This window comes from Nocardia donostiensis, from assembly GCF_002081715.1.
Taxonomy (GTDB): Bacteria; Actinomycetota; Actinomycetes; order Mycobacteriales; family Mycobacteriaceae; genus Nocardia; species Nocardia donostiensis.
This window is the reverse complement of sequence record NZ_MUKP01000033.1, coordinates 1-57,671: the sequence shown is the minus strand read 5'-3', so window position 1 is coordinate 57,671 and position 57,671 is coordinate 1. Positions and strand designations below refer to the sequence as shown.

Sequence of the window (57,671 nt, the reverse complement as noted above, 5' to 3'; positions counted from 1 at the left end):
GCACCACGGTTTCGGTGCCCATCACCAACCCCACCGGGTAGCCGATACCGTCGCAGATCAGGTCACTCTGCGCCATGATCGGCTCGAACAGCTCCTTGAGCGGCTCCAGCAGCGGCTCGCCTTCCGGCAGCGCCCACAGCTGTTTCTCTCGTTCCAGCACCGGGGCCATCCGCTGCGCCATCCGCTCGATATAGCCAGCTTTGTCGTCGTAGATCTGGGCGGGATCGAATGGGTGGGTCAGCTTCAGCTCGGCGCCGCGCACATCGGCGACCGAGCCCGGGATCATCAGGACGCCGCCGGAGTTGCCGTGGATGCGCATCTGCTCCAGGAACACCATCTGGTCGGGAAAGATGTTGCCTTCGTCACCGCGGTCGTCGTTGAGGTAGCGCAGCTCGTCGTCGAGGAACACCGGCGGACCGGCCGAGGGCACCACCCAGGTCGCGCCCACCTGCTCGATATAGCTGCGCGCCCGGTCCATCCCGCGCTGGCGTTTCTGCTTACCGAAGTTCGACTTGGTGCGGGCCGGGATGTCGTAGACCATCGGATACCAGATGGCGCCGGAATACTGCAGCAGATGGATATCGACATGACCGAACGCCTCGTGCAGAACGTCCATATCCACCGGCCGGGCGTCGTTCATATTGAAGCAGGTGGTTTCGCCGTCGGAAACCACCAGCCCGGAATCGCCGATCGGGCCGTCGGCGGGCGCGCGCAACGCGATGATCATCACGTCCAGCTCACCGCCGGGGCCGGTGACGGTCTGTTTCACCGAGTCTTCGGTTTCGATGAACTTGGTGAAGCCCAGCTTCTCCAGTTCACGGCGCAGGTCCGGCACCGGGTAGTCCGGCAGCAGCACGGTGGCGTTCTTGTTGACGTGGTCGGTCAGGGTGCCTGCGTCGAAGTGGTCACGGTGCAGGTGCGAGACGTACAGGAAGTCGCAGTTGCCCAGTTCGTCCCAGTCCAGCTCGGAGTTGTCCGGGAACGGGAACCACGAACCGAAGTAGGCGGGGTTGACCCAGGGATCGCAGAGGATCGAACCGGCTTTGGTACGGATATGGAACCCGGCGTGTCCGACGCTGGTGATCTGCACGAGCTTGCTCCTCCTGGCCGGTGACGGCCATCAAGAGTAGTTGGTCAGGGCGCGACGTCGCCGGTGCTGTGCTCCAGTCCCCACAGAACCCGCGGCTCCCTCGATCGACTCCGCACGTCCGGTTCTGTGTCGCACCGGAAGAGTGACCGGGGCCAGCACCGCACTATGAACCGGGCCGGATCCACTGCGAGGTGATCTGCTGGTCGGCGAAATCGGTGGCGCCGGTCGGGTGCGCCGGGTGTGTTCGCCGGCGGCGCGGGGACCGGGCTTCCGGTGCCGATGGGACCCCAGGTGGCAGGCGACGCCTTACAGATCAGAGGATACCGGGCCGGTCGCAGGACCGTGACACGGTATCGATGCGGGCCGGGCAGCGACTACGCTAGCGAAACTGTGGAACCCGTCTACCGGACGATCATCGGCCTGGCCCGAACCGTCTTCTTTCTCGAAGGTCTGAAGTTCACCGTCACCGGCGATGAACACATTCCGGCCGCCGGTGGTGCTGTGATCGCGATCAACCACACCGGCTATATGGACTTCACCTATGCGGGTCTGCCTGCGCGCACCCCGAAGCGCTATATCCGGTTCATGGCCAAGAAGGATGTCTTCGACAACAAGATTTCCGGGCCGATCATGCGCGCGCTCAAACATATTCCGGTGGATCGCACCGCGGGCGCGGAATCGTATAAGGCCGCCGTCGAGTATCTGCGTCGCGGTGAGCTGGTCGGGGTGTATCCCGAGGCGACGATCAGCCGCAGTTTCGAGATCAAGGAACTCAAGTCCGGCGCGGCGCGGATGGCGATCGAGGCGCAGGTGCCGATCATCCCGATGGTGATCTGGGGTGCGCAGCGGGTGTGGACGAAAGGTTTCCCGAAACGTCTCGGCCGCACCAACACCCCCATCTCGATCGCCGTCGGCGAACCGATCCACCCGTACGAGCCGGCCACCGAACTCACCGCCGAACTGCGCGCCACCATGCAGCGCCTGCTGCATGAACTGCAGCAGAACTACGTACACACCCCCGACGCGTACTGGGTTCCGGCCCGGCTCGGCGGCAGCGCGCCTACTCTGGAGGAGGCCGATGCGCTCGACGCCGCTGAAGCTGCGGCCAGGGCTGCCAAGAAGAACCCGGCTGCTGGAAAGGATACGGCCGCCAGCGAGTAGTAACAGGAGTTGCCGATGGCGCGGGAACCGGTTTACGACATTCTGACCGGATTGGTTCGCACCGTCATCTTCGCGCAGGGCTTGCGCATCGATATCGCCGGGCAGGAGCATATTCCGCGCTCCGGCGGGGCGGTGCTCGCGGTGAACCACACCGCCTACCTGGATTTCATGGAAGTGGGTCTCCTCGGCCGCAAATCGGGCCGCAATGTCCGGTTCATGATGAAAGCCGAACTGGAGCACGGCATCGTCGGCTTCCTGATGAAGCACTGCAAGGCCATCGGCGTCGACCGTTCCGCGGGCGCCGAATCCTACGGCCGCGCGGTGACCGCGCTGCGCGACGGCGAGCTGGTTGTGGTGTATCCGGAGGCAACGATCAGTCGCAGCTTCGAGTTGAAGGAATTCAAGACGGGTGCGGCGCGGATGGCATTGGAAGCCGACGCCCCGATCGTCCCGCTCGCCATCTGGGGCGCCCACCGTGTCTGGACCAAGGGCTTCCGCCGTCAGCTGGGCAGGCACAACTTCCCGGTCAATATCCGCGTCGGTGAACCCATCTCCCCCGCGGGCACTCCTGACGAGCTCACCAGCACGCTGCGCTCCCGGATGAGCGAACTGCTCACCGCTGCCCAGGACGGCTACCCGATGCCGGAGGGCGAACCGTGGGTGCCTGCCCGTTTCGGCGGCAACGCCCCGACTCTGGCGGAAGCAGCCGTGCTGGAGAAAGAGGAATACGCACAGCGTCAGGCCAAAGCGGCGCGCGGCGTGTGACGGCCAGGAACGGATCCCAGTGGTAGCTCCCACGACGAAGGGGACGGCACCTGCTCGGTGCCGTCCCCTGCTGTGCTGTCGAGCTACTGCGCGGTCGAGCGGAAACTACGCAACCGCAGGCTGTTGCTGACCACGAACACCGAGGAGAACGCCATAGCGGCTCCGGCGATCATCGGGTTCAACAGCCCCGCCGTGGCCAGCGGGATCGCGGCCACGTTGTAGGCGAACGCCCAGAACAGGTTGCCCTTGATGGTGCCAAGGGTACGCCGGGAGAGGCGGATGGCGTCGGCGGCCGCGCGCAGGTCGCCGCGCACCAGGGTGAGGTCGCTGGCTTCGATCGCGACATCGGTGCCGGTGCCCATTGCCAGCCCCAGATCCGCCTGGGCCAGTGCGGCCGCGTCGTTGACGCCGTCGCCGATCATGGCGACCACTTTGCCCTCGTCCTGCAGCCGTTTGACGGTGTCGACCTTGTCCTGCGGCAGCACCTCCGCGATCACCTCGTCGATGCCCACCTGATCGCCGATCGCGCGGGCGGCGGCGGCGTTGTCGCCGGTCAGCATGATCGGGGTCAGGCCGAGCGTACGCAACTGGGTGATCGCCTCGGCGGAGGTCGGCTTCACCGCATCGGCGACGACCAGCACACCGCGTGCCTTACCGTCCCAGCTGATCGCAACCGCGGTCTTGCCCTCGGCTTCGGCGGACGCCATAGCGCGTTCGAGGTCGGCGTCCAGGTGCTGCGACCAGTCCGCGAGCAGCCGAGCCCGGCCCACGATCACCGCGTGCCCGTCGACCACACCTTGGACTCCGAGGCCTTCGATATTCGCGAAGTCCTCGACCGGTTTCAGCTCGCCGATCTGCTCGCGGGCGCCTTTGGCGATGGCCTGGGCGATCGGGTGTTCGGAGGAATCCTCCAGCGACCCGGCCAACGCCAGCACCTCGTCTTCGTCCTCGCCGTCGGCGGCGATGACGTCGAGCAGGGTCATCTTGCCGGTGGTGACGGTGCCGGTTTTGTCCAGCACCACGGTGTCGATCCGGCGGGTGGATTCCAGCACTTCGGGGCCCTTGATGAGGATGCCGAGCTGGGCGCCGCGCCCGGTGCCGACCATCAGCGCGGTCGGGGTGGCCAGGCCAAGGGCGCAGGGGCAGGCGATGATCAGCACCGCTACCGCCGCGGTGAACGCCGCCGCCACCGAGCCCCCGGTGCCCAGCCAGAAGCCGAGGGTGGCCAGTGACAGGGCGATCACAACCGGCACGAAAATCCCGGAGATGCGATCGGCCAGCCGCTGGGCTTGGGCTTTCCCGGTCTGCGCGTCCTCGACCAGCTGCGCCATCTGCGCCAGCTGGGTATCGGAGCCGATGCGGGTGGCCCGGACCACGATCCGGCCGCCCACATTGACGGTCGCGCCGACTACTGTGTCATCGGGACCGACCTCCACCGGCACCGATTCCCCGGTCAGCATGGAGGCGTCCACTGCGGAGGACCCCTCGACGATCACACCGTCGGTGGCGATCTTCTCGCCCGGCCGCACCACGAACCGGTCGCCGACGGCGAGCTGGTCCACTGGAATGCGTTGTTCGACGCCGCCGCGCAGCACCGAGACCTCCTTGGCGCCCAGCTCGAGCAGCGCCCGCAACGCGGCCCCGGCCCGGCGCTTGGACCTGGCCTCGAAGTATCGCCCGGCCAGGATGAAGGTGGTGACACCGGCGGCGGCCTCGAGGTAGATGTTGCCGGTGCCGTCCATCCGCGCGATGGTGAATTCGAACGGGTGTGTCATCCCCGGCGTGCCTGCGGTGCCCCAGAACAGGGCATAGACCGACCAGCCGAGCGCGGCGAGTGTGCCCATCGACACCAGCGTGTCCATGGTGGCGGAACCGTGGCGCAGGTTGGTCCACGCTGCCCGATGGAACGGCAGCGCACCCCACACCACCACCGGCGCGGCCAGCGTCAGCGACAGCCACTGCCAGTTGGTGAACTGCAAGGCCGGGATCATCGCCATCGCGATCACCGGGACGGTGAGCACCAGCGAGACCAGCAACCGGGTGCGCAGCGAGGCGGTGGGATCCTCCTCGGCCGGTTCTGCGGCGGCCGCCTCGACCTTCGGTGCGGGCAGGGCAGCGGTGTAGCCGGCCTGCTCGACGGTGGCAATCAGATCGTCGGGCGCGATATCACCGGTGAAGTCGACGCGCGCCTTTTCGGTCGCGTAGTTGACCGTGGCCGTCACGCCGTCGAGTTTGTTCAGCTTCTTTTCGATCCGAGCGGCGCAGGAAGCGCAGGTCATCCCGCCGATCACCAGTTCGACCTGCCCGGTGGGCGGCGTGGTGGCGGTGGTCATCGTGGTGCTCCGTTCTGTGCGGCTCGAATCGGTCTGTGTCGGTGATGCCATTGTCTTCCTCCCTGCGTCAGGCCTGCTCAGTGGCCGTGGCCTGCGGGCGAACGTGCCCCGGCTTCCGTCGCTTCCCCGGGTGCGACGGGCAGCGTGAATTCGGCGGTGTGGACCTCGCCCCGGTGCTGGAAATCGAGGAACAGCCGGTAGTCGCCCGCGGTCGGGGCGGTCAGTGCGAACGTGATCGTCGGTCCGGGCGTGGTCACCCCGTCACCCGGGTGGCCTTCGGGATGAACGTGCAGGTAGCCGAGGTCGGCGGCGCGCAGGGCGACCAGGTGACCGTACGCTCCCAGATAGGGCTCCAGGTCGGTGACCGGCCGCCCGTCACGGGACACGGTGAGCCTCACCTGCACTGCCTGCCCCGGCACAGCGGTTCCTTCCAGCGCGACCTGGTATCCGTCGACGGAGGTGACGGTGGTGAGCGCCGGGAGCGGCCGCGGTGCGTAGTTCCCTGCGACTCGCAGATCCGCGCCGAGTATGTGGCTGTGCCCGTCTTCGGTGACGAAATCGGCGTAGACCCGGTAGTCGCCTGCCTGGGTCAGGTCCAGCGGCACCGTCCAGGTTCCGGTGTTGTCGAGCACCGGGTGCACGTGCTGGAACGCTGCCATATCGCGGCGGACCACGATCAGGTGCAGGTCTTTGTCGTGCGTGGTGGTGTAGCGGGTGACGGGGGTGCCCGTGTGGTCCTGGATACGAAACCGCAGCGGGGCGTCCGGCGCGGATGTGGTTTGTGTGTCCTCCAGAACCAGGGTGTAGCCGCTTTCGGTATTCGTCAGCCCGCTGAGTGTCGCGTGGTCCGCTGCTCCCGGGGTCTCGGCCTCATGCGAGTGCGGGCGGTCCGGTTCGGGACCGATAGCGGCTCCGGCTCCCAACGCGATCGCGAAGATCGCGGCCAGGCCGAGCGCGAAACCGGCGAACTTCGTTGCTGCGTTCATCGGGTGCTCCATTGTCGATGCCGTGTGGGCGGTAACTCTGTACTGACGTTTACCGTACCCCCCTAGGGTATATTGTCAAGTGTGTTCCGCCACAACTGGTGAAGAGGGCAACGTCCTCCCCAGAGCGCCTGCCCGGCGCGGTCACGCATCGGTTCCACCTGATCGTCGCCAGGTCAGGCGACCGTCCTGGCCGTCGTCTGTCGGTCTTCTGTCGCCGCCGGTCGTCCGTCTCGCCAACCTCGTCTGGTCGCTGCCGGTCGTCTCTCGCCGGTCGCCGGTTGTTGTCGGTGGCGAGGCGGTGGCGTCTGATGCGCTGAGCTCAGTCGGGATCGTCGTTCAGCTGGGGTCGGAACCGCGAATGGCCGAAAGCCAGATGGCGGTGACGGCGGCAACGCAGGTCGCGCCCGCGAAAGCGGGAACTCCACCGTTCGCCACATACACCCACAGCAGAGCGGCGAACGGCGCCGCGACGGCGGATTGGGCATCCAGGAGCAGGCGGCGGGCGGGTTTGGCCGCGGTGGCGGCGCGCTCCGCGGCATCGGGAGCCGGGCGTGACGGGTTGTCCACCAGACGGCCCGGTGGTTCGGTATCACGGAAGCGACCGGAGGGGTACAAACGCAACTCGCCGATGGTGATGCGTTTCGCCGTGATATGAGCATCGCCACCGGTCAAGGCGACCAGACGAGGGTCGAAGTACACGGGCACCCAGCGCGTGCGACCCCCGTCGCCGACCTCCAGCCAGGAGCGGCTGACCAGCCGATGCTGTTGCCGCACCCGCCGCACCGGCACCGTCCGCTGTCGGCCCGGCCCGCTCGGCACCCACCCGAGCGCCGTACTCACCCGGTACCCCGTGTAGCCCAGGATCCCCAGCGCAACGGTGACCAGCGCGCTCACCTGGTCCAGATCCGCGAACGGCGCCCAAGCGGCGATAACCGCCAGGGCGCCGAACGTCACGGTGAGCGGATAGGCCAGGGGATGGCCCGATCCGCGATTCACTTCAGGAAGCCAACGGTGGTGTAGTCGGGGGAAGCGAGGCCGAACGCGCCCCAGTTGGCGACTTCGTTGCGCTGAGCGACCGCGCCGGGCGACTGAGTGATCGGGATCGAATGCACTTCTTCGAAGATCATCCGGTCGGCTTGGTTCGCGAGTTCGATCGCCTTCTTCGGATCGAGTTCGGAGATGGTCTGCTCGATCAGCGCGTTCAGTTCAGGGGAACCGATACGGCCCTTGTTGGACAGCGGTGCTTCCGGATCGTAGGCGTAGATCTGCGGAAGCGCCGCGAGCGGCAGCACGCTACCCACCCAGCTGAACTGGGCGATATCGAAGTTGCCCGGGTCGATGATATCGGTGAAAAGGCCCTGCCCCGGGTAGGTTTCGATTTCCAGTTTCACCCCGATAGCGGCCAGGTTCTGCTGTGCGATCTTCGCGATCTGCACCCACAGGTCCTGCTGGTACATAACATCGCGCAGGATCAGCTTGCGTCCGTCCTTCTCCCGGACGTCGCCGTTGAGTTTCCACCCGAGCTCATCGAGTTCGCGGGCCGCCTGCTCCGGGTTGTAAGCGATGACGCCGGAGTTGTCCTGGTAGCCCTTCTGGCCCTCCATATAGATGTGGTTGTTCAGCGGCTTGGGATCGTCCACCACGCCGAGCAGGGTGGCCGAGGCGATGGCCTGGCGGTCGATGCCCTTCGCGATCGCGCGCCGCAGCGCCGGGTCCTCCAGGATTGATCCCGGCGCGCCGTTGAACGTGAAGTGGGAGAAACGCGGCAGCGGTGTGCGCAATACCTGCACGCCAGGAGTGTTGCGGGCCGTGGTGACCTCCGCGATACCGGAGATGTCCACCGAGTCGATCTCGTTGTTCTGCACGGCCGCGATGCGCGCCGGAATGTCGAGCACGCTGTAGGTGACCGTATCGAGTTTCGGGGTGTTGCCCCACCACTGGGGATTGCGGCCCAGGGTGATGCGGTTCTGCGCGCGATCGATATTGGTGACCATGAACGGCCCCGCACTCAGCGGCATACCGTTGCGGTAGAAATCGTCGAACGCCTGCGGTGTCGCGGTGGCGACTTTCGGCAGCAGCAGCCCGAACAGCCCCTGCCATTCGGCGTAGTGCTTGTTGAAGGTGACAACCGCCTGCCGGTCGTCCACACCCCGCTCGACCTTGGCGACCCGATCGAAACCGGAGGTGGCGGCGATCTGGTAGTTGGGGTCTCTTCCGCTCTGCGCGTGCGCTTGCGATGCCAGGTCTTCCCAGGTGATCGGGGTTCCGTCGGACCAGACGGCCTTCGGGTTGATCGTGTAGGTGACCACCTGCGGGTTGGTGCCGGTCAGCTCGATATCGGTGTAGAAGTTGTTATCGACGGTCAGTTTGCCCGCGGCATCGGAGCGGAACGTGCTCGGCAGGGTCCAGGAGACCACTTCGCCTGCGTCCGCGTCGGAATCGACGTGCAGTGGGTTGAAGATTTCCGGCATGGCCGAGATCTGCAGCCGCAGATTACCGCCGTCGCGCAACTCGCTCGGGTCGTGGGCGTTGATCTGGTTGTTGGAGCCGATGGCGATATCGCCGCCGTGGCCGTTGTTCGCGCTGCACCCGCTCAGGATCAAGCCGATCGCGGCGATCGGCACCGCGAGGCGGAAGCCGACGGATCGAATCCTCATGAAATGTCCTTCCTAACGGTTCACGACCGGCACCGGTACCGCGTCGATCAGCGACCGGGTGTACTCGTGACGAGGATCGCCGAAGATCTGCTCCGCCGGACCGTATTCGACGATCTTGCCGCGATACATGACGGCGATATCGTGGGCCAGATTGCGGACCACGGACAGATCGTGGGAGACGAACAGATACGACAGGCCACGTTCGGTTTGCAGATCGCGCAGCAGGTTCAGCACCCCCGCCTGGATGGAGACGTCCAGCGACGACACCGGCTCGTCCAATACCAGCAGTTCCGGGTCCAGCGCGAGAGCGCGGGCAATGCTGATGCGTTGTTTCTGGCCGCCGGAGAAATCGGCGGGATAGCGGTCGGCGTGCTCCGGGCGCAGACCGACCTGCGCCAGCAGCTCCGGCACCCGGCGCGAAATTTCGGCTTTCGGGCGTCCGTCGATCCGCAACGGTTCAGCAATGGCGTCGAAAACCGGCAGCCGCGGATCCAGCGAGGCGGTCGGGTCCTGGAAGACGATCTGCATCTTGCGGCGCAGTTCCCGCTTCTGCGCCTTGGTCAGCGTGCTGATCTCGCGGCCGAGGATTTCGATACTGCCCGCCTGCGGTCGCGCCAGGTCCAGGATCTGGGTGAGCGTGGTCGATTTCCCGGAACCGGATTCCCCCACCAGCGCCAGCGTGCGCCCGGCCCGGATCTGGAAACTGATGCCGTCGACGGCACGCACCTCACCCCTGCGCCGCCGGAACACCACACCCGAGGTGATCGGGAACGTCTTCACCAGATCCGATACCCGCAGCACCACCTCGGGCTCGGTGTCTGCCGTGGCCTCCGGTTCGGTGATCTCGCGGCGGTAGGCGTCGAACAGTTCCGTTGTTCCCACCTCATGGGTGCGGATACATGCGGCGCGATGACCTGGCGTGGTCTCGGCGAGCGGCGGTTCGGCATCGCGGCACTGCTGCACCGCGACCGGGCAGCGCGGCGCGAACGAGCAGCCAGGCGGTATGGCGTGCATGGCGGGTGGGGCGCCGACGATCGGGATCAGCGGGGTGCGGGCCGGGCTGTCCATCCGCGGAATGGAACCCAGCAGACCCACCGTGTACGGCATTCGTGGCTCGGAGAAAAGCGCGGTGGTCGTCGCGGTTTCCACGATCCGGCCCGCGTACATAACCGCGACCCGATCGGCGAGGGTGGCGGCGATCCCCATGTCGTGGGTGATCATGATGACGCCCGCGCCCGTGATATCGCGCGCCTTGCGCAACAGGTTCAGGATCTGCTTCTGCACCGTCACATCGAGTGCGGTGGTCGGCTCGTCGCAGATGATCAACGCCGGGTCGTTGGCGATCGCCATCGCGATCACCACCCGCTGGCGCATACCGCCGGAGAACTCGTGCGGGAACGCCTTCGCGCGCAGTTCTGGATCGGGAATACCGACCAGGTCGAGTAGTTCCACTGCGCGTGTCGCGGCGTCGGCTTTGCTCATATCGCCGTGCGCCAGCAGTGCTTCGGCGACCTGATCGCCCACCCGGTACACCGGGGTCAGCGCCGACAGCGGGTCCTGGAACACCATGCTGACCGAGCTGCCGCGCAATGCGGACAGCTGCCGGTCGTCGAGCCCGAGCAGTTCCCGCCCGCGTAACCGGATCGATCCGGCGACCCGCGCCTGATCCGGCAGCAACCCCATCACCGCCAGCGACGACACCGACTTACCCGAACCGGATTCGCCGACGATCGCCAGCACCTCACCGTCGGACACGGTGTAATCGACTCCGCGGACCGCCTCGACCCGGCCCTCCTCGCTGGGGAAGGTCACCCGCAGATCGGAAACCTCGAGCAGCGGGGCGCCGCCGGGCTCGCCGAGCCCTTTTTTCTTGTCACTCGAGCTGCGCTTTCCTGGCATGTGCGGGCGGCCTCCGTGGTTATGCTCCGCTGTCTCCTCCGGCCGCTGACCGCTCATGCTGTGTTCTTGGGGCATGTGCGGGCGGCCTCCGTGGTTATGCTCCGCTGTCTCCTCCGGCCGCTGACCGCTCATGCCCGGGCCTTCCGTGACCGTGCCCGTTTCGCGCCCGGGTCGAAGGCGTCACGCAGCCCGTCGCCGACCAGGTTCGCCGACAGCACCGTGACGATCAGCAGCCCACCGGAGAACAAGAACAGCCACGGATAGGTGAGCGCGGTATCGGTGCCTGCGGCGATCAGCGAACCGAGCGAGACGTCCGGCGGCTGCACACCGAACCCGAGGAAGCTCAGGCCTGTCTCGGCCATGATCGACGCGCCGACGGTGAGCGTGGTGTCGATGATCAGGATCGAGGCGATATTCGGCACGATATGGCTGATGATCACCGTCCGAGTGGGTGCGCCCATGTAGCGCGCCGCTCGCACGAATTCGCGGTCCCGCAGGCTCAACGTCAACCCGCGCACGATGCGCGCGCTGATCATCCACCCGAACGCCGCCAGCAGGATGATCAGCAGCACGATCGAGCTGCTGCCCTTGGTACGTGGCGCGAACAACGCGATGATGATGAAGCTCGGCACCACCAGCAGCAGGTCGACAACCCACATGATGACGCGGTCGGTCCAGCCACCGAGCAGACCGGCGATCGCGCCGCTCAGCGCCGCGATGGTGGTGGAGATGACGGCGACACAGAAACCGATGATCAGCGATTTCTGCAGGCCGCGCAGGGTTTGCGCGAGCACGTCCTGGCCGATCTGAGTGGTGCCGAACGGATGTTCGGGGCTCGGCGGCTGCAGTAGTGCCGTGTAGTCGAGGTCCTGATAGTCGTAGGGCAGGAACGGCGGTAAGGCGAAGCTGGCGAGGAACAACAGGATCAGCACAGCCGCACCGGCCACGGCCGGTTTGTTGCGCAGGAACCGCTTCCAGACGAGTTTGCGCCGTCCCGATGCGGCGACCTCCGGCGCGCCCTGGACGATGATCTCGGCTTCGGTCATGCTCACCCCACACGCACTCGCGGATCGAGAATCGCGTACACGATGTCGGAGAGCAGCCCCGACACCAGCACCACCAGACCGGCGAAGGCGGTCACGGTGACCACCACGTACACGTCCTGCGCGTTGATCGAGTCGACCAGCCATTCGCCGACGCCATGCCAGCCGAAGATCTTCTCGGTGAATGTCGCGCCGGTGATCAGGCCGCCGAGGCTGTAGGCGAACAGTGTTGCCATCGGGATCAGCGCGGTGCGCAAACCGTGCTTGTACAGCGCTTTGGTGCGGGTCAGGCCTTTGGCGCGGGCGGTGCGGATGAAATCGCTCTGCAATACGTCGAGCATGGCATTGCGCTGATAGCGGCTGTAGCCGGCCATACCGCCGAGCGCCAACGTCAAGGAGGGCAGCACCAGATGTTGCAGCCGGTCGACGAACTGCGCGCCGAAACCTTCGATATGGCCTGCCGAGGTCTCCCCGGTGTAGAGGAAGATCTGCTGCCCGGTCATCGAGTTGACCTCCAGCGCCCCGTATTTCAGCAGCGTCGCGAGCAGGAACACCGGAGTGGACAAGACCAGCAGCGAGACCACGGTCGTGAAATAGTCGCTGAACCGGTATTGCCGGATCGCTCCCGCCGCGCCGATCAGCACCCCGAGCACCGTGCCGACGATCGACCCGATGATCAGCAGCCGCAGACTCACCGCGACCCGCCGCGGCAGCTCCTCACTCACCGGCTGACCCGCCAGGGTGGTGCCGAAATCCCCGCGCACCGCCCCGGAAATCCAGATCAGGTAGCGCTGCGGAATCGGTTCGTTCAGATGCAGCTGCTCGGCCTTCGCGTCGATCACCGCCTGCGGTGGCCGCGGATTACGCTGCTCCAGGCTGTCCAGCGGACGAAATGTCAGTGACGCGACGCTGAACGTGAGGAACGATGCCAGCAACAACAACACGACGTAGTTGAGCGCGCGTCGTAGCAGAAAGCCGGTCATCGGTCCCCTCGAGTCCAGTGTCGGCCCCGATCATAGGGAGCACCGGCCAGCCGCGCGCGCCCGGAGGCCACGCAACGCGTGTCAACCATTCACCGGCCCGCGCCCACCCGCCCCAGCAACCGGAACCCGTTCCGGCAGCCAGAACCGTTTCTGCGTCCAGAACCGAACAGGCCAGGGGGCCGTAAACCCCGCCGTGCCGGAGGCGCGGCCATTGAACACAGGCCGCAAACCCACGCGCGCCAGCGCGCCATCACAATTGCATGGGTGACGCGCCTTCATCTGCCCAAGCCGAGTCTGGTCGCCTCCGATGTGGATGGCACTTTGATCGATCCGTCTGAGCGGGTCTCCGCGCGGACCAAGGCCGCGGTTGCCGCGGTTGTCGACGACGGGGTGCCGTTTGTGTTGGCTACTGGTCGTCCGCCGCGCTGGGTAGCGCCGGTGGTCGATGGTCTCGGGTATGCGCCGTTGTGTGTGTGCGGTAACGGTGCGGTTGTTTACGACAGTGCCACCGATCGGGTGCTTGCCAGCAGCACCTTGGATGTCGACACTCTCGCCTGGCTTGCCGATATCGCTGAGAGAACGTTGCCTGGCTGCGGGTTGGCTGCCGAACGTATCGGTGCCAGCGCACATGATGCTGCCACTCCGCAGTTCGTGAGCTCCCCCGAGTACGAGCATGCTTGGCTCAACCCGGACGACACTGCCGTCGCCCGGCATGAGGTGATCGATGCTCCTGCCATCAAGATGCTCATCCGGTTGCCCGGTGCGCTCAGTGGGGAAATGCGCGATGCCCTCGCCCCACTTGTCGGCGACCGGGCCGATATCACCTATTCCACCGACCATGGCTTGATCGAATTGTCCGCTCCCGGCATCACCAAGGCTTCGGGGCTTGCTGTGGTCGCTGAACGTCTCCGCGTGGACCCCAGCACCATGGTCGCCTTCGGTGATATGCCCAATGACGTGCCCATGCTCACCATGGCGGGTAATGGTGTCGCGATGGCCAATGCCCATCAGGAAGCTTTGGCCGTCGCCGATGAGGTCACCACGACCAACGCGGACAACGGTGTGGCGCGGGTGCTCGAACGCTGGTGGGGTTAGCGTCCGCGGCGAGCATGCCGTCATGGATCGCGTGCCGCCTCAGCGGGGGCAGCGGCAACGACCCGGGACGATGGCTCCCTGCCGTCTACTCGGCCGGGACGGGCTGCATGGGCGGCACGGGCTCGGTGGTCGGGGTCGGCGGTTCTGCTGGTTCCGAGGCTGTGCCGGGCTCGCCGTTCGGTGCCTGGTTCCGGCTGGGCTCATCGGCCGGCTCGGAGGCAGGTGAACCGGTTTCCTCGGATTGCGTGGGTTGTGTGGTGGTGCTGGGTGCCTCGGGGGCGGGTTGTGTCCCAGGTGAGGTATCGGTGGGAGCGGGCGGCGCGGGTTGGGCCTGCGGGTGCGGGGCGGGCGCGGCGACCGGTTTTCCGGCCATTTCCTGCTGGTAGGTGTCGTTGTAGGTCTTCCAGATCGTGGTGACGATGCCGGTGAGTTCGTTGAGGATCAGCGAACCGTTCTGAAAGTCGGTGCGCAGGCCGTCTGGGACGGGGTAGGGGTTGCTGGAGGGCAGGCCAAGCACACCGGAGTCGCCGCCGAGTTCCAGGAAGCGGTCGAGGATCTTGCCGACCACCTCGTAGGTATGGCCCTCGGGGGTGGTGTAGACGTGGCCGTTGACGAACTTGGCGTACTGCTGGCCCTGCGCGGCGGGCAGCGGTTCGGAGACGGCGTCGCCGAGCGGTCCCTGCGGACCGCCGGTCGACACCCAGTATTTGGCGATGATGTTGTCGTTCACCATGGTCAGCAGCTTTTCGGTGAGCGAGACGAGCGCCGCCAGATCGGATCGGTCCACCTCGCGTCGCGGTTGCGGACCGGAACCCGTTGCCCCGGCCGCGATATCGCGAATGCGGTCCATCTGAGCGTAGGCCGCGTCGCCGGGGCAGCTGGTGTTGCCGACATCGCGGTGCGCGAACACGATCGGCAGCCGCACCGCCTCACCTTGCGCGTACGGGGTGAACTCGGTGCCCTCGGAGTACATGGTCGTATAGCCTTTGGGGTCGAGCCCGGCGATCTTGGTCCGCCAGCCGACGAACCGCCCGGTGGCCTCGATGGCCCGGTCCGAGGGGGTTTCGGTCTCGTAGGTGCCCATGATGGCGACGCCGGAGGTGTTTTCGTTGAACCCGCCTGCGTGCGCGCCCTGTACCGGTTTGTCGAGACCGCCGTAACGTCCTTCGAAGATCTGCCCGTACTTGTCGACCAGTGCGTTGTATCCGATATCGCACCAGCCGAGCGTTTTCGCGTGATAGGTGTAGATCGCCCGGACGATGCCCGCCGATTCGGCCTTGCTGTAGTCGTTGCGGCCCGCGGTGTGGTGCACGGTGACGCCGCCGAGCGCGTCGTCGTAGGTGGGCTCCTGGCAGCGCAAAGATTCGTCCGCGCCCCACTGGCTCCGGGTGATCACATGTGGTCCGCCGCCTGGCAGTGCGGCGGCGACGTCTTCCAGTGAGCTATCGATGGCGCCTCGGCCCGGATCGATGAGCACGGCGGTGATATCGGCTGGTGGCTGGTCGGCGGGAGCGGCGGCCGGGGTGCGCAGTACCGGTTGCTCGGATGGCCCGGAAGGCTGGGACGCGGGTTCGGCGGGTCTGCGGGTGACCAGGATCTGCACGGCGTTGGTGGTGCCCACGTACACGGGTTCGGTGCCCTCGGTGCCGCTCGCGGGCGCTGCGCTGTGGCCGTCGATCGGCTCGGCCTGGAACCAGGGACCCCAGCTGCCGTCGGGTTGGCGGGCGCGAACCATGGTGGTGGTGCCTGCCAGGTTGTCGGCGGTGACTGCGACAACGCTGAACGGAGTTTCGCGAGTAAGTTCTTTGACCTGCGCGCCGACCTCGGTCATGAGCTCTGCGGGGACGACACCGGGCTGGAGCGCGGGTGGGTCCGTTTCGCTGCCCGCGGAGCTCGGGTCGGCGATGAGCTGAGTGGCCGGTGTCCGGCCCGGTGCGGTCTCGGTCGGCGGCGCTGAATTCTGGGACTGCCCGGAATTCAGCTGGGGTAACGGAATTTCGTCCGGTAACCGCACACCTGGCGGGACGGGCAGACCTTCCGGGACCGGAACAGACGCCGGTAGCGGAAGTTTACGAAGATCGGATAGCCGCAGGTCGGGAAGTGGTAGACCGGTGAGTTCCGCCAGCGGCAACACGATATCGGGCGCGTTGGCGAGTACGACTTCGGCGAGTTCTGCCGGGACGGCTGCCAGTTCGGTGTCGGTGGCCGTTCGGTAGTCGGGTGAATCGCCGGGTATCAGGGTCGCGAGCGGGGCCGCTACCGCAAGCGTTGTGACAACCGGGAGCATGTAGGAGCGTTTCGGCTTGCGGTAGGGCACGAGCATCTCCAATCGGGTCGAACCGGTGATCGCGAGTCATGCCTGCTTGCTTCTTGTTGTCTCACGCATCACACTAGTCACAAATGCCACATAGCTAAACCTCAGGTTGAGGATTAAGTGGTTGCTCGAATGTAGCTCGCTGATCGGATTCGGTCGAAACGACATGCCGGTCCGGACTGGGACCCGTCCAAGCGACGTAAAGTCATGGGAGCTCACGAATGTCGAAACCGCTCGGAACAGCTCGCGCGAAGCAGGCACACCGTCTCCGAAACTTGCTGGCAAGAACCCATAGGCCGCGTACAGTGCGGCGCCGTCGTTGCCTGGCGGATTCGGTGCTGACCATCGGTATCACCGTCGCCCTGACCGGAGGAACGCTGCTGTTCTTCGACGTGCCTGCGGTGTACCGGACGGTTGCCGGAGACGGACACGGACGTGGGATGAGCCAGCACGGCGCGCTGCGGAATGCGCAGAACGGCTGGACGGCCGAGCGCATCCTCGAGTACTACTATCCGGGCGCGACCATGGGGACCATCGGACCCACCACGGTTTCGGTGCGACTGATGGGCCGGGACGGCTCGAGCCTGGACGTCTCTGCCGCAGCGGGCGCACGGGTTGCGGGCCGGGTGCTCGAACCCGGGCAGGTCGCGCACCTGACGCCGCTGCCCGGCGGCGGAGCGAATGTCGTTGTCACCGCTGGCTGCTCGGGCGAAACGCTCTGGCAAACTTCCGTTGCCGACCCGTGGGTCTATCCGCTCGACCCCCGGCCGAACCGGCCCGCTGCCGAGCACCTGACGCTGTGCGGCGGCGGAAGCTACCGCGGCTCGCTCGGCGTCGCCGGCGAGAACGGCGAAGCGCGCACAGTCAACCGTGTCGGCATCCAGGACTATCTACTTGGCGTCCTCCCCGCGGAAGTGCAGCCGAACTGGGCAAACAAAGGCGCAGCCGCGGCGTTGCGCGCCCAAGCTATCGCCGCCCGCTCTTACGCTCTGGCCGAGCAGCGCTACCCCTACGCCCAGACCTGCGACACCACCGACTGCCAGGTCTACCCCGGTACCGCGCTCGAAGACCCACGCACCGCGGCTGCCGTCGCCGCCACCGACGGAACCGTTCTCCTGCGTGACGGCCGGATCCTGCGCGCCGAATACTCCACCGCCCCCGACGGCGGCACCCCGGCCGATATCCGCACCTTCGAAGTCGGCCCCACACCAGCCGAGCTGACTACCGCCACACCCGGCCTCGCCGCACTCCGCCCCCGTGCCGCCGACCCTGAGCCGAGCGCTCAGCCCGACACCACGCAGAACACAGCACCTGGCACCCCCACAGAAACAGCGCTAGACGACCTGCAACGCACTGCTCCTGGCTACCCACCTGCCGCCGTACCAGGGCCTGCGCGCGATACCGCACCAGTCACAACGCCCGGTGCTCAACCGGAAACGGTCCCGGGTGCGCCCCCGGAATATGCGCTGGGCGCCCCACCCGAGCCCGCCCCGGAAGCTCCCTCCGTCGCTATACCGAACAGTCCGCCGAGTACCGGGCCCGGCGAGCAGCCCGGCCCCACACCGGCAGGGCCGTACAGCAACATGCCGGGAGCACCTTCGAGCACTGTGCCGGAAGCCCCCTCGAGCACCATGCCGGGTGAGCCATCGGGCGAGGCACCGAACGCAGCGTCGTCCACTGTGCCGGGCCCATCGACGGGCATCAGGCCGGGCCCCTCGTCGGTTGAACGGTCGAGCAGCACGCCGGGCGCTCCAGCTGGACTTGCACCAAGCGATCCATCCGGTGCCGATCCGAACACTCCGGTTATTACTGCGCCGCCTGCCCGGGCAGGGCATCAATCTCCGATCGATGCCGAGTATGCGCGGATCGGTGGAGCTGACAGCGAGGTCGGCGAACCGATCAGCCCGCAGATGTCGCTGCCGGAGAACGCGGGCATCTATCGTATGTACACCAACGGCGTCATCATTTACACGCCGACGCTGGGGGCGCAGGTTGTCGATTTCACGACCCTGCTGCAGCTCGTTCCCGACATCGAGCAGGCGCCGGGCAGTGCGGACTCGCCCGAGGCGCAACCATCGAAGCCGGTCCCGGGCGCCCCTGCGATCCCGTCGGAAGCGGACGTCACCGGTAGGCCCGGCAGAAACCCGGCTTAGCACCGCTCGATCGCCTCGCCGGGGCACGCAGCCTGCCTTCTGGTCGCGATCTGTCCCGGGGCGGAGTGACGGGTTTCTGCCTGTCTGGGCCGTGCTGGCCGATCAGCGGAAACGCGCCGGTCTCGGTGCGGAGAAACCAACGGTTATCACCCTTGACCTTGACGTAGCGTCAACTTGCATGCTGGTTGCACCGACACGAAACAGGAGGAGGTCCGAGTCGTGGGTAGAGGTACCCGCGAGGGCGAGTGGTCCATCCAGGATCTGGCGAAGGCGGCCGGTACCACCAGTCGCACGCTGCGCCATTACGGCGAGCTGGGGCTGTTGCCGCCGAGCCGGATCGGGGCCAATGGTTACCGCTATTACGACCAGGACGGCCTCGTGCGGTTGCAACGCATCCTGTTGCTGCGGGATCTCGGCCTCGGCCTGCCGGTCATCGCCGAAGTCCTCGCCGGGGAACAGGAACCGGCGGCCGCGCTGCGTACACACCTGGAACTGCTGAGACAGGAACAGGATCGGATCCGGCGCCGGATCGAGTCGGTACACACCACGCTGCACAAGATGGAAAGAGGTGAACGACTCGTGGCAGCAGAAGCTTTCGACGGGTTCGACCACACCCAGTACAAGGACGAGGTCATCGAGCGCTGGGGCGAACAGGCCTACGAGAACAGCGACCGCTGGTGGCGTTCGCTGAGCGACGCCGACAAGAAAGCCTTCCAGCAGACGCAGTTGGCGATCGCCGCCGACTACGGCAAGGCGCATCAGGCCGGGCTGGCCCCCGGCAGCGACGAGGTGCAGGCGATCACCCAGCGGCACTACGACTGGTTATCGACAGGCTCCCAGCAGCAGCCAGGCGCCGGTTACTTCTCGGGCCTCGGCGAAATGTATGTCTCCGACGACCGTTTCCGGGCCAACTACGACGTGCACGGTGCGGGCACCAGTGAATTCATTCGCGACGCGATGAAGGTGTACGCCGAGCGGAACCTGGAGTGACACCCGGGAACCGGTGAACCGCAACGGAATGCCGTCAGCGCCCGCCTATGCCCAGTGTAGGCGGGCGCTGCTGGTTCTCATGGTCTGCGGCGCGATAGAGTTCGCGCCACGAAAACGAGAGGGGGGAATTCCCTTGAGCTATCCGTACGGCACCCCGGGGCAACCACAGAACTATGGCGCGCCCGGCTATCCGCCGCATCAGGGTCCGGCGCCCGGCTACCCGCCGCACCCCGCTCCGCCGGGCTATCCGCAGCAACCTGGTTACCCCGCTTACGGCGGTTACCCGGGCCCCGGCTACCCCCCGCCACAGCAGGGTGCCGGTGGTGGCACCGGTATCACCGCGGGCATATTCGCCCTACTGGGTGGCGGACTCAACGCGCTGGCCGCGGCCGTAGCGTTCGGCACATCCAATTCGTTGGCGCAGGTTCCGGTCAGCGGCGCCCGCGGCCGCGGTAGCCGCAGTTCCCGCGGTTCCGATGTCGATATCGACGTCGATCTGCCCAGCCCGGAGCTCATCGACATCCTGAGTATCGGGCTCGCCATCATCGCCTTCCTGCTGCTGGTCGGCGGCGTTCTGCTGCTGTGCCGGACCGCCATCGGGCGGGTCATGGTGATCCTCGGCAGCGCACTTTCCCTGGCCAACGTGGTGTGGGGAATGATCATCGGCGGCACGGGTACGGGTGTTCTCGGCGTCATCCTGATGCTGGCGACCCTGATCCTGGCCAGCGTGAGCAGCACCGGACGCTGGATCAGAGCCCGGCGCACCCACGCCTGATCAGCGCGTCCGGGCCCCCGAGCCGGGACGGGTGCAAGCGCTACCCAGGCGTGGCGATAACGAACGCCAGGCAGGACGCATCCTCGATCGACTGAACGCCGACCGACTCCAACCCGACCACGGCCGGACCGGCCCTCGTGCCCGCGATGCTTCCGGCCTGCCGCACCCGAGACGGCCGCGCGCGGCAGACCCCCATCCGAAGACGTGCGGCCGCACGAAACGTGGAGGTACGCGGTCCGCACGTTCGGCGCGAAGGCGGTGGATAGGCAGACCGCGCTCAGCCGTGCGTATGCGTGGGTAGGCATAAATGCGCATGCCCGGAGCGAAGGCGGAGGTACGCGGGCTGCGCGTTCGGCGCGAAGGCGGTAGCTAGGCAGACCGCGCTCAGCAGTGCGTATATGGGAGGTACACAGAAATGCGCATGGCCGGAGCGAAGGCGGAGGTACGCCTATATGTATCGGCTCGGACGGGCGATTGCGGTGGCTTCCGTTACGCTGGGCAGCCGTGACCGCCGCATCGTCTCCGGGTAACTCAGAAAAGACCAATACACAGTTCGATCTGATCGTCGTCGGCTCGGGTTTTTTCGGGCTGACCATTGCTGAACGCACCGCGAACCTACTGGGTAAGCGTGTGCTGGTGCTCGATCGCCGCCCGCATATCGGTGGTAACGCCTATTCGGAGCCGGAACCGGAAACCGGGATCGAAGTGCACAAATACGGTGCGCATCTGTTCCACACCTCGAACAAGAGGGTGTGGGACTACGTAACCCAGTTCACCGAGTTCACCGGCTACCAGCATCGGGTGTTCGCGATGCACAAGGGGCAGGCCTACCAGTTCCCGATGGGGCTCGGCCTGGTTTCCCAGTTCTTCGGCCGCTACTTCACACCCGATGAGGCGCGTGCCCTGATCGCCGAGCAGGCTTCGGAGATCGAGACCAAGGACGCGCAGAACCTCGAGGAGAAGGCCATCTCGCTGATCGGCCGCCCGCTCTACGAGGCGTTCGTCCGCGACTACACCGCCAAACAGTGGCAGACCGACCCGAAGGAACTGCCCGCGGGCAATATCACCCGCCTGCCGGTCCGCTACACCTTCGACAACCGCTACTTCAACGACACCTATGAGGGCCTGCCGGTCCACGGCTACACCAAGTGGCTGGAGAATATGGCGGCGAGCGAGCTGATCGAGGTGCGGCTCGACACCGACTGGTTCGAGGTGCGCGACGAACTGCGCGCGCAGAACCCTGATGTGCCCGTGGTCTACACCGGCCCGCTGGACCGCTACTTCGATTACCGCGAGGGCGAACTGGGCTGGCGCACCATCGATTTCGAAACCGAAGTGCTGCCGACCGGTGACTACCAGGGCACTTCGGTGATGAACTACAACGACGCGGACGTGCCTTACACCCGCATCATCGAGCCGCGTCACTTCCATCCCGAGCGCGAATACCCGACCGATAAAACGGTCATCATGCGCGAATACTCTCGTTTCGCCAAGACCGGGGACGAGCCGTACTACCCGATCAACACTCCCGAGGACCGGGCCAAACTGGCCGCCTACCGCGGTTTGGCCAAAAAGGAGACGGCGACAGCGAAGGTGCTGTTCGGCGGACGCCTCGGCACCTACCAGTACCTGGACATGCATATGGCCATCGCGAGCGCGCTGAACATGTTCGACAATGTGCTGCGCCCGCACCTGGAAACCGGTGCGCCGCTGGCCGAGGAGAACGGGGACGAATGACCTCCGCATCGTTGGAAGAGATGAGCACCGAAACCCGCGCGACATCACTGCTACAACGCATTATCCTGCCCAGGCCGGGCGAACCCCTGGACGTGCGCACCCTCTATCTGGAGGAGTCGGCGACCAACGCCCGCCGGGCGCATGCCACCACCCGCACCTCGCTGTCGATCGGCGCGGAGTCGGAGGTGTCGTTCTGCACCTACTTCAACGCGCTGCCCGCCAGCTACTGGCGGCGCTGGAGCGTTCTCGATTCGGTGGTGCTGCGGTTGGAGCTGGCCGGGCACGGCCGGGTTGATCTCTACCGTTCCAAGGCCGACGGCTCCCGGATCCATGTGCAGGGACGCGAGTTCGCGGTGGCGCCGGGCACCGACTCGGTGTTCGTGGAGTTCGAAACCGATCTGGGCCCGTTCGAGGACGGCGGCTGGCTCTGGTTCGATATCACCACCGACACCGCGGTGACCTTGGTGGCAGCAGGCTGGTATGCACCGGTCGAGGCGCCGGGTGAGGGCACCATCGCGGTCGGTATGCCGACGTTCAACCGGCCGGCCGATGCGGTGAAAACGCTGGGTGCGCTCGGCTCGGATCCGCTGGTGTTGCAGCAGATCAAGGCCGTGATCATTCCCGACCAGGGCACCCGCAAGGTGGTCGACGAGCCGGGTTTCGCGGGTGCGGCCGCAGTGCTCGGGGATCGGTTGTCCATTCACGATCAGCCGAATCTCGGTGGTTCCGGCGGTTACAGCCGGGTGATGTACGAGGCGCTGAAAACCACCGACGCCCAATACATCGTCTACATGGACGACGATATCGAGGTCGAACCCGATTCGATCCTGCGCGCGCTCGCCTTCTCCCGGTTCGCGAAATCGCCGGTGCTGGTCGGCGGTCAGATGCTCAACCTGCAGGAACGCTCGCATCTACATGTGATGGGCGAGGTGGTGGACCGCAATATCTTCATGTGGACCGCCGCGCCGAATGTCGAATACGACCACGATTTCGCCAAGAACCCGCTGCGCGACCGGGACAATTCCAAGCTGCTGCACCGGCGTATCGACGTCGATTTCAACGGTTGGTGGACGTGTGTGATCCCGCGGCAGATCGCCGAGGAACTCGGTCAGCCGCTGCCGCTGTTCCTCAAATGGGACGACGCCGAATACGGCCTGCGTGCCCGCGCAGCCGGTTATCCGACCGTCACGCTGCCCGGTGCGGCCGTCTGGCATATGGCCTGGAGCGATAAAGACGACGCCATCGATTGGCAGGCCTACTTTCATCTGCGCAACCGGCTGGTCGTCGCCTCACTGCACCTGCCGGGCAACGGCCGAGCGATGATCGCCAATACGGTCAAGGCGACGCTCAAGCATTTGCTGTGCCTGGAGTATTCGACGGTCGCCATCCAGAACCTGGCCATCCGCGATTTCCTCGCCGGACCGGAACGGCTGTTCGAACTGCTTCCCAGCGCGCTGGGCGCCGTACACGAACTGCGCAAACAGTACCCAGACGCGGTGATTCTGCCCTCGTCCACCACCCTGCCGCTGGCCAGTCACGCCGAGGTCGGTGCGGTGGGTGAACCGGCCAACCCGATCGCCAAGATCGTGCGGCTCGGCAAGGGGGTGCTGCACAATCTGCGGCCGGCCCGTGCCGAGCATCATGAGCGTCCGCAGTTGAATGTGCCCACGCTGGACGCGCGCTGGTTCCTGCTGTCGCAGGTCGACGGGGTCACCGTCACCACCGCCGACGGGCGCGGCGTGGTCTACCGCAAACGCGATCCGCGCCAGGCCTACGGGCTGTTCAAGGAGGCGATGCGGTTGCGTAAGGAGCTCGCCGCCCGTTTCCCGGAGATGCAGCAGCGCTACCGGGCCGCGCATCCGCAGCTGACCAGCACCGCCGCCTGGGAAAAGGTGTTCGGTATCACTGACCTCGAGGAGTCCGACCGGTGAACGCGGTGAATCCGAGCCTGCGCGGGCCAGGTAGTAACCGGCCGCCGGAAGTCGCGGCCATCACCAAGGTGCAAGAGGCGATCGCCACGCCCGCCGTTGTGTCCGCTGCGCGCGGCATGTCGCATTTCGGCGAGCACGCGCTCGGCTGGGTCGGGATCGCCGCTGTCGGCGCGCTGGCCGACAAACCGCGGCGCAGGCAGTGGGCCGGTGTCGCGGTCGGTGCCCTCGGGGCACACGCGGCCTCGATCGTGATCAAGCGGATCGTCCGGCGTCCCCGCCCACACGATCCATCGGTCCAGGTCAACGTATCGACACCGAGCAAACTCAGCTTCCCGTCGTCGCATGCGACGTCCACGACGGCGGCGGCCGTGTTGCTCGGCAGATTGACCGGGCTACCCTTGCCTGCGGTGCTCGTACCACCGATGTTGCTCTCCAGAGTCGTGCTCGGGGTGCACTATCCATCCGATGTGCTCGCCGGTTCCGCGCTCGGTGCCGCATCTGCCGCTGCCCTGCTCGCCGCCGAAAAGAGACTCGACAGTGACCGCACAAGAAGAAAAGGCGCTGCCCGTTATGAGTGAAGAGCCGACCGGCGCTGATCTGGCCGACGCCGTCGTCAAGGGTCCGCCCAAGACGCTGGCCGGTGGTCTGGTCAAGGCCGTCCGGCCGCGCCAATGGGTGAAGAACGTCCTGGTGCTGGCCGCACCGCTGGCCGCGGGCACGGTCACCGACCTCGACGTACTTGCCCATGTCGGTATCGCCTTCGTCGTCTTCTGTATGGCCGCGTCCGGCATCTACCTGGTCAACGACGCGATGGACGTCGAGGCCGACCGGGCGCACCCGACCAAACGGCACCGCCCGATCGCGGCGGGTGTCGTGCCGGTCAACCTGGCCTATGTGCTGGCCGTGCTACTGCTGGTCGGGTCGCTGCTGGCGTCGCTGCTGGCCGCATGGCAGCTGGCGGTGGTGATGGCGGTGTACATCGGTATCCAGCTGGCCTACTGCTTCGGCCTCAAACACCAGGCTGTACTGGATATCTGTATTGTGTCGTCGGGCTTCCTGCTGCGCGCGGTGGCGGGCGGCGCGGCCGCGGATATCCCGCTGTCGCAGTGGTTCCTGCTGATCATGGCGTTCGGTTCGCTGTTCATGGCGGCGGGGAAGCGGTACGCGGAACTGCAGATCGCGCTGGGTACCGGCGCCAAGATCCGCAAATCGCTCGAGTACTACACCCCGACCTATCTGCGTTTCATCTGGACGTTGGCGGCGACCGCGGTGGTGGTGTTCTACGGCCTGTGGGCTTTCGAACAGGGTCGGGCGACCGACACCGAGTGGTTCGCGATCTCGATGATTCCGTTTACTATCGCAATCCTGCGCTACGCGGTCGACGTCGATGGAGGCGAGGCCGGTGAGCCGGAAGAGATCGCGTTGGGGGACCGTGTCCTGCAGTTCCTCGCCATAGCCTGGATCGGAGCGGTAGGTGTCGCTGTCTATCTCACCTGACGAGACGCTGGTAGCGGGAGCGGAGCGAACCGAATACGCGGACGGGCGCCGTGGCGACGAGCAAGCGCGCCCGCTCACGCGTTTCGCGCGACTATCCCGCACCGCATTCGTCGGTGGGATCGTGCTCGCGGTCGGCCTGTTCGCCTGGGGCGGCTGGCAACGCCGCTGGATCGCCGACGACGGCCTGATCGTATTGCGCACCGTCCGCAATCTGCTGGCGGGCAACGGTCCGGTGTTCAATGCGGGCGAGCGCGTGGAGACCAACACCAGCACGGCCTGGACCTATACCGTCTGGTTTTTCAGCTGGGTTTCCCAGGCCCGGCTCGAATACGTGGTGCTCACCGTCGCGCTGTCCCTGTCGGTGGCGGCGGTGATGTTCGCCATGCTCGGCACGGGCAAACTGTGGGGCGGCACCTCGTCGGCGTTGCTGCTGCCCGCGGGGGTGATCGCCTATATTGCGGTGCCTCCCGCTCGTGACTACGTCACTTCCGGTTTGGAGAACTGCCTGGTCATCTGCTGGATCGGGCTGCTGTGGTGGCTGCTGATCCGCTGGAGTCGGGCCGAGCGAGTGCGTCTCGGTGCGCTGTTCGGGCTGGTTTTCCTCGCCGGGCTTGCGCCGCTGATCCGGCCGGAGATGACGGTGGTCGGCGGGCTGGCGCTGCTGCTGATCTTCTGCTCGCCGATGCCTGCGTTCCGGTTCGGTCCGGTGGCGCTGCGCGTGCTGATCGTGGCCGTCGCCGGCCTGGTTCCGTTGATGTACCAGGTGTGGCGGATGGGTTACTACGGGCTGCCCTACCCGAATACCGCTGTCGCCAAGGATGCGGGCGGTGCGAAGTGGGGGCAGGGCTTCATCTACCTGTGGGATCTGGTCGGTCCCTACTTCCTGTGGGTTCCGCTGCTGGTGCTGCTGGTCGCCGGAATCGCCGCGGCACGGGTAGGCAGGCAGGCCCCTACTGCGACCGAGCCGAAGCAGGGCTGGTCGGTGCACCGTGTGCGCGACCGGCTGCGCACGCCGGGTGCGGTGGTCGCGCTCATGCTCGGTTCCGGTCTGCTGCTCACCGTGTACGCGCTGCGTGTCGGCGGCGACTTCATGCATGGACGCATGCTGCTGCCGCAGTTGTTCCTGCTGCTGCTACCGGTCGCGGTTGTGCCGATCCGGTTGCCGCAGCTGCGGAAGCTGCGTGAGGGCGGGTGGAGTTTCGCCGCGGTACGCCGTGCGGGGCTGTCGTTCGTGGTGCTGGTGCTGGCGTTGGGCGGCACGGCGGTGTGGGCGCTGTGCGCCGCGGGCACCACCGCGATCAAAACCGGCACCAAGATCAACGCGTCCGGCATTGTCGACGAACGCATCTACTATGTGCTCAATACCGGTCACGATCACCCCATTCTGGCCGAGCACTACCTGGACTACGCGCGGATACGCCCCATGGTCGAGGCCATCCGGGACAACCCGAACGGCGGTTTGCTGCTGAACTCGCCCTCGTTCATGTTCTGGTATGTGGCTCCGCCGCCGCTTCCGATTCCCGAAGGCGGTGTGGGACATACCGTCTACTTCCTGAACCTTGGCATGACCAGCATGAATGTTCCGCTGGATGTGCGCGTCCTCGATCCGATGGGCCTGGCGTATCCGCTTGCCGCCCACACCGATCGGCTCACCGACGGCCGGATCGGCCATGACAAGAGTCTGTACCCGGACTGGGTGATCGTGGATACCGGCATGGTGGACCGCAAACCGTGGATGCCCTGGTATATGGACGAGAAGTGGGTCACCCAGGCCCGTACCGCCATGTCCTGCCCGGACACTCAGGCCCTGCTGCTGTCCTACCGTGACCCACTGGACTGGGATCGGTTCAAGCACAACCTGCGCAATGCGCTGCGGTTCGCTTCCTACCGCATCGATCGGGTTCCCAAATACGAAATCCAGCGTTGTGGTTTGGTCGATCCGTTCCCGGAGCCGCCGCGCTGATCAGGCGGTACCGATCCCGGCGTATGCGTCCCGGGAAATTGTGTGCGACTTCGTCTCGATGAGATAACGCAGCCTCTCGTTCGCGGGTTAGGCTGCGGTGGTATCCCATCCAGCCCGGCTGACCGGTCAGTGCGCACCCGGGCGGGTCGACGCAGTGCGGCCAGGGGCCGCTGGACGAAAGGCCGAAAACATATGCGAGGCGTAATCGGGCGGGGGCGCCCGGGACGGCGCGGAATCGGGACCTGGATACGACGTTGTGCACTGCTATCGCTGGCCGTTGCGTTGCCGCTCGCGGCATCGGTGGCGGGACCGGCTGCGCCGGCATCAGCAGCCTTCGACCCCAGCGGTTTCGACTTCTGGGTCGATTCGGAGATGGGGCCGATCAAATCCCGGATCTTCCGTGCCGCCGACGGCAACACCCGCCGGGTGGTCTACGCCCTGGACGGAATGCGGGCGCGAAACGACCTGAACGGCTGGGAAATCGAAACCGATGTCGCGCGTGAGCTGACCAAATGGAATATCAATGTCGTCATGCCGGTCGGTGGCGCATCCAGCTTCTATGCCGACTGGAACGGGCCGAGCAACTTCTTCGGCCTTGGCAGCTCCGGCAGTGCGAGCGGCGCATCAGGTTCCGCATCTTCGGGTTCAGCGTCCGGGTCCGGGCTCGCTTCCGGCTCGGCGGCCGGGCTCGGCAAGTCGAACACCTACAAGTGGGAGACGTTCCTGACCCAGAATCTGCGCTGGGCGCTGCGTGATCGGCTCGGCTTCAACCCGAACGGCAACGGTGTGTTCGGCCTGTCCATGGGTGGCAGTGCCGCGCTGACCCTGGCCGCCTACCATCCCGATCAGTTCCGGTATGCGGCTTCGTATTCGGGTTATCTGAACGTCTCCGCACCGGGTATGCGGGAAGCTTTGCGCTTGGCGATGCTGGACGCCGGTGGCTACAACATCGACGCCATGGCGCCGCCGTGGGGCCCGCAGTGGCTGCGGATGGACCCGTTCGTCTTCGCACCCCAGTTGCGCGACAACGGCACCCGGCTGTGGATCGCTGCGGGCAGCGGCTTGCCGGGTAACGGCGACGGTCTGAACATGCACACCGTCAACGCGATGGGACTGGAAGCGCTGGCGCTGGCCAACTCGCGAGCTTTCCAGGTGCGGATGATGACGCTCGGGGCGCACAACGCTACATATTCCTTCCCCGCGGTCGGCGTGCACAACTGGCGGTACTGGACCGAAGAGGTCTACCGGATGATCCCGGACCTGTCGGCCCATATCGGCTGAAACCCGCCTTGCCCGGTTCGGGCACTCCCGGGTGGCTCCGGCAACGAATGCGCATACCGATCGGCCTCGGTAGTTGTGGGTTGGGTCACTTTCCCGCAACATAGAGGTGCTCGTAGTTGATCGATACACCAAGCATCTGCGCCAGGTAACGGCGATCTCGACACGTGATCCGCGCCGCTTCCCGAGAGTCCCATGCGGGGGACGGTAGCGTTGCTGTTGGTTTGCTGACCTGCTGTCCAGGCGAAAGGTCTAGTCGAATGCTAAGTGCGTGGAGACCGTTCAGGCACGGCACAACGAGGCGATCAGGTAACTGGGCGAAGCGGTGGGTGCTGGGGATCGCCGTAGCCATGCTCATCCCGCTCGGGGTATCGATCTCGGGCGCCGGGTTCGACTTCTGGGTCGACTCCGATATGGGGCCGATCAGATCGCGTATCTTCCGCGCCAGGGACGGCAACACCAACCGCGTCGTCTACGCCCTCGACGGGATGCGCGCCCCTGAGACGCATAACGGCTGGGAGATGGAAACCAATATCGCCCAGGTGTTGACCGACTGGAACATCAACGTCGTCATGCCGGTCGGCGGTATGTCCAGCTTCTATGTGGACTGGGCTGCGCCGAGTTCGTTCTTCGGCATCCCGCCGACCGGCTCCACCTCGAACTCGGGCGCGCTGAACGTGTTCTCCGGCGGACCGGGTAAGAGCTACCGCTACACGTGGGAAACGTTCCTCACCCAGAATCTGCGCTGGGCGCTGCGTGATCGGCTCGGTTTCAGTCCGTATCGCAACGGCGCGTTCGGATTGTCGATGGGCGGCAGCGCGGCACTGATGTTGGCTGCCTATCACCCGGACCAGTTCAGCTTCGCCGGCTCCTATTCTGGCTACCTGAACATCTCCGCGCCCGGTATGCGCGAAGCGATCCGCCTCGGCATGATCGAAGCCGGCGGTTACAACGTGGACTCCATGGCGCCGCCGTGGAGCCCGCAATGGCTGCGGATGGACCCGTTCGTATTCGCACCCCGGTTGCGTGACAACAACACCCGCCTGTGGATTTCCGCGGGCAGTGGACTGCCCGGCCCGGCCGACGGTTTCAGCGGCAATACCGTCAACGGTATGGCTTTGGAAACGCTCGCCCTGGCGAATACCAGAGCCTTCCAGGTGCGCATGATGACGCTTGGCGCGCAGAACGTCGTGTACTCGTTCCCGGCCGTCGGCATCCATGCCTGGACCTACTGGCAGGAAGAGGCGTATCGGATGGTTCCTGATTTGTCCGCCCATATCGGTTAGCTGTCCCGCTCACCGGAATTCGGCTCCGCTGGATGCGCCGGGCCGCGTCCGGTGGGCCGTTGTGTCCGCATGGCATGAGCGGTGGTGAGTGCTACCGATCGGTACTTTCCGCATTTCCGGCAAAAGAAGATCTTGAAAACGTGCGATGCCGGGTCATCGAGGGAACCGGAGACGATCCGCCGCCGTCATGCGGGTGCCGATCTCTGCCCGAGCGGCGCCGAACTGGCGAAATTAGGATAACGAACAAATAATGCGAACCCAGCGCGACATCAACGAGCGGACGCGGTAGGGTCACCGCACGATCACAGTTGGTGTTCGAGCGGATTTCGGTTACCGAAAGAACCTCGGCCGCACTTAGGCTTGCTAAGCCTCGGGGCGGTCGAATATCGTCCAGCGAAGCACATCTGTGACCAGATCGTTGTAGAGCTGTCGGTCGTGCCCGGAGGTCGGGTATCGGGTATCGACCGTGGGCATCTCGTTGACAGGAACGGGTGTCACCGCACCTCGGGTGGCGGAGGCACCACAACAGCAGAAAGAGAGCAGGATTCATGCGTTTCGGCAGGGCGGCCGCCCCGAAAAGAAGTACGGGACGGCGAGGCGCGCCTCGCGGTTGGCGTAACAGGATTCTGGCTGTCGGTGCCGCAGCGCTAGCGCTGCCGGTCGCCGCTGGTATTGCGGCCCCGACCGCCGCGGTGGCGGCGCCCGCGCACGGTCCGGTGCTGCGCGCGCCCGCGGGCGGCTACGAGGAACTGATGGTTCCCTCCAGCATGGGCCCGATCAAGGTCCAGGTGCAGTGGGCGGCGCGCGGCGGCGATGCGGCGCTGTACCTGCTCGACGGTCTGCGCGCCCGCGAGGACCGCAACGCATGGTCGTTCGAGACCAACGCGATGGAGCAGTTCCGCAACGACAACATCACGCTGGTCATGCCGGTCGGCGGTCAGTCGAGCTTCTATGCCGACTGGTACGCGCCCAGCAACCTGAACGGCCAGAAGACCACCTACAAGTGGGAGACCTTCCTCACCAAGGAACTGCCCGCGTTCCTCGCGAACTACGGCGTCTCGCCCACCAACAACGCGATCGCCGGTCTGTCCATGGGTGGTAGCGCCGCGCTGACCCTGGCCGCCTACCACCGCGACCAGTTCAAGTCGGCCGCCTCCTACTCCGGCTACCTGAACATCTCCGCACCCGGTATGCGTGAGGCCATCCGCATCGCCATGCTGGACGCGGGCCGCTACAACGTCGACGCGATGGCCGCCCCGTGGAGCCCGCAGTGGCTGCGCATGGATCCGTTCGTGTTCGCACCGCAGCTGCGCGGCCTGCCGATGTACATTTCGGCGGCCAGCGGCCTGCCCGGCCCGTACGACTCGCCGAATTCCGCGGTCGGCCTGTACAACACCGGTAACGCGATGGCGCTGGAAGCCCTGTCGCTGGTGAACACCCGCGCCTTCCAGGTCCGGCTGAATTCGCTGGGTATCAACGCTCACTTCGACTTCCCGGCCGTGGGCACCCACAGCTGGAAGTACTGGGAAGGCCAGCTCTTCGCCTCCCGCAAGATGTTCCTCGACTCCACCAACGGCTGGTGACCTAACCCCCTTGCCCGTCGGTTGCTGAGTCAGCAGTAATACCCGCAAACGGCGCCACTCGCTTCCTCGTCGAAGCTGGTGGCGCCGTTTTCGTTTCCGTGCCACCGCGGTTCCCGCCTATTCGCTCCCCGCGCGTCTCCCCGGAAATCCGCTCCTGTGACGGTACAAACATTTTGTGGCAGGGATAACACGCAGTAGCGGGGGTAGTCGTGGCGGACGCGGTACGCGACCGGCCCGCAGGTTCCTGATCGGGCTGGCGACGGCGCTGGTGTTGCCGCTCGCCGCAGGGCTCGCCCCCGCACAGACGCCCGCCACGGCCCAGCCCGCCGCGACGGCCGCAGCCGCGGCGACATTGCGCGATGTGGTCTGGCTGACCGACCGGCAGGTGCAGCTGTGGGTGAACTCCCCAGCGATGGGCGCCCCGATCCAGGTGCGGCTGCTGCTGGCCAAGGATTGGAATACGCGGCCGGACGCGCGGTTCCCGGTGCTGTACATGCTCGACGGTCTGCGCGCCAACGAACAGACCAGTGGCTGGCTAGAGGACGCGGGGGCAGCCGACTTTTTCGCCGACAAGAACGTCACCGTGGTGTTGCCGGTCGGCGGGCAGTCCAGTTTCTATTCCGACTGGTTGAAGCCGGACAACGGCAAGAACTATCAGTGGGAAACCTTCCTGACCGAGGAGTTGCCGTCGCTGCTGGAGAGCCAGTGGCGGGCGACGAACGTGCGCGGTATGGAGGGTTTGTCGATGGGTGGCACAGCCGCGATGTTCCTGGCTGCCCGCAACCCCGATTTCGTCCGGTATGCGGCGTCGTATTCCGGTTTCCTCACCACGACGACGCTCGGAATGCCGCAGGCCATCCAGTTCGCCATGCGCGACGCGGGCGGTTTTGATTCGACCGCCATGTGGGGGCCGCCGACCCATCCCGCGTGGAAAGCGCACGATCCGTATCTGCTGGCGGACAAGTTGAAAGATGTGAGCCTTTACATCTCCAGCGGTAGCGGCACCACCGGCACATACGATCAGCCGACGAGCATTCCCGGTGTGAGCACCAACCTGGCCGGGATGGGCTTGGAGATCCTGTCCCGGCTGACCTCGCAGAATTTCGTAACGAAACTGCGCGAGCTGTCCATTCCCGCGCAGGTGAACTACCGTGCCGCAGGCACCCATTCCTGGCCGTACTGGGATTTCGAGATGCGCCAGTCCTGGCCGCAGGCCGCTGCCGCGCTGGGAGTACCCGCGCAGGAGGCGCCATGCGAATCCGGTGGTGCGATCGGTGCGCTCGCGGCGACCAACGGCTGGCTCGGTGGTTGCCTGACCGGCGAATATCAGGTGGACGGGGGCGTCGCCCAGGACTTCCGGGGCGGTCGGGTGTTCTTCTCACCACAGACCGGCACGCATGCGGTGGGCGGCATGATCGGCGGCGGATATCAGGCGGCCGGTGGACCTGCCGGGGTGCTGGGGCTGCCGACGGGCGGTGAACAGCCGCTGCCCGACGGACGCGGCCACTTCCAGCCGTTCCAGCACGGCGCGCTGTATTGGACCCCGCAGACGGGTGCCCAGGTGGTGCGCGGCGCGATCTTGGACGAATGGGGGCGGCAAGGGTTCGAACGCGGTCCCGCAGGCTACCCGGTCGGCCCCGAGGTGGCGACGCCGAACCGGGAAGGTGCGGTGCAGAGTTTCGAGGGTGGGCCGTTCTATTTCAGCCCCGGCACCGGCGTGCACCGCGTGCAGGGGCTGATCCTGGGCAAATACGCCGAGATGGGCTTCGAGAACAGCTGGCTGGGTTTCCCCGCCACCGATGAGCAGCCATTGAAGGACCTGGGCTGCTATTCAGGCTTCGAAGGCGGGAATATCTATTGGAGCCCGCTGTCGGGCGCCTGGGCGGTACGCAACGGCCCGATCATGGACGCCTGGCGCGATGCAGGGTACGAAAACGGCCGGTTGGGCTACCCGATCAGCGATGAGTTCGCGATCCCCGGCGGCGTCCAGCAGAACTTCCAGGCCGGTTTCATCACCGTCCGTGACAATCACACGGAAGTTCACGCTGCCCTCTGACCCGCCAGCAGACCGCAGGGCGCAGGTACTCAGGCTTCAGGCGGGTGTGCCTCCTCGGGGGCAAGAACCCCGGTTCACCCCCGCTAGCTCGCGTTTCTTCCCCCTGCCGTTAAGAGCGCCGGGCGGATAAACGTCCGACCCTCGCGCGTGCGTTGAAGGGCGGCGCAAGCCGCGGGCACGGAAAGGCGAGCCATAACACGTGGAAGACCACGCTGCCGCCTGACCTGATGGTTGAACGCAAGGGCGGCAAGCCGCGAGCGCTGAAACGTGAGCCACAGTAGGTGAAAGTTCCCACCGTCCTCCGATCCGATAGCCGACCGGATGACGGGCAAGTGCCCAGGTTTCAAGTCGGGTATTACCCTCGGGGGTCAAGAACCCGGATCCCCCAGGTTCACCCCCAGCCAACCCCGTCCGGTTTGCGGCCCGGCTCGCGTTTCAGCCCTCGCAGCTAGGAGCGCCGGGGCGGACGAACGTCCGACCCTCGCGCATGCGCCGAAGGCGTAAGTCGCGAGGGCGGAAACGCGAGCCACAAGGGGGCCGCAAACCCGCCGCGCCGGAGGCGCGGCCATCAAGCACAGGAGATTTATGTATCGGACCCGAGGCAAGGTGCTCGGTGTGGCGCTGGCGGTTGCTGCCTCCGGTGTGCTCGTCGCGTGTGGTGACAACGATTCGACGGCGTCGAAGACGCCGACGTTGTCCAGTTCGGCGTCGGCTACGCAGCAGCCGAGTGCGACTACGGAGGCTGCCCCTGCACCGCAGGGCGAGGAGGCTCAGCCGCAGCAGCCCGCTCCGCCTGCTCCGCCCGCCGAGGAGGAGCAGCCGGAGCGGCCTGCGCCGGTGCCGCCGCCGGATACCGCCGAGCAGGGCGCGGATCTGGGTGAGAACGAGCAGAAGTTCATCGATGAGCTGAACAAGCAGGGTGTCACTCCGTCGAGCCCCGATATCGCGTTGAGTATCGGCAACTACGTGTGTCAGGGGATTGCGCAGGGTGCGTCGGATGAGCAGATGACGACCTTCGTCACTGCGATGGCCGGTTCGGATCCGGCGTTCGATCCGGCGAAGATGCCGGTTGAGCAGGCCGGGCAGATCTACATCAGTACCGCGAAACAGCACTACTGCCAGTGAGTGTGCGTCGCGGTGCCCGATCCCGCCGGTCCAAACCGGCGGGATGTCTGGTGTTGGTCCTCGTCGCTGTTCTGCTGGTCATTGTTGTGATCGTGGCGTGGTATCTGCTTGCCGGGTTGCCGAAGAAGCCGGGGCCGGGGCCGGAGCCGCCGGAGCGGCCGTCCAGTCAGCCTGCGCATTGCCCGGATGTGCAGATGGTTTCGGTTCCCGGCACCTGGGAGTCGAGCAGCACCGACGATCCGTACCACCCCAGCGCGAATCCGGCGTCGCTGATGCTGAACATCACCGGCCCGGTGCAGGAGCAGTACCCCGACAAGGGCAGGCTGGACATCTACACCGTCCCGTATGTGGCGCAGTTCTCCAATCCGATCGCTTTCCCGCCCGATGGGCAGCAGTCTTACAACAACAGCCGAGCCGAGGGTTTGCAGCGGACGCTCGATTTCCTGTCGCAGCGGCACGATGAATGCCCCTTGACCAGCTATGTCCTGGCCGGTTTCTCGCAGGGCGCGGTGATCGCGGGCGATGTTGCCGCGCAGATCGGCGCGGGCGACGGCCCTGTTCCGGCGGATCTGGTGCTCGGGGTGACGCTGCTCGCGGATGGCCGCCGGACCGGCGAAACCGGGCCTGGTCAGGCGATGCCGGTCGGTGTCTCGCCGCCAGGTGTGGGCGCGGAGGTGGCTTTGGCGGGGCTCAACGTGCCCGGTATCACCATGACGGGTCCGCGTCCGGGTGGCTTCGGTGAGCTGGCCGATCGCACCTACACCATCTGTGCGCCCGGCGATCTGATCTGCGATGCGCCGCGGCAGGCGTTGAGTCCGTCCAATATCTTGGGCAGTCTCGCTACCCTGGTCCAGGCGGCAGGTAATCCGGTGCACAGCCTTTACCACGGTTTTGTGGTGGATCCCAATGGAACGACCGCGACGGGCTGGACTGTCGACTGGGCGAACGGCCTGGTTGCGGGCGCGCCGCATCCGCCACATTCGTGACTGTCGGATGTTGTGACAGTCAACGCCACACAGCGCGTTCGTCTGATGTCCGCAGGCTGTAAAGTGCGCTGGTGATCGCGCGCCGCCGCGGGTCCGTAGGTGGGCGCGCGCAGCAATTTTTCCGATAGCCAGGAGCATGAGTTCATGACTGAAGCCGCCGCACCGGCAGGTGAGTTGAGCGCGCTGGGTACTCCGCTGCGTAAGTTCCGCTTCGCGGCTGCGGGTGAGGGAAACAAGCAGGAGGGCGGCGCCCGTAAGTTCATCCAGACGGCGCAGCAGGCCGAGGAGTACGGGTTCGACACGTTCGTCGTCCCGGACCATCTCGGCGACCAGATCGGCCCGATTGCGGCGCTGGGCGCGCTGACCCAGGCCACCGACAAGATCCGGTTGGGCACCTCGGTGCTGGCCAATGGCTTCCGTCACCCGGTGGTGCTGGCCAAGGATTTGGCGACCATCGACGTGCTGTCCAAGGGCAGGCTGGAGGTCGGTCTCGGCGCGGGCTGGAAGCAGGACGAATATCTGGCCGCCGGGCTGGAGTACGATTCGCCGGGTAAGCGTCTGGCCAAATTGGACGAGGCGCTGACCATCCTGGATGTGCTGCTACGTGGCCAGGAGTGCACGTTCGAGGGGCAGTACTACCAGGTGCGCGGGATCAAGGGGACGCCGCGGCCGCGGCAGGGTCCGCGGCCGCCGCTGTGTACCGGCGGCGGTGGTCCCAAGATGCTGCGTCTGGCCGCCAAGCACGCCGACATCATCTCGGTTGTCCCGGTCACCACCAAGAACGGCAAGGGACTGCTCTCGGGGATCACGATGGAAAAGACCATCGAGAAGGTGAACCTGATCAAGGAGGCGGCCGGGGATCGGTTCGAGCAGATCGAACTGAACTGGGCGATCACCGCGATCGTGATCACCGATGATCGGGAGAAGACCGCCGAGATGGCGTTGTCGGCGCTGGACCGTGGTCTGCATCCCGATCTGGAGGTCGACGTGAAGCTGTCGGTCGAGGAGATCCTGAACTCGCCGTATGTGGCGATCGGGACGTTCGAGGAGATCGCGGACCAGATCCGGCGGGTGCGTCAGCTCACCGGTATGTCCTATGTCGGTGTGTTCCCCACGCAGATGGATGCGTTCGCTCCGGTTATTCCGCTGCTGCGGGAGGAATGACTTGGTCTTCTCTGTAACATATCTCTGGTTTGAGAACATCTAGCCGATAGGCGGTCACCGCGCAGACCGCAACCAAAATCTGCTGGCCGGCTCTTGCATGTAGAGCACCCGCGGGCGAAAGCGAGTCGGGGCCTCACAGGTGAAAGCGGCGTTGCCGCCGTCTTGCTGCGTGTGCCTCGGAGGAGAAGGAATGGACGAGACTTTCGACGACTACCTGGACGAGAGTGGGAATATCACAATTCCCGACGATCGCACCCTGGTCGACCACGTCGAGAAGCACACGAGGAACGACGCGAACACCCTCGCGTACCGCTACATCGACTACTCGCGTGAGCGTGACGGTGAGGTGCACGAACTGACGTGGCGTGAGTTCGGTATCCGGCTGCGCGCGGTGGCCGCCCGACTCCAGCAGGTCACCAGCCAGGGTGACCGAGTCGCGGTTCTCGCGCCGCAGGGGCTGGATTATGTGATTTCCTTCTTCGCCGCCATCTATGCGGGCAATATCTCGGTGCCGCTGTTCGATCCCGATGAGCCCGGCCACACCGATCGCCTGCATGCCGTGCTCGGGGACTGCAAACCGTCGGCCATCCTCACCGCGAGCTCGTCCGCGGCCGGGGTTCGTCAGTTCTTCCGTTCGCTGCCCGCCGCTCAGCGTCCGCGCATCATCGCTGTCGACGCCATCCCGGACAGTGTCGGTGAGAGCTGGGTGCGTCCCGATATCGCTGTCGACGATATCGCCTACCTGCAGTACACCTCCGGTTCCACCCGGACTCCCGCCGGTGTGGAGATCACCCATCGCGGGGTCGGCACCAACCTGCTGCAGATGGTCGACGCGATCAATCTGGACGAGAATTCGCGCGGAGTCACCTGGCTGCCGCTGTTCCACGATATGGGTCTGCTGACGGTGATCCTGCCCGCCGTGGGCGGTAAGTTCATCACCATCATGTCGCCGAGCGCGTTCGTGCGGCGGCCTTACCGCTGGATCAAAGAGCTCGCTGCCGCTTCCGACGGTGCGGGCACCTTCGCCGCGGCCCCGAACTTCGCTTTCGAGCACGCTGCCGTCCGCGGTTTGCCGAAGAACGGCGAAGCGCTCGATCTGTCGAACGTGATCGGCTTGATCAACGGCAGCGAGCCGGTGACCACCTCGTCGATGAAGAAGTTCAACGAGGCTTTCGCCCCGTACGGGCTGCCCAAGACGGCGATCAAACCCTGCTATGGCATGGCCGAGGCCACGCTGTTCGTCTCGGCGACCAAAGCCGAGGACGAGGCCAAAGTCACCTACGTCGACCGAGCCGAGCTCAACGCGGGCCGCATGGTGAAGGTCGAGCCGGATGCGGAGAACGCGATCGCCCAGGTCAGCTGCGGTTATGTGGCGCGGTCGCAGTGGGCGGCGATCGTCGATCCTGAGAGCATCGACGCTGGGGCGCGTGAAGTTCCCGACGGCCATGTCGGTGAGATCTGGCTGCACGGCAACAATATGGGCATCGGCTACTGGAACCGCCTGGACGAAACCAACGCCACCTTCCGCAACAAGATCGTGAACCGGTTGCCCGAGGGCAGCCATACCGAGGGCACCGCGCTCGATGCGAACTGGATGCGTACCGGCGACTACGGCGTGTACTTCGACGGCGAGCTCTACATCACCGGCCGGGTGAAGGATCTGGTGATCGTCGACGGCCGCAACCACTACCCGCAGGATCTGGAGTATTCGGCGCAGGAGGCCAGCAGCGCGCTGCGTCCCGGTTTCGTCGCCGCTTTCTCGGTGCCCGCGAACCAGCTGCCCGCCGAGGTGTTCGCCCAGGGCAGCCATTCGGGACTGAACTTCGACGCCGACGACGCCTCCGAGCAGCTGGTGATCGTGGGCGAGCGCGGTCCCGGCGCAGGTAAGGCCGATCCGCTGCCGATCGCCGATGCGGTACGTGCCGCGATCTCGCAGCGTCACGGGGTGACGGCGCGTGATGTGCTGCTGGTGCCCGCCGGTTCCATTCCGCGTACCTCCAGCGGCAAGATCGCTCGGCGCGCCTGCCGGGCCGCTTACTTGGAGGGAACGCTGCGGGGTGGTTACACCCAGCAGGCGTTCCCTGATGCACCAGAGGAATGAACATCAAGGTTGGTCGCGGTAACGACAGCATGGTGCGCTGCCGCGACGACCGAAACCGAGCGTCATTCCACGGCGCGCCCGGTATCGGAGACAGGTAGCTTGAGGACTGATGGCTGACAACGAGGGCACGCCCACCGAGACCACCGACAACCGTCCCGTCGAACCGGGTGACACCCAGGCGGCCGCAGGGAACGCGGCCGCGGGGAACACCGACATGTCGGTGGCCGAGCTGCGGGAATGGCTGCGCCGCTGGGTGTCCGAGGCCACCGGTCAGCCGATAGAGCAGATCACGGTGGATCGTCCGATGGAGGAATTCGGGCTGGCTTCCCGCGATGCCATTGCGCTGTCCGGCGATATCGAGGAACTGACCGGCGTGATGCTGACGGCCACAGTCGCCTATCAGCATCCGACGATCGCGTCGCTGGCCGAGCGGATCATCAACGGTGAGCCGGAGGTCGCCGACGAGGTCACCGATGATCTCTTCTACACGGCGGGCTATAAGCCGGGGGAAGCGCACGATATCGCTATCGTCGGCCTGTCCACCCGGCTCCCCGGTGCGGGCGATACCCCCGAGTCGACGTGGGAGTTCCTGATCAACCGCGGCGACGCCATCCGGGAACTGCCGGAGGGGCGCTGGGCGGAATTCCTGGAGGATCCCGCGGTGGCGCAGGCGGTCGCCGAGGGTAATACGCTGGGCGGTTACCTGGACCAGGACGTCGTCAAGGGCTTCGACGCGGAGTTTTTTGCGATGTCTCCGGTCGAGGTCGAACGGGTGGACCCACAGCAGCGGCTGATGATGGAGCTCACCTGGGAGGCGCTGGAGCACGCCCGGATTCCGGCGAGCGACCTCAAGGGCGAACCGGTCGGTGTGTTCATCGGTTCGTCCACCAACGACTTCCAGTTGATCGCCGCGCTCGGGCTGGCCGATCAGGACCCGAACGCCCCGGTGTCGGCCCAGGCGTATGCGATCACCGGCAGTTCGACCAGCATCATCGCCAACCGCGTCTCTTATTTCTACGATTTCCGTGGCCCGTCCGTTGCCGTCGATACTGCCTGCTCGTCGACGCTGGTCGCGGTGCATCAGGCGGTGCTCGCGCTGCGCAACGGCGACGCCGATCTGGCGCTGGCCGGCGGTGTGAACATGCTGTTGATGCCGATGACGACGCTCGGTTTCGACAAGACCGGCGCGGTCGCCAAGAACGGTCGGATCAAAGCGTTCTCCTCCGACGCAGACGGTATGGTCCGCGCCGAAGGCGGCGGGCTCGTGGTGCTGAAGCGCCTGACCGACGCCGAACGCGACGGCGACCGCATTCTCGGGGTGATCAAGGGTTCGGCCACCAACAGCGACGGTCGCTCCAACGGCCTGCTCGCACCGAATCCTGACGCCCAGGCCGATGTGCTGCGGCGTGCCTACCGGGACGCGGGGATCGTGCCGTCCACCGTCGACTACATCGAGGCGCACGGCACCGGCACCTTGCTCGGCGACCCCATCGAGGCCCAAGCGCTCGGCCAGGTGGTCGGGCACGGGCGCGACGCGGACAAACCGGTGCTGCTCGGTTCGGCCAAGACCAATTTCGGGCACCTGGAATCCGGTGCGGGCGCGGCAAGCCTGGCCAAGGTGATCATGGCGTTCCAGCACGATGTGCTGCCACCGAACATCAACTATGCAGGCCCGAACCCCTACATTCCGTTCGAGCAGGCCCGGTTGCAGGTGGTCGACCAGCCGACCGAGTTCCCGCGCTACAGCGGCACCGCCACCGTCGGCATCTCCGGCTTCGGTTTCGGCGGCACCAACGCGCACCTCGTGGTGCAGGAGTACGTGCCCGCCACGGCACGTCAGGAAGCGGCCCCGCAGGCGGAAACGACCGACGAAACGACCGCCGAGGCTGTCGCACCGGCCGAGGGCCTCGACAACGAGACCACTGATGTGGTGAGCGCGGCCGAGTCCGTGATCGCCGCTGCCGCCCAAGCTCCCGCCGCGGCTCCCGTCGCCGAATGGTCCACCGAACGCGCGGAACCGCTGCCGGTGGTCCTGCCCGTATCGGCGTATCTGCCGTCGCGTCGCAGGCGTGCCGCCGCGGAACTGGCCGATTGGCTGGAAACCGACAAGGGCCGTAATACCCCGCTGGCGGATGTGGCGCGGGCGCTGGCCAAACGCAGTCATTGGCGGTCCCGCGGTGTGGTGCTGGCCACCACGCACGAGGAGGCGGTCACCGGTCTGCGCGCCATCGCGGCGGGCAAACCAGGTCAGGGCGTGTTCACCGCCGATGCTCCCGCCACGCAGGGACCGATGTGGGTGCTTGCCGGCTTCGGCGCACAGCACCGCAAGATGGGTAAACAGCTCTACCTGGAGAACTCGATCTTCCGCCGCACCGTGGACGAGGTCGACGAGCTGGTGCAGGACGAGGCCGGTTATTCGGTCAAGGAGATGATCCTCGACGACGGCCAGGACTACGACGTCGGTACCTCGCAGGTCGGTATCTTCACCATCCAGCTCGGCTTGGCAGCCCTGTTGCGCGCGCACGGCGCCGAACCCGAGGCCGTGGTCGGGCATTCCATGGGTGAGGTCGCCGGCGCCTACATCGCGGGCGGTCTGCCGCTGGAGGACGCGGTGCGGGTGATCTGCGCCCGGTCACGCCTGATGGGCGAGGGCGAGCAGATGCTCAGCGACGCCGACGTGCGGAATATGGCGTTGGTCGAATACAGCGCCGAGGAGATCGAGCAGCTGCTGCCGGAATTCCCGGATGTCGAGGTCGCAGTGTATGCGGCGCCCACCAATACGGTGATCGGCGGACCGGTGGACCAGGTGGCGGCGATCGTTGCCCGGGTGGAGGAAGCGGGCAAGTTCGCGCGCGTTCTCAAGACCCGCGGCGCGGGGCATACCTCCCAGATGGACCCGCTGCTCGGCGAATTGGCCGCCGAACTGGCCGGTATCGAACCCACCAGGCTGAAGGCCGGGCTGTACTCGTCGGTCGACAAGGAGCGGTTCTACCGTCCGGGCCACGACCCGGTCCACACCGAGGACTACTGGGTGAAGAACATGCGTCACAGCGTGTACTTCACCAATGCGGTGCGGCTCGCCGTCGACAGCGGTATCACCACATTCCTGGAGCTCGCGCCGAACTCGGTGGCGTTGATGCAGGTGCTCGGCACCACCTACGCCGCAGGTCTGCACAATGCGCAGCTGATCCCGACGCTCAAGCGCAAAGAGGACGAATCGGCGGCTGTGATCGCCGCGCTGGCCCAGCTGTACGTGCACGGCCACCGTGTCGACCTGCCGTCGCTGCTGCCTGCCGGCGACTACGCCGACATCCCGCGTACCGCGTTCCTGCGCAAGCAGTACTGGCCGAAGTCGCGGCTGCCCAGCGGCGGCGGCAACGCCCGTGTGCCGGGCGCGCACGTCGCGCTGCCCGACGGCAGGCATGTGTGGGAGGTGCAGGCCGGGACAGCCGGTGATCTCGCCGAACTGGTGCGGTCGGCCGCCGCTGCGGTGCTCACCGAAGTAACCGTCGGTGCGACGATCGCGCACGGCGCGGTCCCGGCGAACGGGACGCTGACCACCACACTCACCCCGCATCCCGGAGGCGCCTCGGTACAGGTGCACGCGCGCGAGGGCGAGGGATTCCGGTTGCTGTACGACGCGGTGGTCACTTCCGGTGCGCCGCTGCCGGTTTCCGCGCAGACCGAAGCGACCCCGGTTGTCGCAGCGGACACCGAGCCGAGCGCCGAACTCGAGGTCGCCGAAACCTTCGGCGACCGGTGGGATCCCAACGGCAGCCAAACCCTAGAGGACCGGCTGGCGCTGATCGTCGCCGAATCGATGGGTTACGCGGTCGAGGATCTGCCGATGGAGATCCCGCTGATGGAGCTCGGCCTGGATTCGCTGATGGCTATGCGTATCAAGAACCGGGTCGAATACGAATTCGATATTCCACAGCTGCAGGTGTCCGCGGTGCGTGACGCCAGCCTGACCGAGGTCGGCAAGGTGCTGCGCTACGCCATCGAACACCGCGACGAGGTGCAGGCGATGGCCGAAAAGCAGGCCGCGGCACGGGAAGCCGGTGACTCCGGTGAGCTGACCATCGACGACAGCTTCGTCGCCGCCGCGCGGGCCGCACTTGCTGCCGGGGAGGACCCCGCTGCGGCGGTATCGGATTCCGGTGCGGGCACGGATGCTCCTGCGTCTGAAACCGTTTCGAGCGCAACCGCTGAGACAGCCGAGACAGAAACGCCGGAGGCCGAGGAGCCCGAGGCAAACGGGGTCGAGGCAAAAGCGACCGAGGTAAAGACAGCCGAGGCGCAGGCAGCGCCCGAACCGAAGGCTGCTGCGCCTGCGGCGATGTTCGGTGGCGCGAAATCGCCTGCGGTCGAAGACGATGTACCGCCGCGCGACGCTGCCGAACGCCTGACCTACGCCACCTGGGCGGTGGTCACCGGCGAATCTGCGAAGGGCATCTTCAACACCCTCCCGATCCTGGACGAGGACACGGCCGAGAAGCTGGCCGCCCGGTTGACCGACCGGGTGGGCGCGGAAATCACCATCGACGATGTGCTCGACTGCGAAACCATCGAGCAGCTCGCCGATATCGTGCGCACCCTGCAGGACAGCGGCGCCGACGTGGACGGGTTCATCCGCCCGCTGCGTGCCCGCCCCGAAGGCTCCCGCGCGGTACCGGTATTCGTGTTCCACCCCTCCGGCGGCAACACCCTCGTCTACGAACCGCTGCTCAAACGGCTGCCCGCCGACACCCCGATGTACGGCTTCGAACGCGTGGACGGATCCATCGAAGAACGTGCCCGCCAGTACGTGCCGGAACTACGCAAAATCCAGGGCGAAGGACCGTATGTGCTGTACGGCTGGTCACTCGGGGCGGTACTGGCCATGGCCGTCGCGCAGATTCTGCGCGACGAAGGCGCAGACGTGCGCATCGTCGGCCTGATCGACCTCGCCATCCCGGCCGAGCCCGAGGACAACAGCCCCGAGGAGCGGATTCGCCGCATGGAGCGCTATCAGGCGTTCGCGCAGAAAACCTACGGGGTCGAAGGCGAGCTCGGGCCGGAGCAGTTGCGGGAATTGGCGGATGCCTCCGACGAAGAACAGTTCAAGATGGTTTCCGACCTGGTCAAGATGACCGGCGCGCGGATCCCCGGCGGCGTGCTCGAACACCAGAAGACGTCCTGGATCGAAAACCGGGCGCTGCAGCAGGTGCGGCCGACCCGCTACGAAGGCGACGTCGTGCTCTACCTCGCCGACCGCTACCACGACGGCATGATCGAACTCGAGCCCCGCTACGCCGACCGCCAACCCAACGGCGGCTGGGACGACTATCTGCCGCACCTGGAGGTCATCCACATTCCCGGAGACCACCTGCAGATCATCGATGAACCGCGTATCGGCCGTATCGGCGCCGACCTGACTGCAAAACTGGCCTCGATCACCACCTCCGGATCGGCCGCGAAAGGGAGCAAGTGAGCACAACCGCCGAAAAACTCGCCGACCTGCGCAAGCGTTTGGAGCTGGCCCAGGAACCGGCGGGTGAAGCAGGCGTGGCCAAACGGGCGAAAAAGGGAATCCCCAGCGCCCGTGACCGGATCAACATGCTGCTCGATCCCGGCACCTTCGTCGAGATCGGTGCGCTCGTCCGCAAACCCGGTGACCCGTCCGCGCTGTACGGGGACGGCGTGGTGACCGGGCACGGGCTGGTCGACGGCAGGCCCGTAGCGGTGTTCTCCCACGACCAGACCGTTTACGGTGGCTCCGTCGGCGAAATGTTCGGCCGCAAGGTGGCCGGGATCATGGAATACGCGGCCAAGGTCGGCTGCCCCGTCGTCGGTATCAACGACTCCGGTGGCGCCCGCGTACAAGAAGCCGTCACCTCGCTCGCCTGGTACGCCGAACTCGGCCGCCGCCAGGAACCCCTGTCCGGCCTGGTGCCGCAGATCTCGATGATCCTCGGCAAATGCGCGGGCGGGGCGGTATACGCGCCCATCAACACCGACGTCGTGGTCGCCACCGAAGAGGCGTACATGTTCGTCACCGGACCCAAGGTGATCCGGGAAGTCACCGGCGAAGACGTCAGCCTCGAAGAACTCGGCGGCGCGCACAGCCAAGCCCAATACGGCAACATCCATCACGTCGCCCCCGACGAGCAAGCCGCGTTCGCGTGGGTCCGTGAATACCTGTCCTACCTGCCCACCAGCTGCCAGGAGTTGCCGCCGGTCATCAACCCGGGCCTCGAACCCGATATCACCGACACCGACCTGGAACTCAACGGCATCGTCCCCGACTCCGATAACGCCGGGTACGACATGCACGACATTCTGTTGCGCATCTTCGACGACGGCGATTTCCACGAAATCGGCGCCACCGCAGGCCGCAATATCATCACCGGTTTCGCTCGGGTGGACGGCCGCAGTGTCGGCGTGGTCGCCAACCAGCCGATGATCTACGCAGGCTCACTCGACGCACGCGCCTCCGATAAAGCAGCCCATTTCATCCGGCTCTGCGACGCCTTCGAAATCCCCCTCGTGTTCGTCGTCGACACACCCGGTTTCCTGCCCGGCGTCGAACAAGAGAAGATCGGCGTCATCAAACGCGGTGGCCGGTTCCTGTTCTCCTTCGTGGAAGCCACCGTCCCCAAAGTCACCGTGGTCATCCGCAAATCCTATGGCGGCGGTTACGCGGTCATGGGTTCCAAACAGCTCGGCGCCGACGTGAACCTCGCCTGGCCCACCGCGCGGATCGCCGTCATGGGCGCCGAGAGCGCGGTCAGCCTGATCGGTGGGAAACAAATCGCCGCCGCACCGGAAGACCAGCGCGAAGCCATCCGACAACAAATGATCGACTTCTACAACGCGACCGTGGCCACGCCATGGGTAGCGGCCGAGCGCGGGTACATCGACGCGGTGATCGAGCCTGCCCATACCCGGTTGGAATTGCGGAAGGCGTTGCGGTTGTTGCGGGACAAGGACATCCCCCGTAACCCGCGGAAGCACCACCTGCTGCCGTTGTAATTGGTCGCGCCTCCAGCTGGAGGCGCGACCATGAACTCACCCCAGCGTCGCGGATTTGATGACGACGTTCTCTACGGGGACGTCCTGGTGCATGCCCTGGGAGGAGGTAGCGACGCCGGCGATCTTGTCGACCACGTCGGTGCCTTCGGTGACGGTGCCGAAAACGGCGTAGCCCCAGCCCTGGCCCGCTGGGGCGGTGTGGTTGAGGAAGTCGTTGTCGGCGACGTTGATGAAGAACTGGGCGGTGGCCGAGTGCGGGTCGTTGGTACGGGCCATCGCGACGGTGTACTTGTCGTTCTTCAGACCGTTGGCCGCTTCGTTCTGGATGGGGGCCTGAGTGGGTTTCTGCTCCATATTGCTGTTGAAACCGCCGCCCTGGATCATGAAGCCCGGAATGACGCGGTGGAAGATGGTGCCGTCGTAATGCCCGGACTTCACGTACTCGATGAAGTTGCGCACCGTGTTCGGCGCCTTCGACTCGTCCAGCTCCAGGCTGATCGTGCCGTGATTCGTCTCGAGATTCACCTTGGTCATGCCCCTACCTTTCCATTACCGCCGTAACCGGTCGTTCATTCGGGGGGTGTTTTCGCCGATTCTGCCAGCGCGCCCCTGAATTCCCGGCCAGTCCCACGCCGCGGAGCCCCACTTTCCACACTGCGCCGCCAAGCCTCCTGATCAGGGGTTTTCACTCCTATACCCCGGTCTCACCCGTCTCGCCCGCCGCAAACCTTTCCGGCGAAACCTTCTGATCCCTTACCCCGTGAGCCGTCGAACCGAGTACCTCCACTCGAAGTGGCGAACACCACGCTGTGCGCGCAGCGCTGCGAGCGTCGTTCTCCATAATTCGAACACCACGCTCCAGCGACCGCTGCGCACGCCGAAGCTCCCCGCATTGCTCCCGAACCAGCCGCCCCTCGCGCATGCGCCGAAGGCGCAAGTCGCGAGGGCTGAAACGCGAGCCCAAGGGGGCCGCAAACCCGCGCGCGTCAGCGCGCCAAAGACACAGCAAACCCCGCCGCGCCGGAGGCGCGGCCATCAAACACAGCAGCTAGCATTGCCAATCGTGTCCGATGTCGCCACAGTTGTATTGCCGCAAACTGAACCGGTCCCGCAGGTTGCGCCGAAGGATTTCCGCACGGCGCGATTGTTCGCGTTGGTTGCCGGTGTGTTGGGGGCGTTGTTCGCGTTGGCGACTCCGTTTTTGCCGGTTACGCAGACGACGGCGACGTTGAGTTGGCCGCAGGACGGCGAGTTGGGCAATGTGCAGGCGCCGTTGATGTCGCAGGTGCCGATCGAGTTGAGTGCGAGTATCCCGTGTGCTGCGGTGGGACAGTTGCCTGCCCATGGTGGGATGTTGTTGGCGACGGCGCCGCCGCAGGGGGATCGGGCGGCGTTGGAGGCGCTGTTCGTGCGGGTGTCGGAGTCGTCGGTCGATGTGGTGGACCGGAATGCGGTGGTGGCTTCGGCGGGGCGGGAGCGGATGGCTGATTGTTCGGCTATCACGATCACTTCCGATAACGAGCGGACGTTCGCGGCGTTCGAGGGCTTGACCACTGCGGATGGGCAGCCGGTGCAGGGGCAGCTTGCGGGGGATCTGCGGCCGCAGGTTGTGGGTGTGTTCTCCGATTTGTCGGGTGCGGTGCCGCAGGGACTGGCGTTCGATATGACGGTCGATACGCGGTTCAGTTCGACTCCTACGGTGATCAAGCTGGTGGCGATGATCGCGGCGGTGTTGTGCACGGTGATCGCGTTGGTGGCGTTGGCGCGGCTGGATACCAGTGATGGGCGTGGGCATCGCCGGTTTTTGCCTGCCAGCTGGTTGAAGCCGACGTGGGCCGATGGCGCGGTGGTCGGCACGTTGGTGCTGTGGCATTTCATGGGCGCCAATACCTCCGATGACGGCTATATCTTGAGCATGGTGCGGGTGGCGCCGCACGCGGGTTATATGGCCAACTATTTCCGCTGGTATGGGGTGCCGGAGGCGCCTTTCGGCTGGTACTACTACGTGATCCAGTTGTTCGCGGAGATCTCGACGGCGAGCCCGTGGGTGCGGTTGCCTGCGCTGGGTTGCGCGATTTTGTGCTGGATGGTGATCAGCCGTGAGGTGGTGCCGCGGCTGGGTAACGGCTTGCGTGGTCCGCGTGGCAGCCGCCGGGTGCGGGCGCGGTTCGGCAGTGTCCCGTTGTGGACGGGCGGTTTGGTGTTTCTGGCGTTCTGGCTGCCGTTCGACAACGGTTTGCGTTCGGAGCCGATCGTGGCGTTGGGTGCGCTGCTGACCTGGGTGTCGATCGAGCGGGCGATTGCGACGGGCCGTTTGTTGCCTGCCGCGATGGCGGTGTTGATTGCGGCGTTCACGTTGGCGGCGGCGCCGACGGGTTTGATGTGTGTGGCGGCGCTGTTGGCTGGTATTCGGCCGTTGACCAGGATTGTGGTGCGTAGGCATCGTGAACATGGCACGGCGGCGTTGCTTGCGCCGATTGCGGCGGCCGGGTTCTTGGTGTTGGTTGTGGTGTTCGGTGATCAGACGTTCGCCGGGATCATGGAGGCCAATCGGGTGCGGCAGCTGACCGGCCCGAACCTGGCCTGGTACCAGGATTATCTGCGCTACTACTACCTGTTCGTGGAGACGGTGGATGGTTCGCTGGCGCGGCGGTTCGCCTTCTTGGTGATGCTGTTGTGCCTGTTCACGACGATGCTGGTGTTGCTGCGGCGGCGCCGGGTTCCGGGGATTGCCAGCGCTCCGACGTGGCGGTTGATGGGCGTGGTTTTCGGCACGCTCTTCTTCATGATGTTCAATCCGACGAAGTGGACGCACCATTTCGGTGTGTATGCGGGTATCGCGGGTTCGCTGGCGGCGGTGACCGCTGTGGCGGTGTCGGCGACGGCGTTGCGGGCGCGGAAGAACCGGATGATTTTCCTGGCCGGGTTGTTGTTCGTGCTCGCGGTGAGTTTCTCCGGGATCAACGGTTACTGGTATGTGTCCAGTTACGGGGTGCCGTGGTTCGATAAGCGGGTTTCGCTGAGCGGCTACCAGTCCAATACCGCGATCTTGGTTCTGTTCGGTGTGGCGTTAGCGCTGGTGGCGTGGCATTCGCTGCGGGAGGGGTATGCGAAGCCGCCGAGCCCGCCGGGCACCGTGCGCGGCAGGCGTATCCGTAAGTTCGCGGCGATCCCGTTGACTGTTGTTGCGGCGGCCATGGTGTTGTTCGAGGTGGCATCGCTGGCGAAGGGCGCGGTTTCGCAGTATCCGGCGTATTCGCTGGCCCGCTCGAATGTCGATGCGTTGACCGGCAGCACCTGCGGTTTGGCCAACGATGTTCTGGTGGAGACGGATCCGAATGCGGGCAGGCTGAACCCGATCATTGATCCGGCACATCCGCCTGCGAATCCGAATGATCCGCTGGCAGGTGGCGCGCCGGTCGGTTTCGATCCCAACGGTGTGCCCGATGATCTGTCCGCTGATGCGGTCGAGGTGAAACCGGGCACCGGCAACACCTCCACTCAGTCGGTGGGTGCGGCGTTCGCGGAGGGCCAGAACGCGGGTACCGGCGGCGGCCAGGGTGCGATGGGTGTGAACGGCAGCACGGTGAAGCTGCCGTTCGGGCTCGACCCGGCTATTACACCGGTGCTGGGCAGCTACCAGGAGGGTGTGCAGCAGCCGGCGCATCTGGTGTCCAGCTGGTATGAGTTGCCGGAGCGGTCCCCTGATGCGCCGCTGGTGGTGATCACCGCGGCAGGCCGCATCCTGTCCTATGACGACACCGGCGCGATGCAGTACGGCCAGTCGCTGACCGTCGACTACGGCAAACGGGAGGCCGACGGCAGCGTCACCCCGCTGGGCACCTATCTGCCGCGTGATATCGGCCCGTTCCCGTCGTGGCGTAACCTGCGGATCCCGCTGGATGAGATCGCGCCGGAGGCCGACGCGGTGCGTATCGTCGCCAACGATCCGATTCTGATCGGTGACCAATGGCTGGCGTTCACCCCGCCGCGGGTGCCGAAGCTCGAGTCGATCAACAGTTTCGTCGGCACCGAGCAGCCGGTGCTGCTGGACTGGGCGGTTGGCCTGCAGTTCCCGTGCCAGCGCCCGTTCGATCACCGCAACGGGGTGGCGGAGGTGCCGAAGTACCGTATTCTCCCGGATCGCCCGCTGGCGGTCAGCTCGACCAATACATGGCAGGCGCAGGAGTTCGGTGGGCCGCTCGGTTTCTCGCAGATGCTGGCGAAGTCCACCACTATCCCGACCTATCTGAAGGACGATTGGGCCAGGGACTGGGGCACGCTGGAGCGTTATGACCAGTACTACGAGGCCACTCCGGCGAGGCTGGACACCGGGACCGCGACACGGTCGGGTCTGTGGGATCCGGGCATGCTGAGGGTGTTCTGACCGATAACTGTCGAAGGCCGTCGCCTCGGGATTCCTCCGAGGCGACGGCCTTTTGTGGTGGATATCTTCTTGCTGGCAGAGGGGCCGTGGCTCACACCTTCGTCATCCGTACACCGAGTTCACGGCGCAGCACCTCCTGAGCGGGGAGACGTTTCAATACGCGAAGTACCGCGGGACGTAGTTCGCGCTGTTCCTCTTCGGTGAGCAGTCCGACGAGCTCACGCAGGTCCATGTCATCGAAGGCCGTCGTCATGGTGCCCACCCTACGTATCCTGGCCTGTTCCGTCATGGAATCGAGCGTTCCCTCACGTGGTGGTAACGAACGCGGTGAGTCCGACGATGCGGTGGCGAAACTGTTGCGGCACAAGGCTACTCGGTCCCGCCACCGCGGGCGTCTGCTATTTGATTCGGATGGGGTCGTCGGTGGCCAGGCCGGAACGGGTTTCGGTGGTCACCGCCAGGTCGGCGGTCTGCGCGCCCGGCACGAGCGGGGTGAACTGTTCCAGCGAGCCCCAGTCGCGGCCCCAGTCGTGCGCCAGATAGGCGGGCACGGTTTCGGCGTGCAGCAGTAGCTCGGTCCAGCCAAGCGGGCCGCCGCCGATATCGTCCTGCCAGGCGTTGGAGGCATCGGAGCCGACCCGGTCGGGCAGGATCCGCCAGCGCGGCACCTCAGCGACACCGTTGCTGTGGTCGAACGGGCGCTGACAGGGGAACGCGAGGCCGACATGCCAGTCCAGCAGCACCGGGTCGGTGCTGCCGACCACCGAGTTCAGGGTGTCCAGGTGCGGCAGCCGCGGCGGAGTGAGGGCCAGCCACTGGCGGCTGGTGATGTCGTTGTCGACGGCGACCAGTCGTACCGCGTTCACTTCATTGGGCAGCTGCTCCAGCGGCACCCGCAGGTTCCGCCAGGACGGGGAGGGGCCGATATCCAGCGGGGACACCTCGCCGAGCACAGTGACATGGCCGGTGATGTCGCGGGTGCCGTATTCGAGTCGCAGGTCCTGACCGTAGGTGACGACACCGTCGGCGTCGACAGATCTGATCCGCCCGGCGGCGGTGATCACAAGCACCTGATGGTTGTCACGGGCCATGCTGTCGGACAGGTCGAGCCGATACCACTGCGAGGTCAACCGGGCCTGCTCCTGGTAGTCGCCGCGCTGGTAGCTGCCCAGCACGGGGGTCCGGGCCGGGTCGAGCCCGAACGGCAGTGCGACCGTAGAGCCATTGATCCCGGGTTCGGCGGTGATGCCGCCCCCGGTGCCCGCTCCGGTGGTGTCGGTGGTTTTGTTCTCGCTATCCGATTCGACCGAGTTGGCGCTGCCGGAAACGGTCTCCTCGGCGTCCGCGGTCAGGTCGGTCGCCACCCCGTCAGGGGTGAAACCGACGGTCTCAGCCTCTGGGTCGGTGGAGATCAAGCCGTCGGCCGGGTCACCCTCGTAGGGCAGTAGCAGCGAGTCGGCGGTGTTGGTTTCCACCAGCACCTCATCGGCGAGGGCACAGGGCTCGCCCAGCAGGGAACGCACGTTCGACATGGCGATCGAGTACGCCGGATACTGACCGACCGCGGCTTTGGCCAGCGACGCCACCTCGAACAGCACCATCAGCGCGGCAGCGACGGTCAGCGGCGCGGAAGCATAGCGGGCCGACCGCGACGGCGGGCCGCTCTTGTACGGCGCTCGATAGTGCAGCCACAGCGCGACCAGCAGCGCCAGCACGGACAGTCCGAGGAACAGCGTAGACAGCCCCTTACCCGCGATCAACGGCGCCTTGTCCCACCACGGGACACCGTAGCTGGACACATACCACCAGCCGTTGGAACCGGTGAAGGTGATGGCCAGCAGGAACAGCACCGCTGCCGCGAACAGCGCCCGGTTGCGCGGCGCCCGGATCCCATTGGTGCCGACCGCGACCGCTGCGAGCGCGGCCAGCGAACCGGCCAGCCCGGCGTACACACCGAAATGGTGGGTCCACTTGGTCGGGGTGAACATCATCAGCAGCAGCGAGGCGAACACGATGCCGAGGATGCGCACCGACGGGCCGCGCGACGTGCCGGGAATCCGGGATTTCCGCAGTACCTGCAGAACGCACACGAGCAGGCACAACAGCATGAGCAGCACACCGAACCTGCGCGCCAGCGAACCGTCCGGCGACAGCATCAGCAGCGAATCCCAGCGGGTGCGCTCGTCGAACCAGGCAACGTTCGGGCCGACGACAGTGCGCACCCGGGTGGCTTCCAGCACCGTCGTCAGGGTCTGGTCGGCGAAGATCACCACCAGCACCAGCGCTCCGGCCGCCAACCCCGGAGCGAGCAAGGCGGCGTACCGGATTATCTGCGCGCTGGCGGGCGCGGTTCGCGGCCCTCTTGTGGCTCGCGTTTCGGCCTCCGCGACTGGCGCCTTCGGTGCATGCGCGAGAGTCGGACGTTCGTCCGCCCCGGCGCTCCCAGCGAGAGTCGGACGTTCGTCCGCCCCGGCGCTCCCAGCGAGAGTCGGACGTTCGTCCGCCCCGGCGCTCCGAGCTGCGGTGGTCGAAACGCGAGCCGGGCCGCGAACGTCGGGGCGCGCGCGTTTGATGATGATCTGCAGTATCGGACGCGAACCGGCGATGAGGGCGGCGATGCAGATCAGGCCGGTCGGTCCGGCGGCCAGCGAGAATGCGGCGATGAGCACGGCGACGGCGGCGGGCAGCAGCCGCGCGGTGGCGATGGCGCGTTCGATGGAGCACCAGGTGAGCAGTGCGCCTGCCGCGATGAGCGGTTCCGGGCGCAGACCGTTGTCGTAGGGCAGCCAGAAGGCGAGGAACACCAGCCCGGCCGTCCACAGCGCGACCTTGTTGCTGCGCACCCGCGCCCCCAGCCGGGGCAGCACCTCGCGGCTGATCACCAGCCAGCACACTATGCCCGCGAGCAGCGTGGGCAGCCGGACCCATGGACTGGCCGCGGAGATCTGCGTCATCCAGGCCAGCACCTCGTACGACCAGCCGAACGGTGCTTCCGGCACCCCGAACCAGCGGTAATAGTTGGCCAGATAGCCTGCCTTCTCCGAGGCGCGGGCCATGTTCAGGATGTAACCGTCGTCGGAGGTATTAGCCCCCATGATGTGCCAGATCACGAGGGTGCCGAGCACCGCGGCATCGGCGAGACCGAACCGCCACCACCGCGCGGGCAGGAAGCGGCGCGCGCGGCGGTCGTCTGCGGTGTCGAGCATATGCAGCGCGATGAGCGCGATCACGGTGAACAGCACCGCCAGGATCATCGCGGCCAGTTTCATCGGTGTCGGTGCGGAGGTGAACCGGGAGTCGATTTCGGCGTGCAGCTCGATCCCGTCGAGGCGGCCGGGCTCCAAGTCGGTGAAAACACCGACCATTTGGGGCCGGATATCCCGCTCCACGGTGGCGGTGAACGGGGTGCCGTCCTCGCGGGACGCACCGACGATTTCCGCGGTGGTTGCGGCGGCAGTGGAGGTGACCGTAACCGCTTGGCAGGCGCCGAGTTCGGTCAGCGGCGCCGACAGCAGCGGCACATCGCGCAACAGCACCGACAGGTTGCCGTCGCGCACCGTGACGAGCAGCCCCTTCGCCGACGCCTTCCCGGAATCGACGGCAATGGTGGACACCAGCGTCCCGTTCGATTCGCGCACGGTCGCACACGGCACCGTGAGGGTGAGCTCGAGCGGTTCGTAACTCACCAGCGGCGCTGCGACATCGGCGGCTCCGGCCTGCGGCCAGTCCAGGACGGTCCGGTCCTGCTGCACCGGTAGCAGCGGTGTCAGCAGCGCCAGCACGAATCCGAGTAACCCGGAAACAAGGGCGAGCAGGCGGATACGGTTGAACGCTCTAGGTGATCGGTCCGGTCGCACGGTCGTTGACTCTAGCCAGCTACCGTCGCAGCGCGAGCCGCCCCGCCACTGTCGGCCGATCAGCGGACCCAGCGCACATCCCACACCCAGACGTCGCCGACCGGCACCGGCCGGGCGTTGAGCAGCCGGGACATGGTCTCGCGCAATACGCCCGCGTACTCGGTTCCGGTCCGCGGCAGCACCACCACATCCGCGCGCCAGTAACGCAGATCGGCAAGCGCGGCAGTACGGTCTGCCGCATCGATCCGCGGAACCCGACCGGTGTCGACCGCCCGGACCAGCAGGCCGCTGGTTTTCCGCGGCTGCGGACCGTACATGCCCTTCTTATCGGCGGTCGGCCCGACGAAATAGCCTTCGGCCAGCGGGAATGTGAAGCCGGCTTCGGACTGCCAGCGCAATGCGCGCGCGTCCGGCGGGCGCGGCGGCGGAACGACCAGCACCGAGCCGTCGTCGACGTAGCGGGCGACGGTGTTGTCGGCGAAGAAATCGGGGGTGGCCGGTCGTTCGGTGACCGGGAGAACGGTCGGTGTCAGCGGCACCAGCGCGCATGCCAGCGCAGCGAACCAGGCCAGCGGCCGCCAGTCGGCCGCGGCCGCCCGCCAGTGGTGGATCGCCCGGTCCGACGCCAGCGTGAGGATTACGGCGACGGCGGGGACGGCGGCCATAGTGAGCCGGGTTTCCAGTACCGAATTGACCAGCGGCAACTGCTCGAGCAGCGCCCACGGTAACGGGATACCGGTCTCGTCCTCGCCGATCGTCAACTCCGAACCCAGCGACAGCACCGTGAACACCCCGATCACCACCGTCGCCGCGCGGACCACCCGGTCCCGCCACAGCAGTCCAGCTGCGGCTGCGACGAGCAGTAGCAGCGGCCAGCCGAAGTAGGCGTTCTGCTCGGTCGGGTTGATCGCGACATTCTCGCCCGGCGACAGCAACCCGCCCAGGGATTCGGACGGGAACTGGGTGAGTGTTTTGAGGTCGTTGCCCATGGGCCCGTGGTCGATTGACCGATACCCTTGTGAGCCGAAGAACTGCCACCATAGCGGAATCCCGGTGAGCAGCAGGGTGATCACCGCGCCGAGCCCGACAGTGGGCGCGATCCGCCGCAGCATGTTCCGGCCGTGCTGCCGGTCGCGCAGATAGTAGGCGACGGCGAACACCGCGAACGCCAGCGCGAAGATCAGCAGCGGTTCTTCGCCGAGCGCGATCTGGGCGGCGACGAGCAGCGCGAGGACCACCGCGTCGCGCAGGTGCGGCCGATTGGCGTCACGAACCATCCTGATCAACAGCCCGGCGATCACCGGCAGCAGGAACAGCGCAACGAAATTCGGGTGCGCGCTGGCATGGGAGATCATCGCGGGCGCGAAACCGCAGAACAGCCCCCCGATCACGGCGGCTGCCCTGGATTCGGCGAGTTCGCGAGCGAACAACCGGTACCAGGCGAATGCGGTACCAGCCAGGCCAACTGTGAGCACCAGCACGAAGGTGACCGTCGGCCCGAACAACAGGGTTACCGGGGTGAGCGGCACCCCGACGCCGAACATGGCCGTATTGGCCATCATGTTCACCCCGGCCGGGAAATTCTGCAGCGTGGTGCCCAGCGGATTCTCCAGATTCGCCACCGAATGCGCGGTGACGGCGAAGAACCATTCCCACATGGTCTGGTCCTGGCCACTTTTGATCAGATACCCGCTGCCGGTGTTGCGCCACTGCCCGGACAGCACCGTGACCGCCAGGGCCAGATATCCGAGGCCGATCAGCAGATCCGCACGCGGTATCCGAAGCCGCGAGCGGGATCTCTCCGGAGCGGGCGCGCCCGGCTTCGCGGTCGCCGCGCCGATGCTCGTCACCGCGCTTCTGGTGTCCAGTGCCGTCGCCGTCGTCCCACCCTGTTCGACGTCATCTGCCTGTGTCACCCGTCAAATCTCCTAGTCGTGTCCAGTCGGCCGCCCACCGTACCGAAACCGGCTTAACCGAACCTGGCAATCCGCGCCGGAACGGCACGATGTCCGAGACTCGGACCGCCTCGTCACCGGACCCGATGTCTCCAGCACCCGGCCGACCAACCAGCCCGGGCCCCCGAGGGCGTGATCGGCAAGCATCACGTATTCGTCGAGCACAGTCGGCCGAACCGCGACGGTGATGTGCGGCCCCCCATCGGCGACCCGCTGAGAGCACCGCTCCGGCCCTGACATCCAGGAGCACCGGCGGCTCGAAGACATGAAACGGAGGACTTCCGAAGCAGTGGCCGCCCTCGGCTGCATGACGACCGAGCCGAGTAGCGGGCGGCGTTCCTCGCCCGGCCCGCCGAACTCGCGCTGCGCGAGCGGTAGATACACGTTGCAGCGCCGTTTCCCGGCGTCGCCGTCAGGTTGAACCACAGTGCAGCGACGCTGTCTTGGCCGGACCTGTTCGTGACGACCAGGAGGGTTGGTTAGCGGTCGACGACGACCAGGGTGAACGGCCCGATATCCGTGGTGGTGAAACGGGGGTCTGTGAACAGTTTCGCCGGGAAGCTCACCGTATAGCGGCGGACATTGGGGTCGTTGGGGTAGACGTCCTCGGCCAGACGCAGGGTGTAGTCCTCGCCGCTGCGGCGGAACAGGAAGGCATCCGGGGCACGCCACGGCGTGGCGTCCAAAGCTTCGAGCAGTTCGGCGGGGGTTTCCAGCTCGCTCCATGTGGCGATAGCGACGGCGCGGCCGTCGAAATCGGCGAGTGGATTCGCATAATGCGAGGTCAGCGCCTGGAAACCGAAGTAGGGGTAGTAGGCGAGGAAGGTGGTGTCGCCGGTGAGGACGACGGTGTCGGAACGCTCCCTGCCGGTCTGCTCGGTGAGGGTTGCGTCGATCTCGCGGTAGTGCTTGACCGCCGACGGCGGACGCTGGTCGGCGCGCTCGCCGTTGCCGTCGGTATCGGTATAGGCGGTGGTGATCTCCGGGGCGAGCACCTGCGGGATGTCCTGGGTGAAAGCAAGCGCGCCCACGGTGGCCACCGCAACGGTCGCCCAGCGGAACTTGGCGGGCTCGTTGACGGCCTGATAGATCGCCCGCGCCCCCTCGACGAACCCGAAAGCACCCGCCGCCGCCAGCAGCACCAGCAGGATCGGTTCGAGACGGAACGACAGCAGCGTCGTCCCCGCCGCCGTCGCCGTCATCGACAACAGCGACCACACATACACCGCGACCACGCCGACGCCGAGCGCCTGCGCCCGCCGCGACGAGCCCGCCCGCACCACCAGCCACAGGGTGCCGATCAGGCATAGTGCGCCGAGCAGCGAGAAATGCGCCATCGGCAGTGGCAGTTCGGCTCCCGCTTCCGGCAGATAGTGGACGGCAGTCCCGGAGCCTGCAGTGTTGCCACCGAGTGTTTCCAGCAGGAACGGCAGGTACACGGTCGAGCCGACCAGCCCGGCGATCACCCCCATCACCACCAGCCGGACCAGCGGCGGCACGGCCGCCC

Annotated in this window: 37 protein-coding genes (1 of these 37 running past the window's edge); 22 read left to right on the top strand and 15 right to left on the bottom strand. The window is 66.1% G+C overall.

Annotation, left to right across the window (positions count from 1 at the left end):
- Positions 1-1,090: the 5' portion of a Rieske 2Fe-2S domain-containing protein gene (locus tag B0T44_RS19500; RefSeq protein ID WP_077116166.1), read on the bottom strand. The gene continues 467 nt to the left of window position 1, outside the view; 1,090 of the gene's 1,557 nt are visible here — the first part of the coding sequence; its start codon is at positions 1,088-1,090; the stop codon falls past the left edge of the window.
- 390 nt (positions 1,091-1,480) lie between these two features.
- On the opposite strand from B0T44_RS19500, the gene B0T44_RS19495 reads away from it, so the two are divergent.
- Both B0T44_RS19495 and B0T44_RS19490 read left to right on the top strand, forming a co-directional pair.
- Positions 1,481-2,251, top strand: coding sequence for a lysophospholipid acyltransferase family protein (locus B0T44_RS19495; RefSeq protein ID WP_077116167.1), 771 nt, complete (start codon positions 1,481-1,483; stop codon positions 2,249-2,251).
- Between the two features lie 15 nt (positions 2,252-2,266).
- The gene (locus B0T44_RS19490) at positions 2,267-3,016 is read left to right on the top strand and encodes a lysophospholipid acyltransferase family protein (protein ID WP_077116168.1); all 750 of its coding nucleotides are present in this window, start codon (positions 2,267-2,269) and stop codon (positions 3,014-3,016) included.
- Positions 3,017-3,099: 83 nt separating this feature from the next.
- On the opposite strand, the gene B0T44_RS19485 is transcribed toward B0T44_RS19490, so the two are convergent.
- The 7 genes from B0T44_RS19485 to B0T44_RS19455 all read right to left on the bottom strand — a co-directional run bounded on the left by B0T44_RS19485 (position 3,100) and on the right by B0T44_RS19455 (position 12,917).
- Entirely contained in the window at positions 3,100-5,349 is a 2,250-nt protein-coding gene (locus B0T44_RS19485) for a heavy metal translocating P-type ATPase (RefSeq protein WP_077116169.1), read from the bottom strand.
- A gap of 77 nt (positions 5,350-5,426) precedes the next feature.
- Positions 5,427-6,335: a DUF8832 domain-containing protein gene (locus B0T44_RS19480; RefSeq protein ID WP_077116234.1), complete on the bottom strand. Its 909-nt coding sequence runs from the start codon at positions 6,333-6,335 to the stop codon at positions 5,427-5,429.
- 336 nt (positions 6,336-6,671) lie between these two features.
- Positions 6,672-7,331, bottom strand: coding sequence for a hypothetical protein (locus tag B0T44_RS19475; protein ID WP_425436856.1), 660 nt, complete (start codon positions 7,329-7,331; stop codon positions 6,672-6,674).
- Complete coding sequence (locus B0T44_RS19470; protein ID WP_077116170.1) at positions 7,328-8,992, bottom strand: ABC transporter family substrate-binding protein; 1,665 nt, start codon at positions 8,990-8,992, stop codon at positions 7,328-7,330. Before B0T44_RS19470 ends, B0T44_RS19475 begins: the two co-directional genes overlap by 4 nt.
- A 12-nt stretch (positions 8,993-9,004) precedes the next feature.
- A complete protein-coding gene (locus B0T44_RS19465; protein WP_077116171.1) occupies positions 9,005-10,891 on the bottom strand; it encodes an ABC transporter ATP-binding protein in 1,887 nt (628 codons plus the stop codon).
- A 128-nt stretch (positions 10,892-11,019) separates the two neighbouring features.
- Positions 11,020-11,937, bottom strand: a complete 918-nt coding sequence (locus B0T44_RS19460; protein WP_077116172.1) for an ABC transporter permease — start codon at positions 11,935-11,937, stop codon at positions 11,020-11,022.
- Between the two features lie 2 nt (positions 11,938-11,939).
- Positions 11,940-12,917: an ABC transporter permease gene (locus B0T44_RS19455; RefSeq protein WP_077116173.1), complete on the bottom strand. Its 978-nt coding sequence runs from the start codon at positions 12,915-12,917 to the stop codon at positions 11,940-11,942.
- Between the two features lie 264 nt (positions 12,918-13,181).
- Here B0T44_RS19455 and B0T44_RS19450 point away from each other — a divergent pair, with 264 nt between their 5' ends.
- Complete coding sequence (locus B0T44_RS19450; RefSeq protein ID WP_077116174.1) at positions 13,182-14,012, top strand: Cof-type HAD-IIB family hydrolase; 831 nt, start codon at positions 13,182-13,184, stop codon at positions 14,010-14,012.
- Between the two features lie 85 nt (positions 14,013-14,097).
- On the opposite strand, the gene B0T44_RS19445 is transcribed toward B0T44_RS19450, so the two are convergent.
- The gene (locus B0T44_RS19445; protein WP_081512352.1) at positions 14,098-16,335 is read right to left on the bottom strand and encodes an N-acetylmuramoyl-L-alanine amidase; all 2,238 of its coding nucleotides are present in this window, start codon (positions 16,333-16,335) and stop codon (positions 14,098-14,100) included.
- A gap of 296 nt (positions 16,336-16,631) precedes the next feature.
- On the opposite strand from B0T44_RS19445, the gene B0T44_RS19440 reads away from it, so the two are divergent.
- The 10 genes from B0T44_RS19440 (at position 16,632) to B0T44_RS19395 (ending at position 29,936) form a co-directional block, all read left to right on the top strand.
- A complete protein-coding gene (locus B0T44_RS19440; protein WP_245839423.1) occupies positions 16,632-18,479 on the top strand; it encodes a SpoIID/LytB domain-containing protein in 1,848 nt (615 codons plus the stop codon).
- A 219-nt stretch (positions 18,480-18,698) separates the two neighbouring features.
- Positions 18,699-19,469, top strand: coding sequence for a MerR family transcriptional regulator (locus B0T44_RS19435; protein WP_077116175.1), 771 nt, complete (start codon positions 18,699-18,701; stop codon positions 19,467-19,469).
- 133 nt (positions 19,470-19,602) lie between these two features.
- Complete coding sequence (locus B0T44_RS19430; RefSeq protein ID WP_077116177.1) at positions 19,603-20,244, top strand: hypothetical protein; 642 nt, start codon at positions 19,603-19,605, stop codon at positions 20,242-20,244.
- 504 nt (positions 20,245-20,748) lie between these two features.
- Positions 20,749-21,981 carry a UDP-galactopyranose mutase gene (glf, locus tag B0T44_RS19425; RefSeq protein WP_077116178.1) on the top strand — a complete coding sequence of 411 codons (1,233 nt, stop codon included), beginning with the start codon at positions 20,749-20,751 and terminating at the stop codon, positions 21,979-21,981.
- Complete coding sequence (locus B0T44_RS19420; RefSeq protein ID WP_077116180.1) at positions 21,978-23,912, top strand: glycosyltransferase; 1,935 nt, start codon at positions 21,978-21,980, stop codon at positions 23,910-23,912. The genes glf and B0T44_RS19420 overlap by 4 nt, the downstream gene beginning before the upstream one ends.
- A 59-nt stretch (positions 23,913-23,971) precedes the next feature.
- The gene (locus B0T44_RS19415; RefSeq protein WP_139347762.1) at positions 23,972-24,490 is read left to right on the top strand and encodes a phosphatase PAP2 family protein; all 519 of its coding nucleotides are present in this window, start codon (positions 23,972-23,974) and stop codon (positions 24,488-24,490) included.
- A complete protein-coding gene (locus B0T44_RS19410; protein WP_077116182.1) occupies positions 24,483-25,409 on the top strand; it encodes a decaprenyl-phosphate phosphoribosyltransferase in 927 nt (308 codons plus the stop codon). The genes B0T44_RS19415 and B0T44_RS19410 overlap by 8 nt, the downstream gene beginning before the upstream one ends.
- 7 nt (positions 25,410-25,416) lie before the next feature.
- Positions 25,417-27,372: an arabinofuranosyltransferase AftB family protein gene (locus B0T44_RS19405; RefSeq protein WP_077116237.1), complete on the top strand. Its 1,956-nt coding sequence runs from the start codon at positions 25,417-25,419 to the stop codon at positions 27,370-27,372.
- A 192-nt stretch (positions 27,373-27,564) separates the two neighbouring features.
- Entirely contained in the window at positions 27,565-28,653 is a 1,089-nt protein-coding gene (locus B0T44_RS19400; protein WP_077116183.1) for an alpha/beta hydrolase, read from the top strand.
- A 257-nt stretch (positions 28,654-28,910) separates the two neighbouring features.
- Entirely contained in the window at positions 28,911-29,936 is a 1,026-nt protein-coding gene (locus B0T44_RS19395; RefSeq protein WP_081512348.1) for an alpha/beta hydrolase, read from the top strand.
- A gap of 363 nt (positions 29,937-30,299) precedes the next feature.
- Here the strand turns inward: B0T44_RS19395 and B0T44_RS28165 are convergent, their stop codons facing one another.
- Positions 30,300-30,434: a hypothetical protein gene (locus B0T44_RS28165; RefSeq protein WP_254893698.1), complete on the bottom strand. Its 135-nt coding sequence runs from the start codon at positions 30,432-30,434 to the stop codon at positions 30,300-30,302.
- A gap of 50 nt (positions 30,435-30,484) precedes the next feature.
- On the opposite strand from B0T44_RS28165, the gene B0T44_RS19390 reads away from it, so the two are divergent.
- The 8 genes from B0T44_RS19390 (at position 30,485) to B0T44_RS19355 (ending at position 45,965) form a co-directional block, all read left to right on the top strand.
- Positions 30,485-31,519 carry an alpha/beta hydrolase gene (locus B0T44_RS19390; protein WP_139348035.1) on the top strand — a complete coding sequence of 345 codons (1,035 nt, stop codon included), beginning with the start codon at positions 30,485-30,487 and terminating at the stop codon, positions 31,517-31,519.
- A gap of 175 nt (positions 31,520-31,694) precedes the next feature.
- Complete coding sequence (locus B0T44_RS19385) at positions 31,695-33,575, top strand: alpha/beta hydrolase-fold protein (protein WP_081512346.1); 1,881 nt, start codon at positions 31,695-31,697, stop codon at positions 33,573-33,575.
- A 585-nt stretch (positions 33,576-34,160) separates the two neighbouring features.
- Positions 34,161-34,700, top strand: coding sequence for a DUF732 domain-containing protein (locus tag B0T44_RS19380; RefSeq protein WP_077121796.1), 540 nt, complete (start codon positions 34,161-34,163; stop codon positions 34,698-34,700).
- Complete coding sequence (locus B0T44_RS19375) at positions 34,697-35,686, top strand: cutinase family protein (protein WP_077121798.1); 990 nt, start codon at positions 34,697-34,699, stop codon at positions 35,684-35,686. The genes B0T44_RS19380 and B0T44_RS19375 overlap by 4 nt, the downstream gene beginning before the upstream one ends.
- Before the next feature lie 144 nt (positions 35,687-35,830).
- Positions 35,831-36,850 carry an LLM class F420-dependent oxidoreductase gene (locus B0T44_RS19370; protein WP_077121800.1) on the top strand — a complete coding sequence of 340 codons (1,020 nt, stop codon included), beginning with the start codon at positions 35,831-35,833 and terminating at the stop codon, positions 36,848-36,850.
- Between the two features lie 190 nt (positions 36,851-37,040).
- Positions 37,041-38,951: a long-chain-fatty-acid--AMP ligase FadD32 gene (gene fadD32 / locus B0T44_RS19365; protein ID WP_077121801.1), complete on the top strand. Its 1,911-nt coding sequence runs from the start codon at positions 37,041-37,043 to the stop codon at positions 38,949-38,951.
- 109 nt (positions 38,952-39,060) lie between these two features.
- Entirely contained in the window at positions 39,061-44,424 is a 5,364-nt protein-coding gene (gene pks13, locus B0T44_RS19360; RefSeq protein ID WP_175648157.1) for a polyketide synthase Pks13, read from the top strand.
- Positions 44,421-45,965 carry an acyl-CoA carboxylase subunit beta gene (locus B0T44_RS19355; RefSeq protein WP_077121803.1) on the top strand — a complete coding sequence of 515 codons (1,545 nt, stop codon included), beginning with the start codon at positions 44,421-44,423 and terminating at the stop codon, positions 45,963-45,965. Before pks13 ends, B0T44_RS19355 begins: the two co-directional genes overlap by 4 nt.
- 36 nt (positions 45,966-46,001) lie before the next feature.
- Here B0T44_RS19355 and B0T44_RS19350 read toward each other — a convergent pair whose 3' ends face one another.
- Entirely contained in the window at positions 46,002-46,499 is a 498-nt protein-coding gene (locus tag B0T44_RS19350; RefSeq protein ID WP_077121805.1) for a peptidylprolyl isomerase, read from the bottom strand.
- 529 nt (positions 46,500-47,028) lie between these two features.
- Between B0T44_RS19350 and B0T44_RS19345 the strand changes: the two genes are divergently transcribed.
- Positions 47,029-50,352, top strand: a complete 3,324-nt coding sequence (locus tag B0T44_RS19345; RefSeq protein ID WP_081512360.1) for an arabinosyltransferase domain-containing protein — start codon at positions 47,029-47,031, stop codon at positions 50,350-50,352.
- A 91-nt stretch (positions 50,353-50,443) separates the two neighbouring features.
- On the opposite strand, the gene B0T44_RS27235 is transcribed toward B0T44_RS19345, so the two are convergent.
- The 4 genes from B0T44_RS27235 to B0T44_RS19330 all read right to left on the bottom strand — a co-directional run.
- Positions 50,444-50,605, bottom strand: a complete 162-nt coding sequence (locus tag B0T44_RS27235) for a hypothetical protein (RefSeq protein WP_175648158.1) — start codon at positions 50,603-50,605, stop codon at positions 50,444-50,446.
- 145 nt (positions 50,606-50,750) lie between these two features.
- Entirely contained in the window at positions 50,751-54,209 is a 3,459-nt protein-coding gene (locus B0T44_RS19340) for an arabinosyltransferase domain-containing protein (RefSeq protein WP_077121809.1), read from the bottom strand.
- Positions 54,210-54,268: 59 nt separating this feature from the next.
- Positions 54,269-56,125, bottom strand: a complete 1,857-nt coding sequence (locus B0T44_RS19335; RefSeq protein ID WP_245839355.1) for a DUF6541 family protein — start codon at positions 56,123-56,125, stop codon at positions 54,269-54,271.
- A gap of 518 nt (positions 56,126-56,643) precedes the next feature.
- Positions 56,644-57,671 (bottom strand): arabinofuranosyltransferase (locus B0T44_RS19330; RefSeq protein ID WP_176219228.1); only part of this gene is annotated, 1,028 nt, incomplete at its 5' end.

Bases quoted from the DNA above. Each gene is read 5' to 3' on its own strand.
- B0T44_RS19490 (WP_077116168.1), top strand. From the start codon at position 2,267: ATGGCGCGGGAACCGGTTTACGACATTCTGACCGGATTGGTTCGCACC.
- B0T44_RS19485 (WP_077116169.1), bottom strand. From the start codon at position 5,349: ATGACCACCGCCACCACGCCGCCCACCGGGCAGGTCGAACTGGTGATC.
- B0T44_RS19480 (WP_077116234.1), bottom strand. From the start codon at position 6,335: ATGAACGCAGCAACGAAGTTCGCCGGTTTCGCGCTCGGCCTGGCCGCG.
- B0T44_RS19470 (WP_077116170.1), bottom strand. From the start codon at position 8,992: ATGAGGATTCGATCCGTCGGCTTCCGCCTCGCGGTGCCGATCGCCGCG.
- B0T44_RS19465 (WP_077116171.1), bottom strand. From the start codon at position 10,891: ATGCCAGGAAAGCGCAGCTCGAGTGACAAGAAAAAAGGGCTCGGCGAG.
- B0T44_RS19460 (WP_077116172.1), bottom strand. From the start codon at position 11,937: ATGACCGAAGCCGAGATCATCGTCCAGGGCGCGCCGGAGGTCGCCGCA.
- B0T44_RS19455 (WP_077116173.1), bottom strand. From the start codon at position 12,917: ATGACCGGCTTTCTGCTACGACGCGCGCTCAACTACGTCGTGTTGTTG.
- B0T44_RS19445 (WP_081512352.1), bottom strand. From the start codon at position 16,335: ATGCTCGTGCCCTACCGCAAGCCGAAACGCTCCTACATGCTCCCGGTT.
- B0T44_RS19420 (WP_077116180.1), top strand. From the start codon at position 21,978: ATGACCTCCGCATCGTTGGAAGAGATGAGCACCGAAACCCGCGCGACA.
- B0T44_RS19410 (WP_077116182.1), top strand. From the start codon at position 24,483: ATGAGTGAAGAGCCGACCGGCGCTGATCTGGCCGACGCCGTCGTCAAG.
- B0T44_RS19400 (WP_077116183.1), top strand. From the start codon at position 27,565: ATGCGAGGCGTAATCGGGCGGGGGCGCCCGGGACGGCGCGGAATCGGG.
- B0T44_RS19395 (WP_081512348.1), top strand. From the start codon at position 28,911: ATGCTAAGTGCGTGGAGACCGTTCAGGCACGGCACAACGAGGCGATCA.
- B0T44_RS19390 (WP_139348035.1), top strand. From the start codon at position 30,485: ATGCGTTTCGGCAGGGCGGCCGCCCCGAAAAGAAGTACGGGACGGCGA.
- B0T44_RS19380 (WP_077121796.1), top strand. From the start codon at position 34,161: ATGTATCGGACCCGAGGCAAGGTGCTCGGTGTGGCGCTGGCGGTTGCT.
- B0T44_RS19370 (WP_077121800.1), top strand. From the start codon at position 35,831: ATGACTGAAGCCGCCGCACCGGCAGGTGAGTTGAGCGCGCTGGGTACT.
- fadD32 (WP_077121801.1), top strand. From the start codon at position 37,041: ATGGACGAGACTTTCGACGACTACCTGGACGAGAGTGGGAATATCACA.
- pks13 (WP_175648157.1), top strand. From the start codon at position 39,061: ATGGCTGACAACGAGGGCACGCCCACCGAGACCACCGACAACCGTCCC.
- B0T44_RS19350 (WP_077121805.1), bottom strand. From the start codon at position 46,499: ATGACCAAGGTGAATCTCGAGACGAATCACGGCACGATCAGCCTGGAG.
- B0T44_RS27235 (WP_175648158.1), bottom strand. From the start codon at position 50,605: ATGACGACGGCCTTCGATGACATGGACCTGCGTGAGCTCGTCGGACTG.